The 56090-nt window shown below is 57.2% G+C and carries 57 protein-coding genes and 3 pseudogenes (1 of these 60 cut by a window edge); 33 read left to right on the plus strand and 27 right to left on the minus strand.

The window, feature by feature from the left end; genetic code table 11:
- A protein-coding gene (locus CO664_RS24450) for a hypothetical protein (RefSeq protein ID WP_097540196.1) crosses the window boundary here: on the minus strand, positions 1–728 show its 5' end (the start). The gene continues 868 nt to the left of window position 1, outside the view; 728 of the gene's 1596 nt are visible here — the first part of the coding sequence; the start codon lies at positions 726–728; its stop codon lies off the left edge, out of view.
- 248 nt (positions 729–976) lie between these two features.
- Between CO664_RS24450 and CO664_RS30830 the strand changes: the two genes are divergently transcribed.
- Positions 977–1135 (plus strand): hypothetical protein, encoded by a 159-nt coding sequence (locus tag CO664_RS30830; RefSeq protein ID WP_097540197.1) that lies wholly within the window; start codon positions 977–979, stop codon positions 1133–1135.
- Positions 1136–1326: 191 nt separating this feature from the next.
- Here CO664_RS30830 and CO664_RS30835 read toward each other — a convergent pair whose 3' ends face one another.
- Positions 1327–1671, minus strand: coding sequence for a hypothetical protein (locus CO664_RS30835; RefSeq protein WP_176536659.1), 345 nt, complete (start codon positions 1669–1671; stop codon positions 1327–1329).
- On the opposite strand from CO664_RS30835, the gene CO664_RS24465 reads away from it, so the two are divergent.
- The 3 genes from CO664_RS24465 to CO664_RS24475 are packed head-to-tail and all read left to right on the plus strand — an operon-like array spanning position 1652 to position 2939.
- Positions 1652–1975, plus strand: a complete 324-nt coding sequence (locus tag CO664_RS24465) for a hypothetical protein (protein ID WP_097540253.1) — start codon at positions 1652–1654, stop codon at positions 1973–1975. The genes CO664_RS30835 and CO664_RS24465 overlap by 20 nt on opposite strands.
- The gene (locus CO664_RS24470; protein ID WP_097540198.1) at positions 1941–2603 is read left to right on the plus strand and encodes an SOS response-associated peptidase; all 663 of its coding nucleotides are present in this window, start codon (positions 1941–1943) and stop codon (positions 2601–2603) included. Before CO664_RS24465 ends, CO664_RS24470 begins: the two co-directional genes overlap by 35 nt.
- A gap of 12 nt (positions 2604–2615) precedes the next feature.
- Positions 2616–2939 carry an AbiV family abortive infection protein gene (locus tag CO664_RS24475; RefSeq protein WP_097540199.1) on the plus strand — a complete coding sequence of 108 codons (324 nt, stop codon included), beginning with the start codon at positions 2616–2618 and terminating at the stop codon, positions 2937–2939.
- 559 nt (positions 2940–3498) lie between these two features.
- Here CO664_RS24475 and CO664_RS24480 read toward each other — a convergent pair.
- The 6 genes and pseudogenes from CO664_RS24480 to CO664_RS24505 all read right to left on the minus strand — a co-directional run.
- Positions 3499–4208, minus strand: a pseudogene (locus CO664_RS24480) (NAD(P)(+) transhydrogenase (Re/Si-specific) subunit beta); the annotation flags it as partial.
- A gap of 18 nt (positions 4209–4226) precedes the next feature.
- Positions 4227–5804, minus strand: coding sequence for a Re/Si-specific NAD(P)(+) transhydrogenase subunit alpha (locus tag CO664_RS24485; protein WP_097540200.1), 1578 nt, complete (start codon positions 5802–5804; stop codon positions 4227–4229).
- Positions 5805–6150: 346 nt separating this feature from the next.
- Positions 6151–6666, minus strand: coding sequence for a UPF0262 family protein (locus CO664_RS24490; protein ID WP_097540201.1), 516 nt, complete (start codon positions 6664–6666; stop codon positions 6151–6153).
- Positions 6667–6677: 11 nt separating this feature from the next.
- On the minus strand, positions 6678–7856 hold the full coding sequence (locus CO664_RS24495; protein ID WP_097540202.1) for an acetyl-CoA C-acetyltransferase: 1179 nt from the start codon (positions 7854–7856) through the stop codon (positions 6678–6680).
- 50 nt (positions 7857–7906) lie between these two features.
- A complete protein-coding gene (locus CO664_RS24500; RefSeq protein ID WP_097540203.1) occupies positions 7907–8536 on the minus strand; it encodes a CoA transferase subunit B in 630 nt (209 codons plus the stop codon).
- Between the two features lie 11 nt (positions 8537–8547).
- Positions 8548–9246, minus strand: coding sequence for a CoA transferase subunit A (locus tag CO664_RS24505; protein ID WP_097540204.1), 699 nt, complete (start codon positions 9244–9246; stop codon positions 8548–8550).
- Positions 9247–9397: 151 nt separating this feature from the next.
- Here CO664_RS24505 and CO664_RS24510 point away from each other — a divergent pair, with 151 nt between their 5' ends.
- From CO664_RS24510 to panB, 11 genes and pseudogenes are all read left to right on the plus strand, one after another.
- On the plus strand, positions 9398–9943 hold the full coding sequence (locus CO664_RS24510; RefSeq protein WP_202859988.1) for a LuxR C-terminal-related transcriptional regulator: 546 nt from the start codon (positions 9398–9400) through the stop codon (positions 9941–9943).
- A gap of 465 nt (positions 9944–10408) precedes the next feature.
- Positions 10409–12010: an AMP-binding protein gene (locus CO664_RS24515; protein WP_097540206.1), complete on the plus strand. Its 1602-nt coding sequence runs from the start codon at positions 10409–10411 to the stop codon at positions 12008–12010.
- Positions 12007–12891 carry a CoA-transferase gene (locus CO664_RS24520; protein ID WP_097540207.1) on the plus strand — a complete coding sequence of 295 codons (885 nt, stop codon included), beginning with the start codon at positions 12007–12009 and terminating at the stop codon, positions 12889–12891. The genes CO664_RS24515 and CO664_RS24520 overlap by 4 nt, the downstream gene beginning before the upstream one ends.
- Positions 12875–13705 (plus strand): hypothetical protein, encoded by an 831-nt coding sequence (locus CO664_RS24525; protein WP_097540208.1) that lies wholly within the window; start codon positions 12875–12877, stop codon positions 13703–13705. The genes CO664_RS24520 and CO664_RS24525 overlap by 17 nt, the downstream gene beginning before the upstream one ends.
- A 189-nt stretch (positions 13706–13894) precedes the next feature.
- Positions 13895–14731 carry an SDR family oxidoreductase gene (locus tag CO664_RS24530; protein ID WP_103451173.1) on the plus strand — a complete coding sequence of 279 codons (837 nt, stop codon included), beginning with the start codon at positions 13895–13897 and terminating at the stop codon, positions 14729–14731.
- An 8-nt stretch (positions 14732–14739) separates the two neighbouring features.
- Positions 14740–15486 carry an SDR family oxidoreductase gene (locus tag CO664_RS24535; protein WP_158254940.1) on the plus strand — a complete coding sequence of 249 codons (747 nt, stop codon included), beginning with the start codon at positions 14740–14742 and terminating at the stop codon, positions 15484–15486.
- A gap of 121 nt (positions 15487–15607) precedes the next feature.
- Positions 15608–16528, plus strand: coding sequence for a MaoC/PaaZ C-terminal domain-containing protein (locus tag CO664_RS24540; protein WP_158254941.1), 921 nt, complete (start codon positions 15608–15610; stop codon positions 16526–16528).
- Between the two features lie 289 nt (positions 16529–16817).
- Positions 16818–18908 (plus strand): 3-hydroxyacyl-CoA dehydrogenase NAD-binding domain-containing protein, encoded by a 2091-nt coding sequence (locus CO664_RS24545; RefSeq protein ID WP_097540212.1) that lies wholly within the window; start codon positions 16818–16820, stop codon positions 18906–18908.
- Between the two features lie 187 nt (positions 18909–19095).
- Positions 19096–19395, plus strand: coding sequence for a putative quinol monooxygenase (locus CO664_RS24550; protein ID WP_097540213.1), 300 nt, complete (start codon positions 19096–19098; stop codon positions 19393–19395).
- 333 nt (positions 19396–19728) lie between these two features.
- The gene (panC, locus tag CO664_RS24555; protein WP_097540214.1) at positions 19729–20604 is read left to right on the plus strand and encodes a pantoate--beta-alanine ligase; all 876 of its coding nucleotides are present in this window, start codon (positions 19729–19731) and stop codon (positions 20602–20604) included.
- A 3-nt stretch (positions 20605–20607) separates the two neighbouring features.
- Positions 20608–21434: pseudogene (panB, locus tag CO664_RS24560) on the plus strand (3-methyl-2-oxobutanoate hydroxymethyltransferase).
- 406 nt (positions 21435–21840) lie between these two features.
- Here panB and CO664_RS24565 read toward each other — a convergent pair.
- The 8 genes from CO664_RS24565 to CO664_RS24600 all read right to left on the minus strand — a co-directional run bounded on the left by CO664_RS24565 (position 21841) and on the right by CO664_RS24600 (position 29513).
- Entirely contained in the window at positions 21841–23007 is a 1167-nt protein-coding gene (locus tag CO664_RS24565) for an ABC transporter substrate-binding protein (RefSeq protein ID WP_097540215.1), read from the minus strand.
- Between the two features lie 52 nt (positions 23008–23059).
- On the minus strand, positions 23060–23827 hold the full coding sequence (locus CO664_RS24570; RefSeq protein WP_097540216.1) for an ABC transporter ATP-binding protein: 768 nt from the start codon (positions 23825–23827) through the stop codon (positions 23060–23062).
- A gap of 9 nt (positions 23828–23836) precedes the next feature.
- On the minus strand, positions 23837–24604 hold the full coding sequence (locus tag CO664_RS24575) for an ATP-binding cassette domain-containing protein (RefSeq protein WP_097540217.1): 768 nt from the start codon (positions 24602–24604) through the stop codon (positions 23837–23839).
- Positions 24604–25620, minus strand: a complete 1017-nt coding sequence (locus CO664_RS24580) for a branched-chain amino acid ABC transporter permease (RefSeq protein WP_097540218.1) — start codon at positions 25618–25620, stop codon at positions 24604–24606. The genes CO664_RS24575 and CO664_RS24580 overlap by 1 nt, the downstream gene beginning before the upstream one ends.
- The gene (locus tag CO664_RS24585; protein ID WP_202859989.1) at positions 25617–26480 is read right to left on the minus strand and encodes a branched-chain amino acid ABC transporter permease; all 864 of its coding nucleotides are present in this window, start codon (positions 26478–26480) and stop codon (positions 25617–25619) included. Before CO664_RS24585 ends, CO664_RS24580 begins: the two co-directional genes overlap by 4 nt.
- A gap of 467 nt (positions 26481–26947) precedes the next feature.
- Complete coding sequence (locus CO664_RS24590; protein ID WP_097540220.1) at positions 26948–27949, minus strand: 3-keto-5-aminohexanoate cleavage protein; 1002 nt, start codon at positions 27947–27949, stop codon at positions 26948–26950.
- 35 nt (positions 27950–27984) lie between these two features.
- Positions 27985–28755, minus strand: coding sequence for an SDR family NAD(P)-dependent oxidoreductase (locus tag CO664_RS24595; protein WP_097540221.1), 771 nt, complete (start codon positions 28753–28755; stop codon positions 27985–27987).
- 11 nt (positions 28756–28766) lie between these two features.
- Positions 28767–29513 carry an SDR family NAD(P)-dependent oxidoreductase gene (locus CO664_RS24600; RefSeq protein WP_097540222.1) on the minus strand — a complete coding sequence of 249 codons (747 nt, stop codon included), beginning with the start codon at positions 29511–29513 and terminating at the stop codon, positions 28767–28769.
- A gap of 722 nt (positions 29514–30235) precedes the next feature.
- On the opposite strand from CO664_RS24600, the gene CO664_RS31355 reads away from it, so the two are divergent.
- Both CO664_RS31355 and CO664_RS24610 read left to right on the plus strand, forming a co-directional pair.
- Positions 30236–30493: a hypothetical protein gene (locus CO664_RS31355; RefSeq protein ID WP_234820330.1), complete on the plus strand. Its 258-nt coding sequence runs from the start codon at positions 30236–30238 to the stop codon at positions 30491–30493.
- A 327-nt stretch (positions 30494–30820) separates the two neighbouring features.
- Positions 30821–31106: pseudogene (locus CO664_RS24610) on the plus strand (IS30 family transposase); the annotation flags it as partial.
- Positions 31107–31184: 78 nt separating this feature from the next.
- Here the strand turns inward: CO664_RS24610 and CO664_RS24615 are convergent.
- The 6 genes from CO664_RS24615 to CO664_RS24640 form a co-directional block, all read right to left on the minus strand.
- The gene (locus CO664_RS24615) at positions 31185–31427 is read right to left on the minus strand and encodes a hypothetical protein (protein ID WP_097540224.1); all 243 of its coding nucleotides are present in this window, start codon (positions 31425–31427) and stop codon (positions 31185–31187) included.
- Positions 31424–31999: a hypothetical protein gene (locus tag CO664_RS24620; RefSeq protein ID WP_097540225.1), complete on the minus strand. Its 576-nt coding sequence runs from the start codon at positions 31997–31999 to the stop codon at positions 31424–31426. Before CO664_RS24620 ends, CO664_RS24615 begins: the two co-directional genes overlap by 4 nt.
- Positions 32000–32100: 101 nt before the next feature.
- Positions 32101–32610 carry a thermonuclease family protein gene (locus CO664_RS24625; RefSeq protein WP_097540226.1) on the minus strand — a complete coding sequence of 170 codons (510 nt, stop codon included), beginning with the start codon at positions 32608–32610 and terminating at the stop codon, positions 32101–32103.
- Complete coding sequence (locus CO664_RS24630; protein WP_097540227.1) at positions 32610–33410, minus strand: hypothetical protein; 801 nt, start codon at positions 33408–33410, stop codon at positions 32610–32612. The genes CO664_RS24625 and CO664_RS24630 overlap by 1 nt, the downstream gene beginning before the upstream one ends.
- Before the next feature lie 139 nt (positions 33411–33549).
- On the minus strand, positions 33550–34191 hold the full coding sequence (locus CO664_RS24635) for a hypothetical protein (RefSeq protein WP_097540228.1): 642 nt from the start codon (positions 34189–34191) through the stop codon (positions 33550–33552).
- A 25-nt stretch (positions 34192–34216) separates the two neighbouring features.
- Entirely contained in the window at positions 34217–35161 is a 945-nt protein-coding gene (locus tag CO664_RS24640; protein WP_097540229.1) for a hypothetical protein, read from the minus strand.
- A gap of 538 nt (positions 35162–35699) precedes the next feature.
- Between CO664_RS24640 and CO664_RS24645 the strand changes: the two genes are divergently transcribed.
- Positions 35700–36035: a hypothetical protein gene (locus CO664_RS24645; RefSeq protein ID WP_097540230.1), complete on the plus strand. Its 336-nt coding sequence runs from the start codon at positions 35700–35702 to the stop codon at positions 36033–36035.
- Positions 36036–36116: 81 nt separating this feature from the next.
- Here the strand turns inward: CO664_RS24645 and CO664_RS24650 are convergent, their stop codons facing one another.
- The 5 genes from CO664_RS24650 to CO664_RS24675 all read right to left on the minus strand — a co-directional run bounded on the left by CO664_RS24650 (position 36117) and on the right by CO664_RS24675 (position 39378).
- The gene (locus CO664_RS24650; protein ID WP_097540231.1) at positions 36117–36533 is read right to left on the minus strand and encodes a hypothetical protein; all 417 of its coding nucleotides are present in this window, start codon (positions 36531–36533) and stop codon (positions 36117–36119) included.
- 18 nt (positions 36534–36551) lie between these two features.
- The gene (locus tag CO664_RS24655) at positions 36552–37133 is read right to left on the minus strand and encodes a hypothetical protein (protein WP_097540254.1); all 582 of its coding nucleotides are present in this window, start codon (positions 37131–37133) and stop codon (positions 36552–36554) included.
- A 405-nt stretch (positions 37134–37538) separates the two neighbouring features.
- Positions 37539–38240, minus strand: a complete 702-nt coding sequence (locus CO664_RS24665) for a thermonuclease family protein (RefSeq protein WP_097540232.1) — start codon at positions 38238–38240, stop codon at positions 37539–37541.
- On the minus strand, positions 38237–38773 hold the full coding sequence (locus CO664_RS24670) for a succinoglycan biosynthesis protein exoi (RefSeq protein ID WP_097540233.1): 537 nt from the start codon (positions 38771–38773) through the stop codon (positions 38237–38239). Before CO664_RS24670 ends, CO664_RS24665 begins: the two co-directional genes overlap by 4 nt.
- Positions 38770–39378: a hypothetical protein gene (locus CO664_RS24675; RefSeq protein WP_097540234.1), complete on the minus strand. Its 609-nt coding sequence runs from the start codon at positions 39376–39378 to the stop codon at positions 38770–38772. The genes CO664_RS24670 and CO664_RS24675 overlap by 4 nt, the downstream gene beginning before the upstream one ends.
- Before the next feature lie 223 nt (positions 39379–39601).
- Between CO664_RS24675 and CO664_RS24680 the strand changes: the two genes are divergently transcribed.
- The 15 genes from CO664_RS24680 (at position 39602) to CO664_RS24755 (ending at position 54078) form a co-directional block, all read left to right on the plus strand.
- A complete protein-coding gene (locus tag CO664_RS24680; protein WP_234820335.1) occupies positions 39602–40510 on the plus strand; it encodes a lytic transglycosylase domain-containing protein in 909 nt (302 codons plus the stop codon).
- An 11-nt stretch (positions 40511–40521) separates the two neighbouring features.
- Positions 40522–40860 (plus strand): TrbC/VirB2 family protein, encoded by a 339-nt coding sequence (locus tag CO664_RS24685; protein ID WP_097540235.1) that lies wholly within the window; start codon positions 40522–40524, stop codon positions 40858–40860.
- 3 nt (positions 40861–40863) lie between these two features.
- On the plus strand, positions 40864–41163 hold the full coding sequence (locus tag CO664_RS24690) for a VirB3 family type IV secretion system protein (protein ID WP_097540236.1): 300 nt from the start codon (positions 40864–40866) through the stop codon (positions 41161–41163).
- Positions 41164–41165: 2 nt separating this feature from the next.
- Complete coding sequence (locus CO664_RS24695; RefSeq protein ID WP_097540237.1) at positions 41166–43625, plus strand: VirB4 family type IV secretion/conjugal transfer ATPase; 2460 nt, start codon at positions 41166–41168, stop codon at positions 43623–43625.
- Positions 43622–44710, plus strand: coding sequence for a lytic transglycosylase domain-containing protein (locus CO664_RS24700; RefSeq protein ID WP_097540238.1), 1089 nt, complete (start codon positions 43622–43624; stop codon positions 44708–44710). Before CO664_RS24695 ends, CO664_RS24700 begins: the two co-directional genes overlap by 4 nt.
- Positions 44711–44721: 11 nt before the next feature.
- Positions 44722–45423, plus strand: coding sequence for a type IV secretion system protein (locus tag CO664_RS24705; RefSeq protein ID WP_097540239.1), 702 nt, complete (start codon positions 44722–44724; stop codon positions 45421–45423).
- Positions 45413–45640 carry a hypothetical protein gene (locus tag CO664_RS24710; protein WP_097540240.1) on the plus strand — a complete coding sequence of 76 codons (228 nt, stop codon included), beginning with the start codon at positions 45413–45415 and terminating at the stop codon, positions 45638–45640. The genes CO664_RS24705 and CO664_RS24710 overlap by 11 nt, the downstream gene beginning before the upstream one ends.
- 14 nt (positions 45641–45654) lie before the next feature.
- Positions 45655–46683, plus strand: coding sequence for a type IV secretion system protein (locus CO664_RS24715; RefSeq protein WP_097540241.1), 1029 nt, complete (start codon positions 45655–45657; stop codon positions 46681–46683).
- Positions 46684–46720: 37 nt separating this feature from the next.
- The gene (locus CO664_RS24720) at positions 46721–47416 is read left to right on the plus strand and encodes a type IV secretion system protein (RefSeq protein ID WP_097540242.1); all 696 of its coding nucleotides are present in this window, start codon (positions 46721–46723) and stop codon (positions 47414–47416) included.
- Positions 47413–48222 carry a P-type conjugative transfer protein VirB9 gene (virB9, locus tag CO664_RS24725; protein ID WP_097540243.1) on the plus strand — a complete coding sequence of 270 codons (810 nt, stop codon included), beginning with the start codon at positions 47413–47415 and terminating at the stop codon, positions 48220–48222. The genes CO664_RS24720 and virB9 overlap by 4 nt, the downstream gene beginning before the upstream one ends.
- Positions 48222–49433: a type IV secretion system protein VirB10 gene (virB10, locus tag CO664_RS24730; protein ID WP_097540244.1), complete on the plus strand. Its 1212-nt coding sequence runs from the start codon at positions 48222–48224 to the stop codon at positions 49431–49433. Before virB9 ends, virB10 begins: the two co-directional genes overlap by 1 nt.
- Positions 49414–50442 carry a P-type DNA transfer ATPase VirB11 gene (gene virB11, locus CO664_RS24735; protein WP_097540245.1) on the plus strand — a complete coding sequence of 343 codons (1029 nt, stop codon included), beginning with the start codon at positions 49414–49416 and terminating at the stop codon, positions 50440–50442. Before virB10 ends, virB11 begins: the two co-directional genes overlap by 20 nt.
- Positions 50439–52535 (plus strand): type IV secretory system conjugative DNA transfer family protein, encoded by a 2097-nt coding sequence (locus tag CO664_RS24740; RefSeq protein ID WP_097540246.1) that lies wholly within the window; start codon positions 50439–50441, stop codon positions 52533–52535. Before virB11 ends, CO664_RS24740 begins: the two co-directional genes overlap by 4 nt.
- A 1056-nt stretch (positions 52536–53591) precedes the next feature.
- On the plus strand, positions 53592–53777 hold the full coding sequence (locus tag CO664_RS24750; RefSeq protein WP_103451176.1) for a hypothetical protein: 186 nt from the start codon (positions 53592–53594) through the stop codon (positions 53775–53777).
- 64 nt (positions 53778–53841) lie between these two features.
- Positions 53842–54078 (plus strand): hypothetical protein, encoded by a 237-nt coding sequence (locus CO664_RS24755; protein WP_097540247.1) that lies wholly within the window; start codon positions 53842–53844, stop codon positions 54076–54078.
- Positions 54079–56090 lie beyond the last annotated feature (2012 nt).

The following is a 56090-nucleotide window of genomic DNA, read 5'->3' on the forward strand; positions in this document are numbered from 1 at the left end:
GCTTGACGCCGCGCGCTGAGGATTGGCTCGGAAATGAGCCGCAATACGGAGTCCCGTATCTGATCGCTGATGCCCGCCTGGCTCAAATCTGCGCTCAAAGCAACGAATGGATTGTTTCGGCAGAGAGCTACCAAGGCGAAGCCACATCGCAGGTAATCTGAGATTGTCAGGCCGTGTTTATGCTCGAAGACGGTCCTCGCTTCCGGAAAATCGAAAATGTATGCCGACCGATAGAGCTCCACATAGGTGTGGAACCCTCTTTGCCAAGGAAACTGGCGCTGCGCGATGTGCCCCACCAGGTCGAGCACATTGCCACGCCGAAGCCACAGACCGTCCTCTTCATTTTCAACTCGCACCATCGTCCTGATCATATGAAATGCAGCGTCTGCTGAGTTGGTATTAAGATGTCTGGTGGGTTTGCCTGTAAGATTTTCTGCGTGACGCGGCGTGCACAGATATTCATTCACAAGTGTTTCAAGTGTCCAACCATTGAACTGGAACTCCTCCCGCGCCTTCGAGATCTGACTAAATGTGAAACTTGGGCCGAATCTTTTGGCGAGCTCGGTCTCGCCGCGATCGATTGCATTCAACGACCAGATGAGTTGGAGGAATTCGGCCTCACCGGCCCGACTGAGCAGAGCCCGGAGCTCTTTCCGTGCGACTACGAGATCACGCTTCTGGCGAAAGACGGATTTCTCCTCGGTCTCATTATCAATTTGATCAGCCACTGCTCCCTCCATCGAAGCGCTTGGCGGTCAGTTGGAAAGACGAAGAAGAGATCCAAAACCGGCTTGTACGCGTTCAACCGCTCAAACCAAGCGCTCCCTGCCTGTATTCGTTCAGTCCTGGAGCGTCTAGCGCGGTTTTCTCGGTAGCATGACTCGCGAATTGCAACCAAGGGCGCGCTCGTTGACACGCGCCGCCAATGAGAACATTTTAGGAACAAATTCACATAGGACCGCAGGAGTATCAGAGAATGAGCGATGAAGCCGGCTCGAGCGCGCGCAAGGAATCGGTACATCACGAGCACTGGTGCGAGCATCCTGACTGCAAGAAATGGGGCAGCATCGGCTTTGCGGCGGGGAAGGCTGAACCGAGGTGGTTCTGCATGGAGCACCGTCCGGATTGGAGCTGAGACATGCCTAGAGAAGGCGCATGGTGGCTGTCGGAGCGGCTGTACTGGAAGAAAATACGCGTCACATGCGAGTGCGGCGTGAAAAGGCAATACGACGCCAAAGAGCTCTTTGACCGGATCGGCGATCTCAGTATGCCGTCATTGCTCGGTATGCTCGCGGTTGCGATAGGCTGCTCGAAGAGCGTCAATCTCTACCGGGATCGTTGCAAACTCACATACGAAATGCCCCCGGGAGAGCTGTCCGCCTCTCGACTGAGCCGGCTGGTGATGCGGCCCCAGCCGGCAGCCCCGACGAGATCACGTTCGCGAATCTTCCCGAATGGTGTCAGGTTCTTTGCAAGTGCCGGCGCTGCGGGCACATCGACCGGCTTAACCGGGAAGCTCTGGCCGCTCGCTTCGGCAAAAAACAGAGAATCCTTCGCCTCGAGGCGAGGATGCGATGTCGGCAGTGTGAAAATCGCGACGGTAATAATACCATCTTTATAGGAAAGCCCCGGCGAGGAGGAGGTGGGCGCTGTGCGCCACCGACGCGGCATTGATTTGGTCCCCGAGCGGAGCGCGATTGATCCTGATCGTGGTATCGGGCACATGCGCCTGGCCGACCTCGCCGAAGATCAGATCCTCGGCGCCCGCTGCGCCGCCTGCGATCACAACAATTGGGTGAACCGATGGGAGCTCGCATCCAAGTTTGGGAGCGAAGCCACCCTTGACGAATTGCGGCCGATGCTTCGTTGTACGCGCTGCGAGAACAGAGGCAACAACGGATGGCGGATCGGCAGGATCGACCGCGACTCGGAGTGGGTGGATGTGCAATCGATATCGGATCACCGTCGAATTTGATGAGCTCTGGCGCGCGGCGCGGCCGCACAGCGACATGACCAATCGGGCGAATCCGACCACCGAAGTGTTTCCAGACAAACCCGGGCCGGTCATCCGCAATAACGCCGACGGCGAACGCGAGTTGGTGAATCTGACCTGGGGGATGCCGTCGCCGCCTTTCGTCACCAAGGGCAAGCCTGATTACGGCGTCACCAATATCCGCAATGTCGACTCACCGCACTGGCGCCGATGGTTGGACCCCCAATACCGCTGCATCGTGCCCTGGTCGGCGTTCTGTGAATATGAGGACACCAAGCCGAAGAAGACGGCGCGCTGGTTCGCACTCGACAAGAGCGAGCCGCTGGCCTTTTTTGCCGGAATCTGGACGACCTGGAACGGAGAGCGCGGATCCATGAAGAACCCGCGCGCCGGCGATCATGAGCTTTTCGGATTTCTGACGTGCGATGCCAACGAGATCGTGAAACCGATCCACCCCAAGGCAATGCCGGTCATTCTGACCGAACCTGCCGAGATCGAGCTATGGCTCACGGCCGAGTGGAAGGATGCGAAGCAACTGCAAAGGCCCTACCCATGCGAGGCGATGATGTTGCTGCCGCTCGAATTTGCTGAAGAACCTACGCTCTTTTAGGGAGGAGAGTGAATGAAGAGCGGGAGGGCAGAGCAGTATAAGGGTCGATCGTCAGCAGCAGAGATAGCCTATGGCATGAACGCTGCGGCGAGAAATGCCAAGCGGCTTATACACGATGCGGAGCTTCTATTCGAAAATGGAAGATATCCAACAGCTCTTTCGATTGCGATTCTAGCAATCGAGGAGGCAGGAAAGATTTCTATTCTCCGCGGTCTCTCAGTCGCACCTGACGATAAAACTCTCATAGCAGCATGGCGAGACTATCGGACGCGAAGAACGCTGCTTGGATCATTGTTGAGCTTGCGAGCAAAGGCGCTCGCACCCTCGATGATCTAGGCCCGATTTTTGACCGAAATAGCACACCAACCTCCTGGATACGTTAAAGCAAATTGGCTTCTATACCGATTGCTATGGAAATCGGCACTGGTCAGAGCCGCACGAAATTATAGAGAAAGAGCTCGTCCTCCAGATCCTAGCTGCTGCGCGTATTCTGTGCCCCAAGGGCGAAACAAGCGAGCGGGAAATTCAGCTTTGGGCCGAGCATCTTGCGCCCCATTGGGGAACGCCGGAAATGTCTCCTGCCTCGGTCCGCTACTATGAAGCATTGCGCGCGGAAGGCTTGAATAATCATGCCCCTGACGAGATACGGCGCTTCTTCGGGTTACATGTTGGGGACGAAAGAGCGTAATTCGAGTCGTAAGGTCGCGAGGAGGCATCAGATCATGGGTACTCGCATGCAGTGGAAACACACTGAATCGTCTTTTAAATCAAGTACTTAGTTCCATAAATAGTCTTATGCGATTTTTGCATGTAGCCGGGTACATTCTATTTCCAGAGTTTCCGGAATACAGCGGTTATTACAGCGGCATCGCCAATGACATCTCCAAGGAGCGTCGCCGGCATAGCTGTTCAGCATCGACACGACCACCGGCATGTCGGCGCCGCCGATGCCCGTTATCAGGTGATAGCCGATGAAGAAGGCGGCGAGCGTCATGACGAGCAGCGGCCAGGTGTCGGCACCGTTGACGTAGAGCACCAGCAGTACGAGCGACAGAAGGGTTGCACCCGCATTCAGGAAATGTCCGCCCGGCAGCTTCTTTGCTTTCCCGTCGACCTTGCCGGCCAGTTTGCCGAAGGCGACGACCGAACCGGTGAAGGTGACGGCGCCGATGAACACACCGAGGAAGACCTCGACCTTCATGATCGACAGTTCCACCGGCTCCTTGTGCGCGAGTATCGCGGCAAAGCCCGTCAATGTGGTGCGAGCCGCCGCATCGCCGCTTCGATATGGGCGTTGAAGCCGATGAACACGGCAGCGAGACCAACGAATGAATGGAGTGCTGCAACGAGCTGCGGCATCTCGGTCATCTGGACGCGAGAGGCGACGAAGTGGCCTAGCACAGTCCCGCCCGCAATCGTCAGCGCGATGATGAACCAGTTACCGACGTCAGGTCCGAAGACCGTGGCGACGATGGCAAGGCCCATGCCTGTCATGCCGTACCAGACGGCGCGTTTTGCGCTTTCCTGGCCCGAAAGCCCGCCGAGCGAAAGGATGAAGAGAATGGCTGCCGCGATGTAGGCGGCCGATACGATACCAATCATCATAATCATTCCCCTGCCCGATCAGGATTTCTGGAACATGGCGAGCATGCGCCGAGTGACGAGGAAGCCCCCGACGATGTTGATTGTGGCGATCAGCACCGAGAGCGCTGCAAGCAGCACCACCAGCCAGTTGCCAGACCCGATCTGCAGCAGCGCCCCGAGAATAACGATGCCCGAGACCGCATTGGTGACGGCCATCAGTGGGGTGTGTAACGAATGCGAGACATTCCAGATGACCTGAAAGCCGACGAAGCAGGCGAGCACGAAGACGACGAAGTGGCTCATGAAGGCGGTCGGCGCAAAAGCACCGACAAGAAGCAGCAGCCCTGTGCCGACGGCAAGCAGCGACAGCTGGCTCTTGGTCTGGGCCTTAAAGGCTGCAGACTCGGTGGCTCGCTTTTCTTCGGGCGTCGGTTCCTTCACCTTCTTTTGTCGCGTCTGCGTCGCGATCGCCGCGATCTTCGGCGGTGGCGGCGGATAGGTGATCGCCCCTTCGAAGGCGACTGTCGAGCAACGGATAACGTCGTCCTCCATGTTGTGGACGATCTTGCCGTCCTTGCCTGGCGTCAGGTCTGCCAGCATGTGGCGGATGTTGGTGGCGTAGAGCGCCGAGGATTGCGCCGCCATGCGGCTCGGGAAATCGGTGTAGCCGATAATGGTGACGCCGTTCGGCGATACAATCTTCTGGTCGGGAACGGTGAGATCGCAATTACCGCCGCGCTCGGCGGCGAGATCGACAACGACGGACCCGGCCTTCATCGCCGCCACCATGTCGGCCAGCCAAAGTTTTGGCGCATCGCGGCCGGGGATCAGCGCGGTGCTAATTACGATGTCGATTTCAGGTGCAAGCTCGCGGAACTTGGCAAGCTGCTTCTCGCGGAACTCCGGCGAGGACGGAGCCGCATAGCCCCCGGTGACCGCACCGTCCTGCTGAGCGCCGTCGAAGTCGAGATAGACGAATTCCGCACCCATGCTCTCGATCTGCTCGGCGACCTCCGGGCGCACGTCGAAGGCATAGGTCTGGGCGCCAAGCGAAGTGGCGACACCAATCGCCGCCAGACCGGCGACGCCCGCGCCGATCACCAGCACCTTCGCTGGCGGCACCTTGCCGGCGGCCGTCACCTGCCCAGTGAAGAAGCGGCCAAAATTGTTGCCGGCCTCGATCACCGCGCGGTAGCCGGCAATGTTGGCCATCGACGACAGTGCATCCATCTTCTGGGCGCGGGAGATGCGCGGCACCATGTCCATAGCGAGGACATTGACACCTTTGTCCCTCGCCTGCTCCAGAAGCTCCTTATTCTGAGCAGGATAGAAGAATGAGATCAGCGTCTGACCGCATCGCAACTGCGCAAACTCCGATCTTTCCGGTGGGCGCACCTTTGCCACAACATCGGCTGCGGCGAAGAGTTCTTCAACGATATCAAGAACGGTCACACCAGCCGCGCGATAGGCAGAATCAGAAAATCCAGCAGCCTTACCTGCACCCGCCTCGATGACGACACTGTGACCAAGCTTCTGCACTTGAATTGCAGACTCCGGTGTCATGGCAACGCGCGATTCACGCTCGAGCGATTCCTTTAGGACTCCGATAACAACCATGTTCCTTGCCTCTTGTTGACGCTGTAGAGCGTAGGATATTATTCAGCCGGTCGCCTTCAGCACGGCATCAGCAACCGATGCTGCCTAAGCAGCCAAGCTTCGCCTTCCGCCTACATTCGGTGTAAAAATTGCGGGTACTTTAATCGCCGACGAAAGCCAAAGAGGCTTCGTCCGGAACCCACGCGCGGTGTTTAAGGAAACCGCGCCCACCAGCACTCATCTGGCTGAAAGAAATGAACTCCATATTTGTTTGGCCGGGATTGGCCCAGGCGCGCAACGCTCGCCGATTCGATCGAGGCCATGGATGACGACTCTACCAATCAATCCCATTTCCCAAGGCGAAAAATCATTTGGCAGGTTCGCTCAAACCGACAAGCAGTGGGTGGGCTGCCTCTCGCATAAGCATTGCGTAGATCAGGGTAAACAGTCGGCGGGCGGTCTCAGTATCGATTGTTACCCGTCCCGAAAGCCTCTCTTTTAGGAGCTCTGCGGCTTCGTTGTGGATGCCTCGCCGGGCCATATCAATTGTTTGCAGCCCCGCAGGGCCGAAACACCGGCTCGCCTTATGATAGCTGCTGCAAATGTCTATGTAATCCCGGAGTAGCCGTGTGTAAGGCGTAGCCGAAAGATAGTGGCTAACAATATGGCAATCCTCGTGCGTTGCGACATGCAAAGCCAAGCGGCCGTTCGACATTTCGAGGCACAAACGGTAAGGGCCACCTTGATGCCCAACAAGGGAAAAGCTGTTGTTTTCAAGGAGATCGGCAATAGCTAGTGCTTGCTCCCGTTCTATTCCGTCATTACGTGTTTCGAATCCACACCGAACCAGAACATGACTGAGCCGTGAGCAAGAGGTAGTCATTACCCTTCCTCTTAAATAGCTTCAACGCACATCGCGACGCCCATGCCACCACCAATGCAGAGTGTAGCAAGACCCTTCTTGGCACCGCGGCGCTTCATCTCGAAGAGCAGCGTGTTGAGGACGCGCGCACCCGACGCGCCGATCGGATGACCGATTGCAATCGCGCCGCCGTTGACGTTGACTATGTCAGGATTCCAGCCGAGATCCTTGTTGACGGCACAGGCCTGGGCCGCGAACGCCTCATTGGCTTCGACAAGGTCGAGATCGCCGACGGACCAGCCTGCCTTTTCCAACGCCTTGCGCGAGGCAGGGATCGGACCGGTTCCCATAACCTGCGGATCGACACCAGCCGTCGCCCAGGAAACGATGCGGGCAAGCGGCTGAATGCCGCGGCGCGAGGCTTCCGGTTCACTCATCAGCACGGCTGCGGCAGCCCCGTCGTTAAGGCCCGAGGCATTTGCCGCCGTTACCGTGCCGTCCTTGTCGAAGGCAGGACGCAGCTTGGCCATCGCCTCCAGCGTCGCACCGTGGCGGATATATTCGTCCGCATCGACGGTGACGTCACCCTTGCGACCCTGAATGACGAAAGGAATGATTTCGTCTTTAAATCGGCCAGCCTTCTGAGCAGCTTCGGCTTTGTTCTGAGAGCCGACGGCGAACTGGTCCTGATCGTCACGTGAAAGCTGCCATTGGCGTGCGATATTCTCCGCAGTCACGCCCATATGATAACCGTAAAAGGCGTCAGTCAGCCCATCCTTGATCATAGTGTCGATCATCTTCATGTCACCCATCTTCACGCCACCGCGCAAATGCGCTGCATGCGGCGCCATCGACATGGACTCCTGGCCGCCCGCAACGATGATCTTGGCGTCGCCAAGCGCGATCTGCTGCATGCCGAGCGCAACGGCACGCAGGCCCGAACCACAAAGCTGGTTGACGGCCCAGGCCGTCGCTTCCTTGGGAACGCCTGCCTTCATGGCCGCCTGGCGGGCCGGGTTCTGCCCTTCGCCGGCCTGCAGCACCTGGCCGAGAATGACCTCGTCGACTTCGGCGCCATCGATGCCGGCGCGCTCCAGTGCGCCCTTGATCGCTGTCGCTCCGAGCTCATGCGCGGGGACAGTGGCGAATGCGCCGTTGAACGACCCGACCGCCGTACGGGCCGCACTGGCGATGACGATGGATACAGGCATATTTTTCCTCCACAAACTGGACTAATGCAAACGGTAGAGCTTGCTGAAAATCAGTTGATGATTGTTGCCTCGGTGGCAGCGCGCAACGTGTCTTCTTCCACGCCGTCTGCAAGTTCGACGAGTCGCAGTCCGCGCTCCGTGACATCGAGCACGCCAAGGTTTGTGATGATCCTGTCGACTACTCGCTGCCCGGTCAGCGGAAGGGTGCATTTCTTGAGAATCTTAGATTCACCTGCTTTGTTGGTGTGATCCATGACCACCACCACACGCCTTACTCCTGTAACCAGATCCATCGCTCCCCCCATCCCCTTCACCAGCTTTCCCGGGATCATCCAGTTAGCAAGATCACCGTTCTCCGATACTTCCATGGCCCCAAGGATCGCCATTGCGATCTTACCGCCACGGATCATTGCAAAGCTTTGAGCCGAATCGAAAAACGACGAATGCGGAAGCGCGGTCACGGTCTGCTTGCCAGCGTTGATCAGATCCGGGTCGACAGCATCTTCCGTGGGGAACGGGCCTATGCCTAGGAGTCCATTCTCTGACTGCAGCGTTACATGCACATTTTCAGGAATGTAGTTTGCAACCAAAGTCGGAATTCCAATGCCGAGGTTCACATACGCTCCGTCTTCAAGTTCACGGGCTGCCCGCGCAGCCATTTGATTTCGATCCCAAGCCATTCCTTCCCTCCCTAGGCGGTCGCGCGTATTGTGCGTTGTTCAATTCGCTTTTCGTGTTCGCCCCGAATGATTCGATGCACGTAAATTCCGGGAAGGTGGACCTCATCAGGGTCGAGACTGCCGACCGGCACAATCTCTTCAACCTCCGCGACGCAAATCTTTCCGCAGGTCGCGGCGGGTGGGTTGAAATTGCGCGCTGTTTTTCGAAAAACGAGGTTGCCGGTCGTGTCCGACTTCCATGCCTTCACAATCGACAGGTCCGCGACGATGCCCCTCTCCAGCACAAAGTCGCTCCCATCAAAGCTCTTTATTTCTTTGCCTTCAGCAACAACGGTTCCCACGCCCGTCCTTGTGTAAAAGCCAGCAATTCCGGCTCCGCCGGCTCGCATGCGTTCGGCAAGTGTTCCCTGCGGACTAAACTCGATCTCGAGCTCGCCGCTGAGATACTGCCTCATGAACTCGGCATTTTCGCCGACGTACGAGGAAATCATCTTCTTGATCTGCTTCGTCTTAAGCAGGATTCCAAGCCCGAAATCGTCCACGCCGCAGTTGTTTGACGCTATCGTGAGGTCTCGGGTTCCCGACTCACGGATTTCGGCAATCAACAGTTCTGGTATTCCGCACAGCCCGAACCCACCCGCAGCAATAGTCATTCCATTAAACAGCACACCATCCAGCGCATTTGCTGCACTAGGAAAAACCTTGTTCATCCTATCTCCCTCAACACTGCGACGCCTGAGCGTTCCGCTGAACGTTGTGTCTCAGAGAATTGCGGATTGCGCCATACGCAGCCATCCGTAAGAATACTTAGGTCAACAGTGGGAGGATTCATTTTTGTCAGGGCCGTTGAAAGCGCCATCCTTGGGCAATCTTGAACGCATCGGCTTCCTCCACGCGCCCGACGCGACATTTGTCCTGTCTAAGCGCATCATCCTGCGCGCCAGTCATCGCGTTAAATCCGTTTTCGGCTGGTCTGTTCACGAGGTTGAGGGACAGTCGATGAGGATACTGTATCCCGGCCCAACTGATTACGAGGTCATCGGAGAGAAGGCTCGTCGCGCGATGCAAACCCATCCTGTCTACAGCGATGCCCGCTTCATGCGTCGGAAGGACGGAGAGGTCGTCTGGATGGAAGCGCATGGAGCAGCGATAGAGCAAAATGATCCACAGGAATTGGCTGTCTGGTCGTATCGCCCCGTGGCCGTAGAACATAGCCACGGTCACGGGCTCACCGCCGCAGAAGCCCGAATTGCGCGTTATCTCGTCAATGGCTTCACAAGTAAAGAAATGGCAAGGTCTATTGGCTGTTCCCCAAGGACAGTTGAAGTCCACCGCGCAAACATGATCCAAAAACTCGGAGTTCGTAATACGTCCGAGCTGGTCGCTCGTCTCTTGAGCGGGATATGACGTCCGGCCAGTCACATGTTCTCAATGCGGTAGTCTAAACTAAGTCGCTGACCTTCGTGCGTTTTTTGTGAGAGCCTGGGTTGATCCAGCATTGAAGTGGAAGCCGAAGCGTGCCCGAACCCAGCTGCCAGTTGTGAACTTCTAGGTTGGACGAAGTGCTTTGTGATCGGGTCGGCGAAAACCAATTATGATGATCACCAGCCATGCCAAACCGTACATGGAAATTAAACGACCGGCACCAACTTGACACCTGACCAATTATACGTAACGTATGACCTAACAGCTCGGGGCGCGGGAGGAAATCCGACCGTCGGACGCGAACGGAGACGTGTGACTACGTCTTCGACCTTGGGTAGGAAGTTGTGATGGGTGCGCCTCACGCTCAGGCAGTCTCGCGGCCTTGCACTGTGAAGTCGCGGCAAGCGTATAAGCCTGAGCCGGGCGCTGCCTTTTGGAGGAACATACGTGCACACATGTCAACTTATCGACTGGATCGAGCAACCAGCATGGGCCAATCGTGCCGACCGGCCGGCGCTCTCCCTTGAGGTCGAACAGACCTGGACTTATAGGCAACTCAACGATCGGGTCGCCCGATTTGCCGGCGGATTGGTCTCACTAGGAGTAAAGAAGGGCGATCGGGTAGGAATTCTCCTCTACAATTCACTTGAATATTGGGCGCTTTATCTCGCGATAACCCGTATTGGCGCTGTCGCGGTTCGTCTTAACTGGCGCCTGTCCGCTGAAGAACTCAATTTTGCCCTAGCGGATTCAGGAACCAGTGTACTTTGCGCTCACGATGCATTTGCAAAAACGCTAGCCGCTCACCAATCCGGTATTGCTGTTCGCGAATATGTTTTCTTCCCATACGATGGCGTGGTCCCTGAGTTTCGCGCACGGGCTTCCGACATCCTTGAGACGGCAGAACCCCTCGACCGGCGGTATCCGGTGCCGCAAAGCGACGATCTGTGCATGATCATGTATACGTCCGGGACCACCGGTCGGCCAAAGGGAGCGATGTGGACACATGCTAACACAATGAATTTCGCAATGATGCAGATCCTGCAGTGGCGTTATGACGAGAATTCCGTCCATCTCGCCACCGGCGCAATGTTTCATGTTGGGTCCTTTGAGGATTGGATGATGCCGATCCTGCTATGCGGCGGACATGGCGTCATAATGCGGTCCCGCGGCTTTGACGTGCAACGGGCGCTTGAGATTATCGATCATCATAGATGCACGGATGCTTTGCTTTTCCCGGTCATGGTCTACGAATTCCTCTCAAGGCCGGACCTGCTATCGAAAGGCTTATCAAACCTTAAGCGAATCTACACCGGGGGCTCGGGTATCTTGGATTGGGCGATCGTCGAATTCGTCAAAAAGTTTCCATCGGTTGCTATGGAACAGGTCTACGGTCTGACCGAAGGAGGTGGATTGGTTACCGTCATGGATGTTGAAGCCACCCGCCGTTACCCCGGCAGCATTGGTCGACCGATGCCGTTGACGGAAATTCGTATCGTTGACGAGCAAAACGGCGAGCGTGATGTCGGCGTCGGCGAAGATGGCGAATTATGGGTGCGAAGCCCATCGGTATCGCTTGGCTACTACAATGCGCCGGAAGCGACGCAGGAGACTTTTGTCGATGGCTGGTGCAAGACGGGAGATGTCGGGCGCGTAAACGGCGAAGGCTATATGTTCATCACTGGGCGTAAGAAGGACATGATAATAAGTGCCGGTGAAAACATTTATCCGGCGGAAATAGAGAACGTTCTTTCGGAGCACGAGGCCATTGTCGAGGCTGCCGTCATCGGCGTTCCCGACAGTCGCTACCAAGAAGTTCCCTGCGCAATCCTCGTTGCAGCGGGAACAACCAGACTTTCGGACGCGGAACTGACAGACTATTGCCGTAGCCGACTGGCGGGGTACAAGAGACCGCGCTACTTCATTTACGAGGACAATTTGCCGCGCAATGCCGCCGGCAAAGTCAACAAGATCGACTTACGAGCCAAATACGCGCACATCGGGGATCAGCCTCATTCGCTTACTCCTATGGACAAGGCGCCGGCATGAGGACCTCCAAGCTTACATCGCTTTCAGATGCCACGAACCTGGTCAGTGACGGGATGCGTCTGGCGCTCGGAGGTTTCGGCATCTACCAGCACCCGATGGCATTCGTGCGCGAACTCGTGCGCAAGCAACGGCGTGACCTCACGATTGTTGGACATGTCAGCGGCATTGAGGCGGACATGCTCATCGGCGCCGGCGCCGTAAAGAGGCTCGAAACATCTTACATTGGGCACGAGAGTTACGGCTTGGCGAAAAATACCGCGCGTCTAGCCGAATCCGGTCGGCTGGAGATCGTGAACTACAGCGAATACACCGCGTTCGATCGCTTTCGCGCGAGCCAGGACAATCTGCCCTTCTGGCCGTGTTATTATTTGGCCGGGAACGATATCTTGAAACGAAATCCGGACATCAAACAAGCGGTCTGCCCTATAAGCGGGAGAAATTTCTACGCCATACCCGCTGCTCAGCCTGACGTCGTCGTCATCCATACATCGGTCGGCGACGAGTATGGCAACGCGATCATTCCGCAGGATCGCCAACTTATTCAGAGTCTCGATATCATCATGAGTCGCTCTTGCAGCACGCTGATCGTAACTGTCGAGAAGATCATCAGCAATGCTGAGCTGCGTCAACGGGCGGGGGAAGTGGAAATTCCGGCCTACCGGACGACCTGCATAGTGGAGGCGCCAAACGGAGCGCATCCGACCTCCATGCTCGGCTACTACGGTAGCGACAAGCCGCACTACGGGCTCTATGTTGAGGCATCCGCCACACCGGAGGGATTTGAGCAATATCTCCGCAAGTGGATTTTCGGCATCAAGGGTGAGGCTGAATATCAGACGCTGGTTGCAACCTCCGGAGATAAAAATGAACAACAAGAGTAACTATCGCCGGACGGAACTCATAGCCTGTGCACTTTCGAAAACGTTTCGAAATAATGACGTTGCATTTACCGGTCTAACTACTGGCTCGAATGCCGCGCTTTACGCCACGGGGGTGCCGCTTGCTGCGCTGGGTTTGGCGCAGAAACGGCATGCACCAGACCTTACGATCTTACTCGCCGGCTGGATTCATAACCCGGATTTTTCTCTGATCGACCGGCTGCCGGATGAGGAATTCGCGCCGGCACTCATGGACATTCCCTGCGAGGCGCGGACAAGGGACTATCCATCGCAATACAGTCCCAAACGTCAGGACGTCACTGTCGGCTTCAGTTCGGGCGCACAGATCGATTGTTGGGGAAACCTGAACAGCGTGCAAATCGGTTCCGAGGATATTCCTAAGAAACGTCTGGTCGGCCCCATTCTTCAACCTGAACATATGGTCTTGTTTGGACGCGAGATCGTCATGATGCCAAAGCATGATCGACGCACATTCGTGGAAAAGGTTGATTACGTTTCCGGTGTGGGATTTCCCGGCGGCCGCGCCGGGCGGCGAAATCTTGGACTTGAAACAGGTGGTCCGGTGCTTGTTATCTCACCGCTCTGTTTTTTTAATTTTCACCCGGTCACTGGCCGCATGACCGTTCAGTCTCTTAATCCGGGCGTCACGGACGAGGAATTGAGAGATTCGACCGGGTTTGATGTCGGCGACCTGTCGCAGGTTCCGGTCACGCCAAGTCCCGATGAGGAAGATATCCATCTCCTACGGTCAGTGGTCGATCCGAACAATCTGTTGCTGCGGGCGGACGACAGCTGAGTATGGTCGTTGACTAACAAAACGAGCTGTTGGCGAACCGTAGCGATGTCGACAATGCAGTCGACGAGTGTCGAACGTCGTTCCAAATAGATGGTTGCGGTCCAATGACAGGGAGGCCGGCCGCAATCGCGATTTTCGAACGGGTAATCAAATAGCCGTCGCTAAAGGCGGAAAAACCGGCAACGCCGCTTGGACGGCTGGCAAGGTTTTTTCACTCAATTTTTGGGAGGTAGCATGCAGGGACTAGCGAAAAGAAATGTTATCGTCACCGGTGCCGGGTCTGGCATTGGTCGGGCGATCGCACTGCGGTTTGCCCGCAGCGGCGCAAACGTCATGGCTGTCGGGAGGACGGCCTCTAAGCTGAACGAAACTGCCGAATTCGCAAAGGAGCTTCCAGGAAAAATTGCGATCTTCCCGGCGGACGTAACTGACCAGGATGCACCGCGAATAATCCTGGAAAAAGCCATCGAACTGATCGGCGGTGCAGATGCACTTGTTAATAATGTCGGCCGAGGAAATGCGCGGGCAGCGCATGAGACGACGGACGAGAGCCTAAGGGCAAGTATCGAGGTGAACTTCGTATCGCTCTTTCGCATGTCCCGTGAATTCATCTCTTTCAAGAAGCAGCTGGGACAAGGCGGATCGATCGTCAACATTTCTTCGATATTCGGATTGATGGGCCATCCGGGCAGTTCTGACTATTCGGCCATGAAGAGTGCCGTAATTGGCCTGACGCGTCAGATGGCATCCGATTATGGCCGCATCGGCATTCGTGTTAATGCGGTTGCGCCGGGTCTAATCGACACGCCTGCCCATACGGTTGAACGCAGGGAAGAAGCGAAATGGTTCTATAAGTCGCTTCAGGGCGCCACGCCCCTTCAGCGTTCAGGATCGTCGGACGAAATCGGCGGGATCGTCGCGTTCTTGTGCTCGGACGAAGCATCCTTCCTCACTGGCCAGGTGATCGCGGTAGACGGCGGATGGAGCGCTACAAAATTCGTTTCGGAAAGCTTGTACGGCGAGTAGGAGGTGGGATGAATACGACGCTCGAAAACCGTGTGGCTATTGTCACCGGCGCTGCTGGCGGGCTTGGTGCTCACATTGTCGACCGGCTTCTGTCGTCCAACGCGAGAGTAGCGCTGTTCGATATCAACCAAGGCTTGCTCACTGAAAGAGTCGCGCGTCTTCCCAAGGACCGCGTGATAGCGAAAACTGTCGATCTCTTGGCCGGAGAGTGCGTGGATCAAGCCGTCAAGGAGGTGGCGGAATCGTGGGGTCGCGTTGACATCCTCGTAAACAATGCGGGGCGGATCGGGAAGCAAGATCCAATGGAGCTCGCAGACCTCGAAGATTGGAAGGCCACGCTGTTGACCAACATTCTTGGCGTCCTTGCAACCTACAAGGCCACCCTCCCCTATATGAAAAAAGCCGGCTGGGGACGGGTCGTGAACATTTCGTCGATACAGGGCAAGGACGGCATCGCACGCTCCTCTGCATATGGTGCATCGAAGGCCGCAGTCATCGCGATGACCAAGACGATGGCGCAAGAAGTCGTCAAGGACGGGATCCTGGTGAACTGCGTGACGCCGGCGGCGATAGACACCGGCATGGCCCATATGGTTGCGCTTGAGAGAAGGGCGGAACTAATCGCCCGCATTCCCTTAGGCCGCCTCGCGCGCCCCGAAGAGGTAGCTGAGATGGTCCATTGGCTGTGCTCGGAAGCATGTAGTTTCTCGACGGGCGCCGTTTTTGACATCTCAGGCGGCAGAGCGACCTACTAGACGACGGAAAGGCCGGTACGCATTTCTTTGCGTGAGGCATTATTCGTGGATCATTCAAGGACGGTACGCGGACCTCCTCATTTTTCCACGTGTCTTTCAGTTTCAACGGGATTTGATGATAATGACTTCGAGGCTTCCATATCTTCACGAGCGTAAGACCGGTGACCATCTCAGACCGCCGCTTTATGAAGAGTTGCGAGAGGGAGAAGATTATACCCCCGTATCCTTCGTCCCTGATGTCAATGCTGTCGAGGCCTATTGCAACGCACTGGGGATCGATGGTGATGCATATCTGAAGACGAAACGGACCGCGCCGAGCGGCCTGGTCATGAAGGAACTGATGTGGCTATACATGACACATTATGACCGATCGACTCTTCGTGGTGTTCATGTTCACGAAACGGCACGCTTTCATGCCGAAATTCCCTTGGGCGCACCCCTCGTATTTAAGGGGCGGGTGCGGGAGAAATACCTTAAACGGGGCCGCAAGTACTTTATCAACGAGAGCGAGGCCTACGATATCGACGGACGCCTCCTGGTTTCACAGGCTAATACCGAGATCATCGAGTTTGAAAGTCCCGCGACTGTGCAGCCGAGCGAAAAAAAAGACGCTGGCGCGGAGCAGAAGCTTGCACCGGCGATACCAACTGTGGACCAGACCGATATTGTTGCCGAACGAGAAGTAACGGCAACGCGTGAAGGAATAGGGCTCTTCTCCGGAGTCATGGACGGTTTTCGCAGCATACATAGTGATCCCCTCGAGGCCGTCCGACAAGGCTTCCCCGACGTCGTTGCGCAAGGGATGATGGGCTTGTGCTGGTTGTCTGAAATGGCCTACGCCGAACTTGGGATGCAATGGGCTAGGAACGGCAACATAACCGGGACTTTTTTAAAGCCAATCCTTGCCGGAAGCCGATTTGACGCGCGGTTGGTGCGTATTGCCAACGACCTTACATCACAGATGGCCATGCAGGGAAGCCTTGCCGATCAACTCGGTAACTCTCCCCTTGTTTCAAAGCTTTGGCTTACGGTTAGCGTATAAGCGAGTGCCCCGCGCAGCCATCGTTGAAACGTCAGGTCCGGTTTCCGTATAACCGGAAGAAGAGTAGAGGCCCGCAATGACTTGGACATGTGATCTAGAGTATTGAACGGGTGTCCAGACTCTGATATAAATCCGGAAGTGGCAGTTAGCGTCTCGGCAGCTGACGCTTGCGTTGGGAGGCGCAACACCGGGTTTCCGCCATTTGAATTCTGCAACTGATCCCTTGCCGCGGCTTATGCCCCGCCAGGGAAATGTTCACTTTATTTTTGCTTCGAGGAGAGTGAGAGAGATGACCAACGTGGTTTCGGTCGAGCGCAAGGGCGCTATTGCATATGTTTGGATCGACAGTCCACCCGTCAATGCTCTAAGCGTTAGTGTGAGGGCGGGGCTGAATCATGCTTTCGCAAGTATTTCCCGCGACGCCGATGTGCGAGGCGTGATCCTCGCCTGCAAAGGACGTACTTTCATCGCCGGTGCGGACATCACCGAATTCGACAAGGCTGACCTACCGCCTGACATCAACGATGTGATCAGAGCGATAGAGGACTGTGGCAAGCCCGTCGTGGCAGCCATCCACGGAACAGCCCTGGGGGGCGGTGTTGAAGTTGCCCTTGGATGCCATTATCGCGTTGCCGTGCCCGACGCCAAACTCGGACTTCCTGAGGTCAAGCTTGGTCTCTTGCCCGGGGGAGGTGGCACCCAACGGTTGCCGCGCGCGGTAGGTCCGCTCGTCGCGGTGAAGATGATCGTCGGAGGCGAGCCGATTTCCGCAGGAGAAGCGCTATCTGTCGGCCTGATCGACGAAGTAGTCGATGATCCGGTGACGGGAGCCGAAGCGTTGCTGCGCAAGGTCATTGATGAAGGCAGGCCTCTGCGCAAGCTGCGGAACGACGACAGCAAGCTGGCAGCTTGTAAAGCGGATCGTTCCCTATTCACGAAAGCCGTTGAAGACGCGACGAAGCGCGTTAAAGCATTCGAGGCGCCGTTCGAAGTTGCCAGAGCGATCGAGGCGGTGCTTGAAGTTCCCTTTGACGAGGGACTTAAGCGAGAACGCGCGGGTTTTGAGAAGCTTGTCGTCGGGGAGCAGTCAAAATCGCAGCGCTACGCATTTTTCGCACAGCGCGCAGCCAACAAGATCCCCGCCGTAGCAAAAGAGACCAAGCCGCGAGATGTGAGGAAAGTTGCTGTCATCGGCGCAGGCACGATGGGCGGCGGTATCGGCATGTCGTTCGCGAACCAAGGACTTCCGGTGACCCTGATTGAGCTTGATCGCGAGCGCCTCGACAAGGGCCTTGCGGTTATGAAGGGTAATTGGGAGGCAAGTGCAGCTCGCGGTGGCATAGCGAAGGATGCGCCAGCCCAGCGGATGGCACTCGTCACCGGTGCGACAGAGTTGGAGGCAATACACGATGCCGATCTCGTCATAGAGGCCGTCTTCGAGACAATGGCCGTCAAGAAAGATGTCTTTTCTCGCCTAGACAAGGCTGCAAAGCCGGGCGCAATACTCGCCAGCAATACCTCGTTCCTTGACATCAATGAAATAGCCGCTGTTACACAAAGGCCCCAGGATGTTCTCGGAATGCATTTTTTTAGCCCCGCCAATGTCATGAAGTTGTGCGAGGTGGTGCGAGGTGCGAGGACGTCTCCCGATGCATTGGTCACCGCTGTAGCGACGGCTCGCCGTATCGGCAAAATCCCGGTGGTCGTTGGCGTATGCGATGGGTTCGTTGGGAATCGTATGCTTATGAAGCGTCAGCGACAAGCCGAAATGCTGCTGTATGAAGGTGTTAGGCCGGACATCATCGATGGCGTTTTGACGAAGTTCGGTATTCCAATGGGGCCATTCGCAATGGAGGATATGGCTGGTCTAGACATTGCGTGGCGCTCGCGTCAGGAGCGGGGCGAGACGTCTGAGATTGCTGATGCACTGTGTGAAGCCGGCCGATTTGGCCAAAAGGCAGCAGCGGGATACTATCGCTACCAGGAAGGTTCGCGCACACCTCTGGTGGACCCGGATGTGGGGAGTCTGATCGATAGGACTCTCAAGAAGCTCGGTCGGACGCCCCGGCAGGTCGGGGAGGACGAGATCCTCGAACGATTGCTTTATCCGATGATCAATGAAGGTGCTCGCATCCTTGAAGAAGGCATTGCGGTACGCGCGAGCGACATCGACGTGATTTGGCTCTATGGCTATGGCTGGCCCGCTTACCGCGGAGGTCCGATGCATTGGGCGGATTTCATTGGATTGGACAAAATTGCAGACAGTTTGTCGCGCTATGCCGAAACCCTCGGGCAGCCCGACCTTAGGCCCTCTTCATTGCTCAAAAAGCTGGCCGATACTAAAAGCTCTTTCTCCGCTCTGGATGCCGCCAAACTGTAGCGGGTCAGCGTCTCCGTAGGTCGGAGACCCTTAAGGATAGCGTGCCGCTTCGAAGCGGCACGCTGTCGTTGGTCACGAAAAATCGCCCGCAAAGTGCCAACTTCGTAACCCGCACACAGGATCTTGCCCGGGGCATCCGTCGTTATTTACCGTCTCGATTTGAACTTCATCTTATTCGGAGATTTCCATGTTGCTGATCGTCGGAACCATTCGCCTGCCTCCAGAAAACCTTGCAGCTGCCCGCCCGGTGATGAAACGTATGGTGGAAGGTAGCCGTGGTGAAGACGGGTGCCTGGAATACTCCTACGCAGAGGACGTGCTGGAGGCCGGTCTCATCCACGTCAAGGAGATGTGGCGCGACCAATCCACGCTCGACAGGCATTTGCAAACGCAGCATCTCAGCGATTGGCGCGCGGCCTGGCCTAAACTCGGTATCCGCGACCGCAATTTGCGGAAGTACGAAGTCGGGGAGCCGCGAGAAACCTGACGGCGACTCCCCGGTATCACAGACGGTTGCCCTTAGGCTGCCGCGACCAACCCCTCGCCTGCGATACGATAGGAGATCGCTTTGGCAGATGAGTACGGCCGTTATCTATCCGTCGAAATCGGCGGTGCGCGCCAGAACCTGACGATAGCCGGGGGCGGAGAAGTGCAACTTTCTCGGTGTAGCACGCAAAGCTGCAGGCAACCGAATTCCGGTTCCGCGTACTTCTTGATAATCGAACCGTCGACCTCGTAACCGAACGACACTGCATCAAGTTCTTATCCTAGAGCGGGAAAGCCACAACCCGTTCGTAGCTCTTCATGAGGAGGGCCCGAGTTGGAGACCGTCACGACTATCGACCGCTTGCGCCAGCTGCTGGCCCAGTATCGGCGTTCCGACCGCACTATCGGCTTTGTGCCCACCATGGGCTATCTCCATGAGGGCCACATGTCGCTCGTGCGCCGTTCCTGTGTCGACAACGATGTGACCGTCGTTTCCATCTTCGTCAATCCTCTTCAATTCGGAGCAAACGAGGACCTCGCCCGCTACCCGCGTGACCTTGCGAGGGACAGCGCCATGCTGAGGGCTGCCGAGGTGGATTACCTGTTCGCGCCCGAGGTCGAGGACATGTATCCCGAACCAATGCTGACGGTGGTGGATGTGCCCACGCTCGGTTCGCAGCTCGAGGGCGAAATCAGGCCGGGTCATTTCGCCGGCGTCGCGACGGTCGTCACCAAGCTCTTTAACATCGTCCAGCCGGATGCCGCCTATTTCGGTGAAAAGGACTACCAGCAGGTCAAGATCATCGAGCGCATGGTAGAGGACCTGGGGCAGCACGTGCGCGTGGTGCCGGTGGCAACGGTGCGCGAGGCGGACGGCCTCGCCTGCTCCTCGCGCAATGTCTATCTCACGAGCGAAGAGCGGGCGGCGGCGGCGATCGTTCCACGCGCGCTCGACGAGGCCGAGCGGCTCTGGCACGCTGGCGAAACGGATCCGCGTAGGATCGAGGCTGCCGTGACGGCATTTTTGAGGACGGAGCCGCTCGCCAACCCGGTTTTGGTTGCGCTGCGCGACTTTGGAACGCTGGAGCCGCTGCAGCGGATCGATGGCCCCGTTCTTCTCCTACTTTTTGTGGCCTTCGGCCGCACGCGCCTTCTCGACAATCGCGTGCTCGGCCGTAACGCCGTCGCGCCTCGCAACAAGGCTGTCTGATACATGAGCATGGCTGTCCGCAAGAAACGGGTCACCCCTACCGAAATCAGAGGCCTTAAGGGAGATCGTCCGATTGTCTGCCTCACCGCCTATACGACGCCAATAGCGCGCCTGGCAGATCCGCATTGCGACTGCTGCTGGTCGGTGATTCACTTGGCATGGTTCTATATGGCATGGCGAACACAGTCGCCGTGACCATGGACATGATGATCGCCCATGGCCAGGCAGTTATGCGAGGCGTTAACCACGCCTGCGTAACAGTGGACATGCCTTTCGGTTCCTACCAGGAATCGAAAGAACAAGCCTTTCGAAATGCGGCCCGTATTATGAGGGAAACCGGCGCGGATTCGGTGAAGCTCGAGGGCGGAATCGAAATGGCCGAAACCGTGAACTTCCTCACTCTGCGGGGCATTCCTGTCATGGGCCATGTCGGCCTCATGCCGCAACAGGTCAACGCGTTCGGCTATCGGTCGCTCGGTCGCACCAACGCGGAGGCCGAGAAGATCAAACGCGACGCGCTGGCGATCGGGCAGTCTGGCGCCTTTTCCATAGTGGTCGAGGGAACCGTTGAGCCGCTGGCGCGCGAGATCAGCGAAACCGCGCAAATTCCCACCATCGGCATCGGCGCCTCGCCGGCCTGCGATGGCCAAGTGCTGGTCGTCGATGACATGCTGGGCGTCTTTACCGACTTCAAGCCTCGCTTTGTCAAGCATTTCGCCTCACTTGCACCACAGATTTCTCAGGCATTCGAAAGTTACGCCGCCGAAGTGAAGGCAAGATCCTTCCCAGCGCCGGAACACACTTTCCAGGTGAACAAGCAACCGCTCTGACCTGCCGGCGCGAAAGTGTCATTTAGTGGTAGAGCCAACCCGTTGGTAGGCCGCAAGCGTATCGAATGGAAAGTGCCGACGGGCCTTAGGCGAACAGCCGCGAGGAGGCCGTCAAAAAGGCAAGTGGTATGCGACGCGCCGGAAGATCAATCGATCAATCCATAAGATCCCGAAGTTCGTTGGTCGGGCCGAAGAGCCGGCTGACAGACACTCCCCTCGGAACTGAAATAGCGGCGACATTCAGATGGGGTTATTGCGAGCCCCTATCGGGCTCGCGCAAACGCCAACGGGTCGTTTGCTTCTGATCCCTGACACAGGAACATAGTCAACAGTGCGAGGGCGCCAAGGTATGGCGCCCTCTGATTGTCCCACTGTTGCCCCTTTACGGGATGCGGGAAAGGCGATGTCAAGGCTTAACGTTTTTCCATTTGCCGTCCTCAAGCCTCACGATATTGACGGTTTCGGCATCGAAGCCCTCATGTTGCTCGGTCGAATAGCAAACCTTGCCTTCTGAATATGTCCCCTCAAAGCCGCAAATCTTTTCGGCGGCATCGCGGATTGCTTGGCCGGTGATCTCACCTTGGACAGCCTTGACGGCTTCCGCCAGGATCATGATGGAACTGCTCCCGATGATCTCGCCATAGCCGGCAGGCTGCTTGCCCGCTTCATGCAGTAGTTTTCCCAACTCGATCTGCTTCGGCGTCGGCTCGAACCAATTTCCAAGCGTGACGCTCATGACGCCGTTCCCAGCTTTGCCCGCAGCGTCGACAAAGGCCTGTTGATTAATGCTAAGGGACCCTACGATTGGCGCCGTGAGCTTTGCCTGTTCAGCGCCACGAACGAAAGCACCGGCCATAGCTGGCGCCGAGGTGAGCAGGAGAACCAGATCTGGATCAGAGTTTCGAACTCGCGTCGCCGCAGACGATAGATCGGTAGCACTGAGAGGAGCGCTGACCGTTGCAACGACTTCAATTCCACCCTTTTCCTTGATTAGTCGGGTCGCAAGTTCCGCTTCTTCCTTTCCGTAAGCATCCTCCTGATGCATGATTGCAACCTTTTTGATGCCGGGCTTGAACACCACGTTCAGCATCATAGACTGCATCGTTACCTGACTACCGGGTGCCGTTCGAAATACCCATGGAAAGAAGGCGTGGGATTTTGATGTCAAAGATTGGGCACCGACAGGCGCGAATACCGGGATTTTAGCCTGCGCTGCAATCGGGGCGAATGCCAAGGTCGAGCTTGAAGTCGACGAACCTATAATTGCCTGAACGCCTTCCTGTCGGATAAGCCGCGTTGCGCCGCGTGCTCCCTCTGTCGGGTTACTTTGGTCGTCGTGATAGATGGCCTCGATTTGGTGGCCGTTGACCCCACCTGCCTTATTATACCGGTCAACTAGGATCCGTACTGCATCGGCTTCCGCTATGCCGAAGGGAGCGGCCGGACCGCTTAGCGCGAGAATGACGCCAACCTTGATTGTATCGGCGGCGACGGCGACACTCATAGTACCGGACATAGCTAATGCAACGGTCGCCGCCACAAGAGATGTCATGAATTTGCGATGTCTTCTCATTTAGTCCTCCCAGTAGTGATACCCTCCGGCGGAGGGTGTGTGAATTGTGGCCTCAGCCCTTTTCTGAACCGAGATACGCTTTGAAGATATTGCGGTGGTCTTTCATTTCTTCTTGTCCACCAGCGGCCACGACGTGGCCGTGCGACAAGACCACATACCTGTCGGAGACCAGTGAAGCGAAGGGCAGGTTCTGTTCTGCAAGCAACACCGCAATACCGCGTGTGCGCAGCTGAGCGAAGGCGCCCTGGAGGATATCGAACACGGCGGGCGCCAAACCTTGTGACGGTTCATCCAGCAAAAGAACACTTGGCTCCCGGCCCAAGGCTACGGCTATCGCCAGCATTTGCTGCTCACCGCCGCTCAGCATTCCCGCTGCGGTCGCCATCCGCTGCTTGAGGATCGGAAAGAGCTGCAGGGAAAAGTCAACGATCCTGTGTCTTTCCGCCGGTGGCGACAAGCTCAGCCCGACATCCAAGTTTTCACGTACGGACATCGTATGAAAGAGGTTGCGGCGCACCTCCGGGACATAAGATAAACCGCTTTTAGCGCGGCGATGCGCCGACAACTCGGAGACCTTTGCTCCTTTCACGGCAGCCCTACCGGTCGACCGGACAGTACCTCCGATCGCCCCAAGAAGGCTCGTCTTGCCTGCGCCATTCGGTCCTAGAAGAGCAAGACACTCCCCTGGCGATATCGCCAGAGAGACATCGAAGACGACCTGGATGCGGCCGTAAAAAGCAGATAGGTTCCTGCAGTCTAGAGCGGGATTTTTTGTGACAGTATTGTTGTCTAAGGTCTTGTCAGAAGCAACTTGCAGCATCACCGACTCCTAGTGTTTGCGTCCCGTACTACCGAGGTAAAGGTCAACGAAATCGGTGTTTTTCTCGATGTCGGCAGGCTTGCCGCTAAGGATTGGCTTGCCGCGATCCAATACCAGCACATTTTCCGCCAGCTGGCGGATGAGGTTAAAGTTGTGTTCAACCAACAATACGCCGACTCCGTTTTGGGAGAGAAGCCGTACCTGGGCCGCGAGAGCCTGCTGTTCGTCAAGAGTCAGGCCCGCAGCCGGTTCGTCTAGTAGAAGATATCGAGGCTTGTTCGCCATTGCGCGCGCAACCTCCACAAGGCGCAACTGTCCCATCGACAACTCAGCCAATGGAATATTGCGCAAACTCAGGAGGCCCAGATCATCCAAAATAGCCGCACAACTCTCATGCACTTCTCTTTCTTCGCGCGAACTCGACTTCCACCGCAGCATCGATGATATTATTCCCGCCTTCGTGTGCGGATAAAATCCACATGAGACGGCCCGCGCCACCGTTTCCGACGGGTCAAAACGCGGCGTTTGAAAAGTGCGTGCTAGCCCCATACGAACGCGGGCGCTCGGTCCAATCATTTTTGTTTCTACGTCGTCGATTCTAACTGCACCAGTCGCGAGTGACACGAGACCCGAAACACAATTGAACAGCGTGCTTTTCCCCGAACCATTGGGACCCACGACGGCTATGATTTCCCCATGCTTGATCGAAAGCGAAACGCCTGAAACTGCCGTGATGCCGCCGAATCGCACAGTCACATTATCTATCTCAATGGCCATCACGCATCTCCGGAGGTGGTTGCGACGAACCCGTTTTCGGACGGCTGCGCAGCGCCATCCGATCGTGGCGCGCCGGGGTTTTGTTTTGCTTTCAAACGCGCGCGGCTCCACCAGGTCGTTCCGATCAATCCCTGCGGAACAAGCAGTAGGATAACGATCAGAGCACCGCCGTACACCATCCCCTGGGATTCAGCTGCAGGTAGATATGTAACGATCAGCAATAGCAGGCAGGCTCCGATCACGGGGCCGAGAGGCTTGAGCACGCCACCGACGATCGCCATGAGCAAAACTTGCATGGACGTCGACACATTAAGAGAGTCCGGGCCGATGTAGCTCAGATTATGGACGTAGAGCCATCCCCCCAGTCCGGCGACGGCGGCCGATATCGCGAAAAAAGTTGCGAGAACGTTGGGAACATCTACCCCGTCTGCAATGGCCCGCAACGGGTCGTGCTTGGCGGTGTTCACTGCGCGGCCGAAGGCCGTATGCAAAAGGTTACAGTAGACGAACAGGACGATCGTGACGCACCCCCATGCCAGCAGGTGCATGGCGAAAGGGGATGTTGCAAGCGAAATTGCGGGAATGCCAGACAAGCCGACATATCCTCCGGTGAAGTCGCCGCCTTCCCGAATTGCAATTTCAATAATCGAGCCCAGAACAAGAGTGGCGATCGAGAGCGGCAATGGTGACAGGCGGGTTACGACGCGCGCAACGGGATAGGCCACGAGCATCGGCAGACATACTGCAACGATCAGGCCGACATAGGGGGACATACCGTACCCCGTTGTCAGTATCGCAGACGCGTATCCGCCGAGAGCTCCGAACGCGCCAGTGGCAAGAGACGGGATGCCCGCTTGCCCATAACACATGCCCACTGACAGCGCGAAGAGCGAAAACGTAGCGAAGAGGATGGAGTTGTCGATCCAGAACGGCCTCGCCAAGATGAGCGGCGAAATCGCGAGGATGATCACGGGCAGAATCAACGTGGGACGCTGCCTTTCAAAGAATCCAATCATGCCCGTCCTCCTGTTGCGGAACGCGTCATGCGCCCAGCTGACAGCACCACGAATATGAAACCAAGTGGGAGGGCGGTCGCCCAGGCGCCGGGAAGGTAGCCAGCGCTATAAGCCTGCACCATTCCCATGACGATGCCACCGACAAAAGCTCGCAGAGGGCTACGCAGACCGAAGAGAATTGCGGCACCGAAAGCACCCAATGTAAAACTGAGGCCCGACATGTAATCCATGCCCGTGGTATTGACGATGAGCGCTCCGGCGATGCCCGCTAGCAATCCGCCTATAATATACGTGGAAAACCAGATCCCTTGGACCGGGATGCCAGCAAGAGAAGCACCAAGCGGATTCACCGAACTCGCGCGCATCGCACGACCGAAGGGCGTTGCATACAGGAAGAGGGAGAGGACGAGGAGAATGGTCAATGCCACGGCGAAGTTTATGAAAACCTGAGGATTGAGCAACAGACCGAAGACCTCCCAAAGGTCCTCAAAGGGCCGCCGAACAATCGGATCCTTGCCAAAGACCGTGAGGACGAAGGACTCCAGGAATGCCGCCGCGCCGAAAGTCGCCAACACGACTGTAATATGGTCGTGCCTACCTGGTCGGTTTAATCGGAGCGAGATAAGCCCAACAACGGCCGAAGCCGACATAGCGATCAGTATACCCGCAATTGCACCGACCAACACCCCGGCAGTTGGGGATACCATCAGTGTTACGGCGCCGGCGAGAACCGCGTATCCTCCAACTGCCAGATCGACAGAATCCGTTGTCAGAAAGAGTATGCTGATAGGCAGCGCGATAAGTCCTATCGTGACGCCTAGGAACAGCCCACGAATCCCGAACTCGAGTAGTTCGAACAACAATTTACGTCTCCTCCCTTGGAACGCTTAATTTTGGTGCTGGATCGACCGACGACAAAGTAAAAGTCGTCCATTCCTCCTCGTCAGCGCAGCCCTCGTGGTGCATGTATTGCGGGCTCTCACCGTAAAGACCGGCGCCTAGGCTTAGCGTGGAATCTCGATCTCATCGCGAGGCCGAAGACTCGTTCTGCGCCCGCCATACCAGCGCGAATTCGTCGGGCAGCGAAGCATGTCCTCCAGCCAGTATCCCGGCTGCCCAGCTATCTTTGGACGTATGTTAATTTTGTTTGGTCACATGTCAAGTAAAATTGTAAGCCGACAAGCTCTTTGGTAATTTAGAGAGAGCCACTCCGCTCGGGTGAAGTTAGGGGCCGCCCATGAAGGATCACACTTGCCCAGCGTCGCCGCTGCCATGCATCCTTTTGAAGTCGATGCGGCCCCTGCACTTTTATGCGCGTCGTGCAGAACTACTTTCCAGCTACCTTGCGCTTGTAGGCTTCTGCTGTCATCGGCGTGCGCCCCAGTGCCAGCGCCATGTCGCGAACCGTTTTGTACACATCCACGTTGCGCTCGATCTTCTGGTCCCGGTGGGGCCACATCCAGACAGTATCCTCCATGCCAATTCTGACATGGAGTCCCAGCAGCAGTGCCAAGTTAGCTAGGTACAGTCCAGACCTCCCCCCGGCACAGACGATGAGGTCACCGTGAGGATCGATATCGCGGATCAGATGCACCATGCGCAGCAGTCCTTCGACCATAGACTCTGTCGACCACATTGGTGAGCAGCCCGGCAAGCCGGGTACCAGCAGCCAGGAAAGCGGGCCCTTTACCAAGCCTGAGTCGATCAGGAAGCGGCGAGCATTATCGATGTCAGCATCAGAATACACCGCAAGCTGAGGAGTGAGGCCCGCCTCCACGACGAGGCGAGTTTTTTCTATAATCACGTGAGGTGGCTTCACGAACAGGTTGTCACCGAGAATCAAAGCTGTGGTGTTGACGGGCACGCTCTCGATCAGACCTGCGGCCATCATCGCCTTCATTTCCCGGCTCTCAGCCTCGTCGACCGCGACAAGGCAAGCATCATAAGAAATGTCAGGATGTCGCTGCTTCAAAGTCTCGATCACGCGACGGAAAGCATCTACCGTGAGGACGTTGTAGCCCTTCTCATCACGTGCATGAAGATGAATGATCTGAGCTCCTTCCTCAATGCACTCCTCAGCTGACCGGATAATTTCCTCAGGGGTGGTTGCCTGATTTGGATTGTCAGCCTTTGTGAAAAAGGCTCCGTTGATCGCAACGGAAATGATGGCCTCCTCAGGGATGTTCCATTTCGGCATCTGTTGCGCGTCCGAGAATGCGGAAGCGCCAGGCGACATGATTGAGGGATAGCCATACGGCTTCCAGTACGCGCTGACATTCTCACGCGACGTCCATTTCTGAACGAGATCCCAATTGACGGTATTAGACATGACAGTCCTTTCTGTTGCAGGAAGATGGAAACGAGTCAGTGTTGAACGTCGCGCATACGAGAGGCTGCATCGAACCTCCATATGGAACCGTTGGCGATGGGGTTATGTATAATGTGCAGGACTAATTCGGCGAACTCCGCCGGCCGGCCGAGACGCCTCGGGAAAACATTATCCTTGATAAGGCTTTCGAGCACATCACCGCGAATGTCTCCGGCAAGCGACGTGTCGAACATTCCTGGGGCAACGGCGATAACGCGGATACCGAGTGAGCCGAGCTCGCGCGCGGCCGGAAGTGTCATTGCGGCGACTCCTCCTTTTGAAGCCGCGTATCCGGCTTGACCTGACAAGGCGTCGTAGGCAGCGATTGATGCAGTGTTGACGATCACCCCCTGCTCGTTTTCGCTGTCCCCGAAGGTTTCGAAAATATGCTGCGCAAAAAGTCGCATCGTATTAAACGTTCCGACGAGGTTCACATTCACGACGCGTTGGAAACGCTCGAGGTTCGGCGGCGCCGGCCGATCAGCAATCGCTCGAAAGGATCCGAGGATACCGGCGCAATTCACAAGGATCTGAGGAGATCCCACATGCTCTGCCACGGAAAGAAATGCTGTCTCCATGTCGTGTGCTGAGGCTACGTCGCCTGCATAGGCGCGACCACCCGTGGCCCTCGCCGTCTCGCGGAGCGCTTCCTCATTGACGTCAAAAATGGCGAGCTTTGCGCCTGCTTCCGCGAGCGCGATTGCCGTCGCCTTTCCAAGGCCAGACCCGGCGCCAGTTACGATGGCAGTCTTTCCCGTAATCTTCATCACTTATCCCCTCAAACCTGCGGCGGCATCCGCAGGCCACCGTCCTGCCGAATAGTGACGCCATTTATGTAAACCTGGCCCGCAACCGCGACGACGAGCCCAGCAAGCTCCTCGGGCCGTCCAATCCTATTTGGAAGCACCGGAACAAATTTGCTATTACCTCGATCGGCAAGTGCCGAGTTCGGGCCATCACCCTCAAATACGCCGGGTGCAATGCCGACGACGCGAATGCCGAACGGGGCGAATTCCCGGGCAAGCTGCGTCGTTAATGAGACGATGGCGCCGCTAGACGCTGCATGTGCAACCTGACGTGCCCGCCCCTCAAAAGCAGAGATCGAGGCGATGTTGACAATTACTCCCCTTTCGCCATCCGCTTCCGCATCCACAGCTTTCAGATGATGCGCCGCGACCCGAATGACGTTGAAAGCCGAGATGAGGTGAGCTGAGATCGCGTGCTGGAATTGGCTGAGTGGCATAGGACCACACCGCGAAACCATCGGCCGCTCATCCTCCGCGCTGGCGCAATTGACGACTAACCTCGGCGTGCCTTGCCTCACTTGTAGCTCAGAGAAGGCGGCCTCAACCGCCGCCGCATCACTGAGATCAACCCGGTAGCAAGAAACGCCTTCAATTTCCGTCGCTGTGCCGTCAAAGACGCTGACTGTTGCACCGACTTCTACGAACGTACGCGCGACACTCGAACCGATCGCACCTGCTCCTCCCGAAACCAGAACAGAGCAATGTTTGAACTCTTTCATTTCAGCCTCTTACCTCGCCCGACAGCGTTATCTGATATCGCGCCGCCCCATTTTTCTATCTCTAGGTCAGTTGTTACGTATGTTTGGACGGGTGTCAAGTTGAAAGTTCAGTTCTTTGAAACCCAGGTCCGGCGTCTCTCTGCCGGACCTGCTCGGTAAGCCGCGTCAGCTGATTGTTTCTCCTTAGACCGGCGCTACAGGGACGCAGCGGATGACTGGATAGGCGCCGGTTGACACAGGCGAGAATTCGTCTTTAGAATTCTTTGGACATGCGATTAGAAATTTTGGATAGTCAAACTTAGATGGCATCGAAAAAATACGGAAGCGGACGGTACTCGCCAAATCAGGAGTTCCGCCGCGATGAGGTAATCGACTCCGCTTGTGAAATCCTCAGGGAAAGAGGAGTTTCAGGCGTCAGCGTTCGCTCAGTTGCGGAAAAGGCAGGTCTCAGCAGCGGGGCGATACATTATTACTTCAGGGATATTCAGGAACTCCTCGATCTAGCATACGACAAGCTCACTGATCGGTACTTTGCCAGGATTAGTGCTTTCTCAAGGGCTATCGAAGATCCGGCGGGGTCCTTTTGGCACACTGTCCTGTCTTATATCCAACCCTGGAGCGCGCACTCGAGCATGCCGCTTCTCTGGTGCGAATACTATGTGACTAGCGTCCGTTCGGGGCGAATCGAGGGCGTACGGAATTCCCAAAGGAGAACGGTGTCCATGTTCGAGGCCGCAATGGCCACGTCAGGCCTGCAGTTCGCCGTTTCAGCCGAAGGATTGTTCCGTCATGCTAATGGCGCGGTTCTCAGTATGACCCTGATCCCCGCTAGTATCGACACGCTTATCGGGGAGCTTGCTCAGCTTCTTGGCGTTCCCAAACCGATGTCGGACGTCTTCGCGTGTCGAAATCCGTCCTGTAAGCTTTGCGCGATTGAAGCTAAAGCGCAGTTCGCCGCGACGGACGCGACACAGCATTAGAGGCAATCGACACTTGTTGTGGCCGGATGATCGTAGCGATCAGGCAGAGATTCTTCAAAGTGAATTGTCTGACGGTCGCATCGCATGAGGTGCTCACTCGGTTAAGTCGGCGGCAGCAATCGCAAAAATATGGGGCTTGGCGCTAGAAGACATTCGCTAGCGATATCGTGTTTCAGCTGTTGATGACACCTGTGCCGGAAACTCTGCTAGCTGATCCAGCCGATGCCCATTCGCGCTAAAACTCGGTCTCGTTTAAGTATCTGGTGATAAAATACGCCGATGAGGTGAAGGACGATCAGTCCAATCATAGTGAACGCCGCGATGACGCTGCGCAAGCTCAGGCGCCATCCGCAGTTGCGCGACCTGGTGATCGATCGGCTGAAGGCACATTGGTCGCCGGAACAGATCGCCGGCCGTCTGCTCGCGGACGGCGTGAGTACCGTCCGCGTCTGCGGAGACGATCTATCGCTTCATTTACTGCAAGGAGGATTACGCGCTGGAGCTCTATCGGCATCTACCGGAAGGCCGTCGCAAACGCCGGCGCCGCGGATCTCGCAAGCCCCGCGACGGCTTTATCCCGTTTGACTGCAGGATCAGCCAACGTCCGCCCTACCCTGCACACGTCATTGTTGCACTTGGTTTAGATCCTCCATGAACGTCATCGTTGTCAGTTCGATGGTCTCAGGGTCGTTCATCGAACGGGTCGATCCTTCGAGATGCCATACCTGTTGCCGAGAACGCCGCCAACGAGTGCCAGGATGACGGCTGCCGGCACGCCTGCTGCGCCGCCCATGGCCGCGATGCCTACGCCCCCGACCAGCAAACCGAGAACAGCACCAGCCGAAGCCCCGATCAACGACCAACGTGTCTCGGCAGGACGAGCCTTGGCGGCCGCGGTGACCTTCTGTGCTCCCAAGGATAGCTTCTGCTTCACTTCGCGTTCCAGCCCTTAAGGAAGTCCGTGAAGAAAGCCTTCATCTGCTGCCCAATGTAAGGTGTCATGTCACGAACAATGACTTGAGTGTCAGTGCCGGACGCAATCATGTTCCCACTCCAGAGACTGAGGTCGCCCGCCCGCGGCAGGCTCTCGGGGTCGCTAGGTGCAGCCTCTTTGTCGATGACGTTCGAGTAGAAGTTCTCTGCTGACACTTCAACATAGACAGCCTTGGCGTAGCTGTTCCCCGAGGTCGGTATCGTCTTGATCGTCAGAGTGAGCGGCTTGCCGATCTCATGAGCGATCATCGACCGCCTGAACATGTCGTCACCGACGGAGATGCGATACGGAATCTTCGAGTTCTCGGCGAGATAAGTGAACTCAGTCTTAGCAACGTCGCAGATCGCCTGCACCAACGCCGGATCCGCAGTGTTCTTCTCGCAGGACAGCAGCAGGCCAGTCCATCCCTTGAACTGGTTGATGGAGAACTGGCGTTCTTCGTCGTCTTCCTCAGAGTGTGCCGCAGTAATGATCGTCGCGACGAGCGCGGCGGCTATCGATAATACCTTCATGGATTCCCTCAACCCTGCATTTGCAGAAATCTACTGGAGCCTAATTTTCCGGCAAGTCGATTCACACGAGCGCCCTGCCACCAGCGGGCGGCGGCATGATCTTAACACCACGGCTCTCGACGTCCGCTCCAAGTCCTGGCCAGGCCTTCTTCCACGAGAATGTCACCGAGGCTGCGGCCGTCACGAACAAGCACGCGCAGCTTCCTGCCGTACTGATCTTCGTCGCGCTCCGGCCACGCGCGCATCTCGAACGGCCCCACATTCACCAATTCGATGAAGCGCGCCGTCGCTCTCTCGCCGAGGGCCTTCTCCGAAGCGCACTTCGGCTCGCTCACTTCCGGCGTATCGATGTCGGCCACCCGAATCTTCTCGCCGGCGATGTAGAGGGTATCGCCATCAATGATGCAGTTGCGTTTAACGATGCCGCACCTTGCGAACGTCGAGGCTTGTGCGGTCGGCGCTGAGAACGAGAAATACGTGTAGACCGCTGCCAGCGCCGCAGCGATGCCTACTACGGCAATTAGTGCTGTCGGAGAAGACGGATTTCGTTCGGGGCGCTTGCTCGGCTTTTGATTTTTCCGCTTTCGGAATTGGATGACGTCGCCGCTCATCAGTCTACCTCCAGATCGCAGCTGTTGCCGAATCCGTCGGTGCCCTCGAATTCATCTGCCGACGTCCAGTTGCCCTCAAACTTGGTCGTCAAGCCATTGTCGAACTCAAGCTCTCCGGATGCTTCCTTTGAACCCTGGCATACATCGATTTCGCCGCTAACGCTGTCACTCCCGCAAGTGCCGTCGACCTCAACCGATTTCGTACCGCCGCACTGCATCGCGAGCATTATCAGGTAGTTCTGATATTCGATCTCGGCCTGCGTCATCGGTTCGCACTTTTGACCGACGCGCTTGTAGTTCTGAACACACGCGAAATTGTTGCCAGTGAAGTCGATCTGTGCGTTCTCTGGTACCGAGAACCGTTCGCAAGCATCTCCCCGTCGCTGGAAGCCATAGCTGCACTTCCAGCTATGCCCAGTGAAATCCAACTCAGCGTTCTCCGGCAGGCTGACGGCTACACAGGCTTGACCTTGCTGAAAGAATCCGCGGCTGCAGGTCCAGGAATGGCCTGTGTAATCGAGCACCGCGTTCTCGGGCACTTGCACGGGAACGCATTCCTGCGCCTGTTGCCTAAAGCCGCGATTGCAAGTCCAGGAGTGGCCCGTGTAGTCGAGTTCCGCGTTCGCAGGGATCTGGACTACCACGCAGCCGTTGCCGTTTCTCCTGAAACCTCTATCGCAGTCCCATGAGTTGCCCGTGTAATCGATATGAGCATTGGGCGGCACACCGAGTGCAAATGCTTGCTGAAGCGCGCACCCTAGCAAGAAAAATGCAGCAAGAATCGCGTACTTAGATCTCATTCCACCCCCAATGGATATGTCTGCACGAAATTCGTCATGACCGCACTCGGTCTATGTAGTCTAGACGGCAGTTTGCGAGCCGTTCGGCCGTCGAAACAGGATCGCTGAGCACCTTGTCCAGCCATCCCTCCTGTTCCGGCTATACGGTAGCTACCATCACCATTGCTCGTGCGTCGTTCTGGAAGATGTCTTCTCGGAGCATGCCGCGGTCCTTCCAATCCTTCAGGATATCGACCATCGCCATAGTGTGCGGCATGAATGCCATCAGCTTCGTGATGTCGTGCCCAGCTTCGCGGATGTCGGTCGCCAGCGTCACGAGGGCGATCTGGCTGGCTGTCGCGAACTCATCGTAGCCGCTGCCAAGACTGACGAGCGAGAACGCGTAGCCGTATCGCGTCAGGTAGTAGCCGAGGTGGTGCGTGATCTTCCTGACGTTCTCGAGGCGCTGCGTGCTCACGTCCTCATGCGAGCCTTGCTCTGGGGTGTCCCCCTGCAGGAGGCGCCTACCTTTCGGCGTGGCGAAGAAGAACGTGGTGTCGTCTTCGCCTCGCAGGCGCTTGAAGAAGCCCGCTGACTGACGAGCACTGTCGATTGAATCCGCTGCTACGAGATGGGCGATGGGATCGGTAAGATCGCGCTCGGGAACGCCAACGGCCACGGCGATTTCATTCCATGTCAGGGGCGCGACACGCATGAGTTGCCCACGCACTGAGACTTCCATGCGTCGATCTGGATGCCCGGCTGCGATGGCGGCAAGTAGCCTCTTTTCGAGGGCGTTCATGGGAGGTGGATATGCCATGCTTATTTCACCCGAGCAGAATCTTACCGACGACAAATGCGGCAGCGAACCCCACGATGCTCGTCAGGATGCCGAGGCGGCGCTCGATCTTCACGAGCATGTCCTTCGAGATCTTTGAGATAACATCCGGTGGCAGGTTGTCCATCGAGATAGGTCTGGCGCTGTCCGGCTCGTCCACCTCGTATGGATCTACCTTCGGGATTGCCGTCGGCTTGAACGCCACCGACACGCTCTCGACGCGCGCCCGGGTGACACCGTAGGTCTTGTCGTCGCCACGGAGGAGCAGGCCGTAATCTTTGTGGTGCCAAGGCTCCGACAAACTGGCGTCGACTTCATGTTCGAACAGCTCTGCAACCATGCGCACCGTTGCCTTGCGAACTGGCGCAGCCGTTATCGACAGGCGCTGCATCAAGGCTGAGAACTCAGCCTCGTCGATGTAACCCTCGAGCTGCAGATATGGCTTATCGTGCTCAGAGGCCCATTGGTCGTTCGTCGGATCGAGGTAGAGCAGGGTGCCTGGCTCCCCCGTCATCAGTCCCTCAGGCGGGACGACTTTCGACGCCATGCCCGCGAACCCAACGCCATCCAGTGTTGAGGAACGCTTCTCAACACCAATCTTGCCCTTCGGCAGCGGCTTCACCATGACGTGTACTTCGGAGAACCGGGCTACCTCGCCGTCCGGAACGCGGAAGACGGTTATCGTGTCCTTCGTGGTGCCTCGTGCGGTGAACACCGAGCGCAGCTTGAAGTCCGGAGATCCAGGAGGCCGCTTCTCGTAGTTGTCGTCCTGCCATTCCACTCGGTGGGTGAACTCGATGTCGACTAGATCCAGCCAGATACCCTGCGGCACGCAGGTAGACATGAAGTGTCGACCGTCGGACAGCTTATCGGCATGCTCGATCGTGAAGTTGTTGACCAGCGAGAAATCGCTGGCTTTTGAGAATCTTGACATTGCATCCCCCAGTAGTAGCCGAACACTACTGAGCGACAACTTCTACAGCAAGTCGATTTCCGCCGGCGTTTGCGCCACTCGTCGGCAGCGCACACCATTCTTGGAGGCACCAAGCACAGGGAGGGTCGCATGAGCATGTTTATCGAATGGAAGAGATATTCGGATCAGGATCAGATTCACGGTTACCTCGGCGAAGAGCGCATCTGCGCAGTGATGCCGTGGGATTCGGAGAATGGCAGGTGGCCGTGGCAGCTTCAGCTACTCGTGAATAATTCAACTCACTCAGAGGGGGAGAGTGCCCTCTGTCCTCTCTCCCCCACAAGCACTAAACCGGTCTCCCCATGCTTCGGCCGACGGCCTGCAGCACCGGCCGGCTGCGCCGCCTCGGCCCTTCGGGTGGGTGATCCCCCTCCGGTTTAGCGCTTGTCCCCCTCTCTTCCGCTGTTCCGCACGAGCTCGGGAGCAGGAGCGGGGCTCCTGCCCTCCCCTCGATTTGGGAGGGCAAGGAGTAACCGCCGAGCCTGGAAGAGAGGGTGAGATGACAGAGGATTTTCGAACCGACACCGCGGCTTCATTGGATGCGATGATAGATCGGCATATAGCGGCGCTGAGGGCAACTGTAGATGCCGTGCGCGAATGGGATGGGCGTCGGGCTGCTGGCGACGTGACTAGCGTTGCCTACGCGAATGCTCTGCTCGAGGTGACGAAAGAAGAGGAGGCCGCAAGGCTGAGCATCGTGCAGCACCAGCCGTGCGACGATCGCGAATCAAAGCTGAAGCTGACCCACATTGCAGCCTATCTTTTCGCGACGATGGGTTCGCTCAAGGCGGAAGAAATGGAAGCCGTCATGAGCACCACGGAGCCCCGTCTTTAGCAGGAGCGTCAAAAGGCGAAATCCAGTGCCATTCTGGTTGGGCGAAGGTAAGAATCAAAGCCGCCTCGAAGCGGCTTTTTTCTAATTGATTGTGGCGACCCACTCACCAGACGCTGATTTCGCGAAGCCGACGATCCGATCGATCGGCTGAGCGTCAGGTGCCATCTTGACTGAGGTCATGCAGGCGACGCCTGGCCCTGCCCCAGCCTTGTCACATTGGCCGAGCGCTAAGGAGATTTCCGGGAGATTATTTCGGTCCCAAACCATGGGAGACGCCGCATGCGCCTTTCGATAGGCCGCTAGGGCTTCGGCTTCCGACGGCGCTTCAACGGTCGGGATCGGGCAGAGGGATGGATCTGCGGAGATCGCTGCGACCAATTCGGCCTTCGAGATGGCGTGAGCCTCCACCTTTGGTTCTGACGTCGCTAGAAAGGTGCCGCCGGCGCCAGCGACTATACCGAGGGTCGCTGCGATCGCGATTATGGCGTTCTGGTGCATGGAATCTTCCTTCTGATGCTAGGTGCGGAGATTGAACCAGACGCGTTCTTTGACGCCCTTGTCGTTGGGAATGTCGAAGAACCAGGGATTCGCGCGCCGCGGCCGGGGAGACGTCACCTGGACCTTGCAACCCCTGTTGGCGCGGTTCCCGTAATTGTCGCTGTTGCTGCCGATGGTCCTAACGGTCACGCCGTTACGCTGGTTGTCGCCCTTACCATAAAGGCGATTGATTTCGCCGCGATTCTCGCATCTGTCGACGATGCGGACGCACTGATCCTCTTCAGTTCGGCGAAAGCCACTATCATCGCCATCGCTGCTCGATGTCGGGCGCGAACCTGCGGGGCAGTCCTCGAACTCTTGCCGGCCTGGTTCGCCGGCCTTCGCTTCACGGCAGATGGGCCAGTCGAATCCCGGCTTTGCCATTTCGGTGATGAGCTTCTTCATCGGCGGAACGCAATAGGGAACGCCTTGCCACGACGGATTTTGAGAGGCAGCGCAAAGGAGAATCTGGCAGCCCCAGGAAGCATCTTGTGCCTTTGCTCCTGTAGGGGCGAAGGCAAGCGCGGCAAGACCGGCTGCCGCATAAAGCAGGTGTTTCATGTCAGTGGCCCTCATGATGGTTGCGACTAGAGGCGGCCGATCGACGAAAAGCTTGTCGAGCGGTGTGACGTGTTGCAGTCGGTCGCCGGCCGCATAGATGACGGCGGCAAGGAGCGCGGAGGCTGAGAACCAGAAGATCCCGATGCGAAAGACCAGCGGCTGATTGGGGATGTCCCGGCAAAGCGGCGGGAAGGCGAAGATACCTACCAGAAAGCTGTCGAGCGCCAGGTGACGACGATCGAGAAAGAAAATTGAAGCGATCAGGAGCAAGACCGCTAGCGGCGCATGCACCCACCAGACTTTTTCCGAAACGACGATGAGTGCAAACGATATGGGAATGGCGAGCATGAGGCTCGCCACGGGGTCGGTTGCGAACGAGTTCGCAATATGGAGGAAGTCCGGCAATTATCGGTCGGTCCTCTTCGGTTTTCTCCGGGCGTCGATAAATGGAGGGGAAATCTCGCTCTCGCGCTCTACAAGGAGATTGAAATCAGCGATCGGCTGGCGGCCTAACGTCCTGTCCACTGCCTTTCGGCGCCACTCGTTCATGTCGAGAACATAAGTGGCCCACATGCCATAGCGGGCCGCCATCGCGTGCTGCTGATAGGCGAGATACTGGCTGTTGTAGGAGTATGGAGACGCGACACGCGCCCAACCGACACGAAGCATCTCAACTGCAACATCGCGCCCGCTCAATGTGCAACGAGCCTGCGGGATTCCGTCATGACCATAGGAGACGATCCTGCATTCCACAGGCTTATTGCCCACCGTCCTCTTGAGCCAAGCTTTTGCCAACGGGCCGCATGGTACGGGCGAAGGGGCTCTCTGCTGCTCGCGATTCACCCACTTCGGATCAATAGCCCATTGAGAAAGCTCGCAAGCGTCGATGTCGACGAGCCGAACGCGCTCCGCGTACTGGGGATACCATAGAGTCCGGCCGTCCATGACCGTGACCCGCCCTTTGTAGACTGGATTCTGATAAACCGGAGCATCGGTCCAGGTCTGCTGCTGTCCGATCGGTGCGGCCGACTTCCTGACGAAATCGGCGGCCGTTGCTGGTTGGGCAGTTGCAGCAAGAACGGCGGCTGCGGCTAGGTATCGCTTCATTGATCTGCCTTTTTGTTTCGGGCATTCACCTCGCGGCTCAAGAGGATGGCCGGGTGCTGGACGTCTTCGAACTGCCAGAGGCCGGCCTTCTTGTCGCGAGCAAGTTTCTCGGCCACGGCATAGGGCACGTGATAAGGCATGCCCTCTTTGTTGAGGGCTGCGAAGGCGTATCCGCTGGTGATCAGGACGTTGGCCAGGTCAAGCCGCTGTTTTCCGACTGTGGCATAGCAGACGACGTAAGCGATACCGTCCGTCTTCACTACGGGCGCGCAAACCGGTTTGGTGTCTTTGATATAAGCCGCAAGCACGGCAAGGGACACCTCGCCGCAGTCGCGTTTCTGCCCGTGTTTGTCCGTGTAGGCAGTGCCACGCAAACAGGATTGAACGCCATAGAGGCGGAAGCGCTCACCACTGGAAACCCACGTATCGCCGGTTTCCAGGGTGACGCCGGGCAGGAGATGGAAATATCCCTCCGGCGCTGCTGCGGCTGAAGTTGGCAGGAGGGCGGACAGAAGGAAAAGAGCCTTTCTCATTGACCCTTGACCCTCGGATCAGCCCACATTCCGAAGGAGCCTTTCTGGCCGATCTCCTGCGCCTTGGCGAGGTCCGGCCGAACGGGCGTGCCATCCGGCTTTTTCGCAAGGCGCAGTGCGCCTAACGATAGAAGCTGCTCCTCGAACATATCGACGGAATCGAGACTGCCGGGGAAATTGTAGTAGCCGTAGCAGGTCGCGTTTTGAACGGGCGCCCCTTGCTCGCTGACGAAGGCGCGGCAGAAGACGACCTTAGGGTTTTGCAGCAAGATTTGTAGCTGCTGCTGCGCATAGTCGGTGCAGCTCCCCGCGAAGTCTTCACTACGATTGACCATTTCACCTTTGCAAGGCTCCAGGCCAAATAGGTGCAGCGTCGTTTTGTCGTCCACACGGATGTCGGTTGGCGAGACGGCCTTGAATCCAGCCGTTGTTGCATAGCCCTTCCTGTCGGCAACCTTTCCGCTTTCGTCGTAATATTCCACCACGAGCACCGTCTTTCCTGGCGCTGCTAGCGATTTGATGTAGTCCTTGTCGATGTCCATCACGGACAAAGCGGGTGTTGCCATCACGCAACTTGCGAGTGCGGCAATGATGGTCCGTTTCATTTTCTAGCCCTTACCCATATTGGCGCCGTCTGTTTCCCTGCAATAGGGGGTTTAAGTGTGCTGCAAAAAGTTGTATCGCTGAGCCAAATCGGTATCATGCGATCACCAACTTACTCGGTTTTTATTTCGATCACAACACCGCATGGTTAGGCGGGGGACAATGGCAAAAGGGGCTAGATTTTTAGACTTTCGCGAACACGCCATGTTGGCGGGAGCTGCCTTTTTGACGATTAGTTGGAGCGGAATTTCTCTGGCCCAAGATGGTGCAAAATCTGCAAATTTCATAAGTAAACAGAGCACTTGGCCGGTTCACAAGGAGGCTGATCTTGCAACGAACTTCGATGAACGCTGGGGCGGATCGGACAAGGAGTTTGTGCTTGGTGCCGATGGCATCGTGAAGCAGGGAAGTAAGGCGCAAGAAAAGCCTGATCAAAACCCCCATAATTCCGGGGGTGCGATCAAAATTGGCTCAACTTTGAGCAGCTACGCTCCCTCTGTGAGGGCTTCAATCGATGCACAAGATCCGGCGGTTCCAACCGGCACATTGAGCCAAATTGGCGCAGCTCAACCGAAAAATCCCGACACGAAAGACGTGCATGAATGTGGCCCATCTCCGCTAAGGCCAGATGAAATTAAGGCACTGGTTGTACAGACGGCGCGCAAATATAGCGTCGACGAGGTATTTGCGGCGGCCATCGCATGGGCGGAAAGCGGCTTTGATCAAAGCCGCAATTCGCCGAAGGGCGCACGCGGACCGATGCAATTGATACCCGCCACTGCTGCGCGCTTCGGGGTGAAGGATATTTGCGACCCCGCTCAGAACATTGAGGGCGGGATGAAATACCTGCGCGTGCTTCTCGATGAGTTTCAAAACCCCCTCCTCGTCGCGGCTGCCTACAACAGCGGCGAACAGCGGATCTACGAGCACGGCGGCATTCCTCCGTTCAAGGAAACAGTCGGGTACGTCGCCAAGGTGGTGAATTACCAGCTCGGGCTGCCAATGCCGTCGGCAAAAGGCAAGGCGAGAACGGCCGCTCCGCAAGCGGTCTCGGATGCGAGTGACAGCGGGGACACCGGTGTCATCGCCGTGAAGAAGACCGGCACGTTTGTCGGCGGTGTCATGCACTTTTGAAGGAGAGAAGTATGCAGTTTGAAATGCAAACGAGGAAGTCTCAGGCGGTGAAGCTCGCAGCCACGCTCGGCATTGTGGCGGCATACCAAGTCGCGGGCGCTGATATTGCTCTCGCGCAGAGTGCAGGCGGCGCCTTCGGACCGCTGCAGACGGCGGTACAGATGATCGTCGATTTCATCACAGGCCCGTTCGGTCGGCTGCTCGCGATCATAGCCGTTATCGGCCTTGGCTTTCTGGCATTCGCCGGTCGCTTGTCATGGTTCACGGCCGGCGCGGTCGTGATGGGAATCGGTCTGGTGTTTGGCGCACCGGCGATCGTCGACGAGATGATCTCGGCGGTCGGCCAGTGACCGATGAGTGAGTTTCAGGACGAAAAACCAGCTCTGACGCCGTTGGTGATCGGGTTAACCCGGTCCCCAACGCTTTGGGGCGTGCCCTACATGGCGGTGGTGCTGATCGTTGGCGTCACCGTTATCGGCTGGCTTGCAACGGACGACCTCCTGGCGTTGCTCATCGCGCCGGTTGCTTACCTCGTCCTGTTCTCTCTCTGCACCTGGGACAACAGGATCCTCGATGTGATGCAGGTGACGTCTCGCAAGACGCCCCGCACGCCCAACAAGCGCTTTTGGGGCACCAACTCCTACGGACCGTGACCATGCTGAAAGTCGTTAAAGAAGAGCTTGGATTCGGCCGGGTCGCCAGCAATGAGCGGCCCATGTCGACTCATATTCCGTATCTCCGACACGTCTCCGACACAGTGATCGGGCTGGAAAACGGATCGCTTCTAAGCGTCATCAAACTCGATGGACTGTTCTTCCAGACGGAGGACCAGGCTGAACTCAACATGCGGTCGGTCGTCCAGAACACGATGATCCGTGCCTTGGGGTCGAGCCGCTATTCTCTTTGGTCGACCGTGATCCGGAGAGAGGTCGAAACGCAGATCGGTGGCGCGTTCGACGAACCATTCTGCGACCTGTTGAACAAGCGTTACATGGGGCAACTGCGCCACAAGCGCATGTTTACGAACGAAATATACTTGACGGTCGTGCGGTCTGGGATGCGGGGCGCCCTCGGCGTCGGCGACTCGTTGAAGAGGCTCTTTGACAAGGCAAACAGGGACGCTCGGGTCCAGCAAACGCGCGAAGATGTTACGGAGCTCGAGGAGCTGATCGGCAACATCATCCGCGATCTGCACAAGTATGGAGCCCGGGCGCTCGGAATTACCTATCGTCGCAGGAATGACGACGAGGCCAAGATTGAGGGGCGTGAAGAGAAGGAGAAAGGTGATCCCTACTCCGAGCCCTGCGAGTTCTTCAATGCGATCCTGAGCTGCGGCGTGCCGCGCAAGATGCGCCTGCCCCGGATGGGCATTCGCAATTATGTCGGAACTTCGCGACTGCATTTCAGCAAGCGGACGATGCAGGCTCAAGCGGCTGTCGATGAAGACACCCGCTTTGGGGCGCTGCTGTCCATCAAGGAATATCCGCCCTTCACCGGGCCGGGAATGTTGGACGGCCTGCTGCAGGTGAACCACGAATTCATTCTGACGCAATCCTTCACCATCGCCGACAAGCCAATCGCTCAAGAACGTATTAGTCGATTGCAGAGGCAGATCAGAGCCTCGGACGAGTCCGGTAGCTCAGTCGAACAGGATATCGACTATGCGCTCAATAGCCTGATGAACCAGGAAGCCGTTTTCGGCTTCCACCATCTTTCGCTCCTATGCCTCTCCCGCGATCTCCCGGGCCTTAGCCGCACCGTTTCCGAACTCGGTGCTTGCCTCACCGACATGAACCTCACCTGGCTTCGCGAGGATCTGAACCTCGAAGCGGGATTTTGGGCGCAACTGCCCGGCAATCACAGCTACATTGCTCGCAAAGCAATGCTGTCGAGCGCGAATTTTTCCGGCCTGTCCTCGATGCACAACTTCGCGACGGGCCAGGCGGATCGCACCCATTGGGGATTGCCGATCACGATCCTCGAAACCACGTCGCAAACGCCGTACTGGTTCAATTTCCATCGCCGCGACATCGGCCACTTCCTTGTCACCGGGCCGACCGGCTCCGGCAAAACAGTTGCCCTTACTTTCCTGCTGGCGCAGGCCATGCGCGTTTCACCGACGCCAAAGGCGGTGTTCTTCGACAAGGACCGTGGCGCGGAGATTTTTGTGCGAGCGATCGGCGGCTCCTATGAGGTTCTGTCGCCGGGGACGCCAACGGGCTTTAACCCCCTCCAGCTTGAAAACACCGGCCCTAATCGCGAATTCCTCCTTCGCCTTCTGAAGGCGATGCTGCGCTCCGGCGACCGCAGCGACTTCACCCAGGAGGACGAGGATACGCTTGAAAGGGCAATCGTCCGCTTGATGCAGGAACCAGCGGCGGAGCGGAATCTGCCGAACCTGGCCGGCCTGCTGGTGGGTCGCTCGCGAGCGGACGCCAACGACCTTCACGCACGCCTTCGCCCCTGGATCGAGGGCGAAAAGGCGTGGCTGTTCAACGCTCCGCACGACGTGCTCTCCTTCTCTGGTCGGAGCGTCTTTGGGTTCGACATGACGAACATCCTCGGGAACGAGGATCTTCGCACACCGGCGCTGATGTACCTCTATCATCGTCTGGACGAGCTGCTCGATGGAAACCCGGTCATGTTTTTCATGGACGAGGGCTGGCAGCTCCTCATGGACGAGACCTTTTCGGCGTTCATCGTCGACAAGATGAAAACCATCCGAAAGCTCAACGGCATTGTCGGCTTCGGCACTCAGTCCGCAGCGGATATCGCGAAGGCGAAAGCCTCGCATACGCTGATCGAGCAGTCAGCGACCAACATTCACTTCCCAAATCCTCGGGCTGACGAAGAGAGCTACATCAAGCGCTTTGGCCTGACGGTGAAGGAATTCAACTTCATCAAGAACACCCCGCCCGAAAAGCGAACCTTCCTGATCAAGCACGGCAATGACTCGGTCATCGCTCGGCTCGATCTCTCCACGATGCCCGATCTCGTGAAGGTGCTTTCCGGACGCAAGGAGACTGTCGAGGAGTGCGCAGCGCTTCGAGAAAGATATGGCGACGAGCCTGAGAATTGGCTGGCTGATTTTTGCGGATGGGAGAAAGCCGAATGAGGAAGAGTCCTGCTTTGTGGGTGATTTCGTCGCTGACGCTCGGCGCAGCCGGGCCGGCGCTCTCTCAAGTGCCGGTGATTGATGGCAAGGTGCTTGAGACCGATACCAAACGCGACCAGACGACGACGGAAATCGAGAAGACGGATAGTGATCGTCACACCGTCAGCAAAAGCGTGACCTGCTCGATGTATCGCCCAGGCCGAAGCGGTGACGCGGCTTCGGCTGCGACTGCAAACCCGGAAATTACCGGGCTGGTGAAGCGAGTGGCCCAAGAGGAAGGCGTTGATGAAAACCTCTTCATGGCGCTCGTCTATCAGGAAAGCCGGTTCAATCCATGTGCGAAATCGCCCGTCGGCGCGATCGGCCTGTCACAGCTCATGCCGGGTACGGCGAAGGATCTCGGGGTTAATCCTTATGACATGGAAGACAACCTTCGGGGCGGCGCGCGCTATCTGAAGCAACAGCTTCGCCGATTCAACGGCAACACCAATCTGGCGCTGGCCGCCTACAACGCGGGACCTGGCCGCGTCCAGGAATATGGCGGCATACCTCCCTTCAAGGAAACGCAGGGGTATGTGGCGAACATCACCCAAAAGTGGTTACCAGCTTTCGGCGGTTCCGACGTGGCCAATATTCCTGCGAACTATGGCGGCGGCTCCACGGCTTTTACCGGCATGCGAGACTCCACGATCAACTCAATGGCGACTTCGCAGGCGATCGGGGAAAGCAGCGGGAACGTAGCCTCCTGGCTGCAACAATTGGGCGCAATGTCCAGTGGCACGATTCAAGACAGTTGGGACCACAACACCGGCGCGCGTAATGCCAATCTCGAAATGATGAACCAGGTTATCCGGCTCGGCACGACGATGGCGGACCTCATGAATTCTCGAAATGCGGTTGATGTCAGCGGCCTGTCCGGCTCCGCGCGCACCAGCGAAATCAAGAACGATGACGACGAGGAGGATCGCGAAACAACCGGCGTTTGCGATCCCCGTGAGGGGCTTGAATGGAGTCCGACTGAAAAGGCTTGCGTCCAGAAGCGGGAGCGCGAAGCCAATGTAGATCTGATGTTGACCGCTCAATGAGGAGAACTGCCATGAAACGTTTGCTTTTAACGGCGTGCTCGGTGGCCCTTGCGTCCGGAGCTTTCGCGCAAGTCCCGGTCATCGACGCTGCTAACCTCGAGATCGCTCAGAGGACGTCGACGACGACCGATCAAATTCTCGGGACAAATAAGGAAGTCCTGAAAACGGTCCAGGAGACCCTTCAGGCGGTGACCGGCGATCGCGGTAGCGATGCTAACCAGATGCAGAACCTTGCCGTTGGCAATGGATTCAGCGTCTCCCAAATGCCGTCTTTCGATAGCCTCATGACGGGCGGCGTTCCGAACTTCGGAAGCATGGGCGGCGATGTTGCCAATGTCGCAACGAACTTCATCAACGGCCTGCAATTGGTGAAAAACCTCTCCGGTCAGGCAGGCAGCTCGTTCTCAGGCGACAAGTCCTATGAAGAGATGGTGAATACCGTTCTCGGTGTTGCGGCGCTCGTGAATGGCTCGCAACAGGCCGTCCAGACACGCCGCACTTCGTTCGAGCAGGCAGGTGCAAATATCGGCCAGGCTAACGACATCAAAGGTTCGATCGATCAGAACACTCAGCTTCAGGTGCAGGCTGGCCTGACGATCAACGAATTGATCGGCGTCATGAACGGCGCCGTGTCGTCGCTCCAGGCCGATAACCAACGCCGCCTGACGGATATTTCCAACACGAAGAAGGTCCTCACCTACAGTGATCAGTAATATCACCACCACGGCAAAGGTTCTGGTTCCTGTGCTGATCGCGGTCGGCCTCGCCGGCTGCGGTACAGCAGCGAAGGAAAAGACCGCACCCTGCAAGAGACCAGCCAACCTGACCTCTTACGCGCCGGATCCTCGCCAGGAATGCGGTCCGATGATGAGCGTCAACGGTGATGCTGCGGCAGCCGTAGCGGCGATCGAGGCCATGGCGGCTGAATAAGGGCGGTTGGCACGATGCACGATTTCTTAGGCGAGCTGCTGGACAGAATTGAACAGACAGGCGCGAATTTCTCTTCGAGAGCTTACGGGATTGTTGGCGATGAAATCGTGCCGCTGCTCACCATCATGTTCATCGCCTATGTTGGCTATTATGGGCTGCAACTCTTCCTGGGGACGGCCCGCGTCAGCGTCGGCGAGATCATTGGCCGCGTAGCCCGAATGTTGCTCATCCTGGCGCTGATCAGGGAGTGGGACTACTTCAACTCGCTTTTCTATTCCTGGCTGAACAACACGCCGGAAGACGTCGGCCGGGCGATTCTGACCGCCACAGGAACAGGCATCACAGAGCCGACAAACGGCCTGTCGATGATCTGGAAAACGGCAAACGACGCTGCTTCCGCTTTTGCGGAGCAGTCCGGCTACTTAACAATTCTCCCCTCCATGGTCGGTTTTCTGATCATGTTTGCAGTGGGGGTCTTCATTGCCGTGGCGCTGGCGATTCTGCTGCTTGCCAAGGTGATGATGTGGGTCCTGATCGGAACCGCTCCAATCTTCATCGGCTGCATGCTCTTCGATCAAACGAGAGGTTTGGGCGTAGCCTGGTTTCAACAGGTGCTGATGTATGCGCTGATCCCTCTGTTCGTTTATGTCGTGGCCGCATTCCTGATCTCGGCCATGGACCCGGAACTGACGAAAGTCGCGAGCGCTGCGAGCCAGCGGCGGCTTCAGCTTAGCGATGTTGCTGCCTTCCTGCTGCTCTGCGCTGCAGGCGCATTTGTCCTCTTCAACATTCAGGTACTCGCGCAGGGCATTACTGGCGGTGTAGCGGCCGGCATTGGAAACGCTGCACGCGCTGTTGGCCGATGGGCCGGCGTATCGGCACCAATATCCGCATTGTCCGGAGGGCAACGGCTGGCGGGAGCCATTGGCAACGCCGGCATGCAAGCCAGGGCGCGCACGCAGGAGGGCATGAGAACCAATATTCGAAACGCCAGTGCTGAGGCGATGCAAAACCGCATAAGCAGCAACAGCATGCCTCGCTGAGGCGGAGTGTAAGGGCTAGATGTAAGGGCTAGAACGCATGGCAGAAACGAATGACGCAGCTCTTCGGAGCTATTTTCAGGATGGCGATCGCTGGGAACAGGAAATCGTAAAGAGAGCCAAGCGATCACGCTCGCTCGCTTGGTTCGTCACAATGATTTTCGGTGCTATTACCCTGCTGTCACTGACGGCGCTGGTGATGCTCGTTCCACTGAAGAGCTTCGAGCCATACATCGTCGAAGTCGACAAGAACACCGGTTACATGGAGGTCAAAACCGGTCTCACGCGATCGGCCAAGCTCACCGATCAACAGGCGGTCACCCAGGCAAACGTTGTTCGGTATATCCGCTCGCGCGAAGGCTACGATCCTTTTGCCATCGAGCAGAATTTCGGCATCGCCGCCCTGCTCTCCACCGACGATGCTGCCCGCGAGCTGCAGGAGCTCTACAGCGCAGCCAATCCCAACAATCCGGCAAAGGTGCTCGGGAAGAACAAAAAGGTGACCGTGGACATCAAGTCCGTCACTTTCTCCAATGCAAGCACGGCCTTGGTCCGGTTTTCCACCACGGAAAAATCGGACACGGATTCAATCAGCAGGCACTACATTTCGGTCGTTCGATATCGCTACACGGACACGCCGGCGACCAACGAATGGCGCTTCGAGAACCCCCTAGGCTTCCAGGTCTATAATTACCGCCGCGATCAAGAGACGGTGACGCTGGGAGGTGAGGAATGATGAAACGCCTCCTGCTTTCCGCGGCCTGCGTGGCCGCCACGATGACTCACGCCTATGCTGCGCAGGCTCCTCGGCCCGGCACGCTCGATTCGCGCGTCACCAGCGTCGTCTACCAGTCCAACAACGTTGTGAAGGTCTCTGCCACCTACGGCATCTCCACCATGATCATCTTTGACGAGGACGAAAAATTCGAGACGATCTCGCTCGGCGACACCGATAGTTGGCAGGTGGCCCCTTCCGAAAAGGGAAACATCCTTTTCGTTAAGCCGATCGCCAAGAACGTCGCCACAAACATGAATGTTGTGACCACCAAGAGGATCTATTTCCTCGAGCTCAACGACCATGCTCCGACTGACGGCAAGCAGGTGTTCGGGATCCGTTTCGTGTATCCGGAAAAGGACCTGAACGCCGCACTTCGCAAAGAAGCCGAGTTCCGCGCGGCAAACCCGAACATGTCGAATCTCGACAAAGCCAACGTCAACATCGACTATTCATTTTCCGGAGACCCGGCGCTGAAGCCGTCTGTGATCTTCGACGACGGGAAAAAGACCTTCTTCAAGTTCGGCAGCCCGGTCCCGGCGATTTTCGCCGTTCAAGCCGATTTTTCCGAGACGCTGCGCAACTTCCGAAAGGAAGGCGAATATATCGTCGTCGACGGCGTCGCAACGCAATACACCCTGCGCGACGGCAATCAATGGACCTGCATCTTCAACCTTCGCAAGCCCGACTTCGGCGCTCCGGACCCCGACATTCTCGGTCCGGCCCCTGACACGAAGGCGACGAAACGTAGGAGGAGCGGCAATTAATGAAGCGCAGTCCCGAACTTGAGGCCATCACAGCGGCCGACGAAACGGCTGTCAGCAACAGGAATGTTGGACGCAATCAAGCTTTCGGCATGGCCGCCCTTCTCCTCGGGGGCGCCGTGGCGGCCTACTTCGTACTCGCGACGGCCGGCGAAAAGCCGCGTGATGTTGTTGACAGCGACGAAGAGTTTCAGACGACGACCTTCCGGCCGCCGTCATTCGTCCGAGAACACGAAGAGCCGAAGCCGGAGATAGAACCTGCAGTAATCAACTTGCCGCCACCCCCTGAGCCGGTTCAAGAAACGGCCGTCGACACGACCCAATTCAACGTGCCGCCTCCGCCAGAGGTCATCGAGACAACGCCCGAGGTTGCGCCTGTCGAAGAATTTCCCGAACGATACAAGTCCGGCCTGATCTCGCTCGATCAAAAAGGAGATGGCAATGGAAACGGGAGTTTGTCAGGCGATGAGGATTCCGGACTGACCGTTGCCGGCGAAGATCGCAACAGCAAGTATCTGGCGGCGGCGTCCAGCCTCGCCGATCGAAGCACAAAGGCTCGGCAGATCGAGCGCATCGACGCGATGATACCGGAGGGAACTTTGATTCCGGGTCTCCTCGAAACAGCGATCAACAGCGACCTTCCCGGCCAGATTCGAGCCATCACCTCGCAGGACGTCTACTCCTTCGACGGTCGGCGCGTGCTGATCCCGACCGGCACGCGCTTGATCGGAGAATACCAATCCGAAGTCACACGCGGGCAAAAGCGGATTTTCGTCATCTGGACCCGCCTCATTCGCGATGATGGTGTGTCGGTGCGCCTCAACTCCATCGGCACAGATAGCTTGGGACGCTCGGGCCTAACCGGTCATGTCGACAACAAGTGGCGCGAGCGGTTCGGCTCAGCAATCATGCTTTCGGTCGTTGGCGCCGGCGCCAGTTTCCTGACGGGATACGGAAGCGACGAGGCATTCGGGGACAACAACAGTGAGGCTCAGCGCGGTGAGGAACTAGCCCGCGAAACGATCGCCGAAACCTTCTCGGACATGGCGAACCAGGCCTTGAGCGAAAACCTTCGGATTCCTCCCACCATCAGCGTCAGCCAAGGCGAGCGGATCTTTGTCTATGTGCGCCAGGATCTGGATTTCAGCGCCATGTATGACGACCCGGTCACCGAAGCGATGAAGGAGATTCAACGTGAACGTCGCGGCAGGTAGCACCACTACAATCAGACGTGATCCGCATTACTTCCTCAACCGCGCCCTCGATCCGACCAAGCAATTCCTCGACGATCCGAAGGTGGTGGAAATCGCCGTTAACAAGCCGGGACACGTCTACGTCGAACGGTTTGGCGCCGATCACATGGAACATCATCTGATCGGCGCCCTGACGGCCGATGAAATCCAGAACATCGGCGAGCGCGTTGCGGCCGCCACCAACCAGTTTATTAGCCGCTCCAAGCCGATCCTGAGTGCCGCGCTTCCGACCGGCGAGCGCATCCAGATTGTGCTGCCGCCGGCGGCGCCAGAAGGCGGCTCGATCTCAATCCGCAAGCAGGTGGTCAATAACTTCACGCTCGAGGAGTACCGCGACAACGGCTCACTGGATAAGGTCTCTGTCGCCGTCGGCGGCCTGAGCGATACCGATCGCGAGTTGATAGCTCATCTGCGCGCAAATCGGATTTACGATTTCATCCATACCGCCATCACCAAGCGGGTCTCGATCCTGATCAGCGGCGGCACCTCTTCCGGTAAGACGACGTTCCTCAATGCCTGCCTGAAGAGCGTCGATCCGTATGAGCGGATCATCACGCTCGAGGACACCCGAGAGCTCTTCCCGCCGCAAGCGAACGCGGTTCACTTGATCGCGTCGAAGGGCGACCAGGGCACCGCAGATGTGACTATCCAAAGCCTGCTCGAGTCATCGCTGCGCATGCGGCCGGATCGACTGTTCGTTGGCGAAATTCGCGGCGCAGAGGCGTTCTCATTTCTTCGCGCAATCAACACCGGCCATCCAGGCAGCATGTCCACGGTTCACGCTGATACGCCGATGGGCGCCTATGAACAGCTAGCCATGATGATGCAGCAAGCAGGTATGTCGGCAGGTTTTTCGAAGCATGATCTCATGTCGTATATTCAGATGGTCATCCCGATCGTTATTCAGCTCCGCCGCGAAGGCGGCAAGCGTGGCGTCTCCGAGATTTTCTTTGCCCGGGATGAATCATGACGAAGCAGCTCCAGGCCTTCTACCTGCTCTTTTGCCTCGGGATAGCATTCGTTGTCTGGATGCTCGGGTACGGCCTGGGACTTCAGCTCTTCTATAAAGACGGGCGGATTCTGGAAACGACAATTACGAGCAATCCCTTCGCTCCGATCCAACAGTTCTGGCATTACAACACGAGCCCTGCCCTGCAGAAGGTCGCGCTTGGTTCGATGGTACCGGCGCTTCTGGTGGCCGGTCTGGTTGCATATATCGGCCTCAAACCGACGAGCAGTCCCTTGGGGGATGCTGCATTTCAGGACCTGGTTTCGCTCCGGCGCGGGAAATGGTTCCGCAAACAGGGCCACATATTCGGCCGGATCGGGCGGAACATTCTTCGCAGCAAGGACGATCGGCATCATCTCATCATCGGCCCGACACGCTCCGGTAAGGGTGCGGGCTATGTGATTCCCAATGCGCTGATGCATGAAGGCTCGATGATCGTCACCGATCTCAAGGGCGAAGTCTTCAAGGCAACGGCTGGCTATCGTCGTCAGAACGGCAGTCAGGTCTTCCTGTTCGCGCCCGGTTCGGAAAACACCAATCGCTATAACCCGCTCGATTTTGTACGCTCTGAGCGCGGCAACAGGACCACCGACATACAGAACATCGCCAGCATCCTGGTTCCGGAAAACACGGAATCGGAGAACTCGGTGTGGCAAGCGACGGCCCAACAGGTCCTTGCCGGCGTGATCAGCTACATCACGGAAAGCCCTTTCTACAAGGACCGGCGCAACCTCGGCGAGATCAATTCCTTTTTCAACAGCGGCGTCGATCTGCAGGCGCTGATGAAGTACATCAAGGAAAAGGAGCCCCACCTGTCGAAGTTCACCGTCGAGAGCTTCAATTCATACATCGCTCTATCCGAACGCGCAGCCGCCTCTGCTCTTCTGGACATTCAAAAGGCAATGCGGCCTTTCAAAAATGAACGGATCGTCGCGGCAACCAACGTCACGGACATGGACTTGCGCGCGATGAAGCGCCGGCCGATTTCGATCTACCTGGCGCCAAACATTACCGACATCACTCTCCTGCGCCCTCTCCTGACGCTGTTCGTGCAGCAGGTAATGGACATCCTGACCCTTGAGCACGATCCGAATTCGCTCCCCGTCTACTTCCTCCTCGACGAGTTCCGGCAGTTGAAACGGATGGATGAAATCATGACGAAGCTGCCCTATGTGGCCGGCTATAATATCAAGCTCGCCTTCATCATCCAGGATCTGAAGAACCTCGACGAAATCTACGGCGAAACGTCCCGGCACTCTTTGCTCGGCAACTGCGGCTATCAGCTCGTCCTCGGCGCCAACGACCAGGCCACCGCGGAATACGCGTCCCGGGCACTTGGAAAGCGTACGATCCGCTATCAGTCGGAATCCCGCACGATCGAACTTATGGGTCTGCCTCGCCGCACGAAGGTAGAACAAATCCGCGAGCGCGATCTCATGATGCCGCAGGAAGTCCGGCAAATGCCGGAGAACAAGATGATCCTGCTTATTGAGGGGCAGAGGCCGATCTTCGGCGAAAAGCTGCGGTTCTTCCAAACGCAACCTTTCAAATCGGCCGAAGCATTTGCCCAGGCCAATATTCCTCAAGTGCCGGACGTCGAATATCTGCCCCCGAAGCCAGTGCCGGCGACAACCCCTGAATATGCCAAAGGGGGAGATCCTTCCTTGGAATTGCTATCGCCGGCGCTAACACAGGAAGAGAAGCCGTCAGCGGCCGCGGCGAAACCGTCTCCCTCCAAGGAAGAGCCGGCAGCAGACGAGAAAGCTACGGCGCCTACCAAGCGAACCGTCAACACAAAGGCCTTGCGTCCGAAGACAAAGGCCGCAGCAGGGAAGACTGGTGGGCCGGAGGTTTCCGTAAATCTCGATGCTATGGAAGAGCGCATAAAGGCGATTGAGGAGGGTTTGAAACCAAAGGCCGCGCAGCTCAAGGAAGTTGTCGAGACGGCGGTTCAAAAGCTCGGCGACAAGTCTCCAACTACGCGCCGCAATTACATGGAAATCTTCAACACGACTGTACCTGACCCGGTCGAAGTTGGAGTAGCGGCCGAATGACAATTAGGATTCCGCGTCGAACGACATAATTCTGTTCCCACACGCGTCCGGACGTTGGGCGCTGAACGAGAACCACCGACCCAATGCGGCCGCTCGACGATCGCGCACGGGATGTCGGGTGCTGGCGCGCGAAGCAGACTTCCTTTCCGGCCTCCAGCGAGAGACGGCCCTTCCTACTTTGAATCGCCTTCAACCCGTTGTTAAACAAGAGGCCTGAGCGAACGCTTGGTCCGGCAACGATGGGAGCTTTCGACAGCAAGGCTTGACAGCAACTCACGAGCTGATCCTCACGCCTCCCAAGGCGTCGTTGCATTCCCTCAGAAGACTTAGCACCTCAGTTTGAATGCTTGCACAGATGTCGCGGCATTCTGCCAAACGATCGCGCTGCCTCCGCACCTCCATATTCAACCTCCAGGGCCCTCGGCTGCTAGCGCATAGGCTTCGAAGAGGTCGTCCAATTTCGGGCTCTTCAGGGAGAGCAGTTGCTTTCGATATTGCGGCAGAGCCATCGGCAGGCGCGCTCTGCCGACTCGAACTAGGGACATGTTTTTGGCGGCAGAATTATCGTGAGCCGGCCCTCGTTCGGGTGAAGACCAAAGGGGCTCGGCAGTGTCGAAATCGTCTGGCAACGCTCCCCAGACCAAGTCCTCCTCCAAAGCGTCCCTCCTTTTGGCGCCTCCAGCCGACGAGCAGGGCAATGACTATTTCCCTGTCACTGATACTGCTTTCGGAGGCAGACAGCTTCTAACGTCCCGCCGGCAGTCCTAAGCTTTCTCATCTTTCCGGTGTTCATGGTGGACCTCACGCGAAACCTCGGAGGCGAGGCCCCAGAGTGTAGCGAAGGGTGGAAGCATTGCTCTGGGACCAGGCACCATAACGCGGCAGAGGTTTGGCCCGTGGCCCGCAGGCACAATTACCCAATATGTGGCGGGAGAAATGCTCGGCAATGGAGGTAGGACCTTTGGCCATGCCGACGGGGACTAAAGTCCCATAACTAGCGGGAGCGGGAACCCACGAACGCCATCTTCGTTCTCCTGAACTACAAGGGAGGGCTCAATGTATCGCCTGCATCGTCAAGATATGCCCGAAAAGAAGGCCTCAACCGCGTTCCCGATCAGCCTGCTGTTGCTCTCGGTTGGCGTTATTCTGGCTTACCTCGCGATCGGCGGGGCTTGGTCGGAAAATAAAACGGAAATGGTCGTCTACACACCGCAGACCGCAGAGGTCCCGAACCCCCGCTAGGACTTGTCGTACGCGCCGGCTTCCATGTTCGATGTAAGTTTGCGTGCATTTGGGAGGAGCCGTGATGGCGCATTCAACAAAGAAGATTCAGATTGCACCGACGATGGAGAGCGAGGTCGAGCTTGTTGAGCAGGTCGTCTCCGACTGGTGCGAACTGCACCAGGTCGACCCGAAAAGCCACACGGCGATGATGGAGGGCTTGAGGGTCCTGTACCTGATGCGAGAGTTCGATATGAAGAACAGAAGGCAGCTTCTGAAAGCGCTACTCGACAGCGACGAAGGGCTTAGTCCCGAAGCCTAGTATGTATCTAAGGCTTAATCGACAAGCCTGCCGCGCCTGTTAAGATGAACCCACAGCAAAAATCACTTCCCGTCTCGACTGATGAGCTCGTTGGTCCCCCGCAAACGATCGGGCTCGTCTTTTCTCCACGAAATTTCGAGGCGAGTAATTCGTTTTGGGGCGTTTGCGCGTTGATGTACGAATGGCCAGAGCATCATTGAAAACCCGCCCGACACGCCTCCTTCGCTCAAAGGTCTCCTGGAGCGGCGAAGGCCGAATAAGCCATCCCGAAGCAGCCGCAACAGCGCTTCCAAGTGCTCCCGCCCGCCATAGCCGACGATGGGTGCAAACGGCGTCAGGACGGCGTCTTGGTCGCCAGGATAAAGACGTACGAATTCGACGAAGTTTGTAAAACCCTCGTAATTGCTGTCCTCGAGAAGAGTTCCACATGGGCGAACTGCGGCGATAGCGGTGGCGACCGATCAATTTAACAGGCAGTGCAACGCCTCGCAGGGTCTTCCCAGGTCGCCGATCCTTAAATCCTCGATTGCTACTTCGCCCTTCGGGGTCATGATTGCCGTGCCGCCGAGCATGCACATTGGAGCACCGGAGCCACGGCCCATTCGATATGCGTGGCCGCGACCGGGTGGTTGTCCTTCCACGACTCTCTCCCGCCGGCTTGGCGATGGACAGTAGGATCGTCGAAGCCACGGCAGCCATCGCAGCAATTTTCGCTCCTGCTGCAGCAGTAACGCCAAGAAAATGGCGGCGCGCATAAATCGACATGCGGACGTTCTCTGCTGCGGGGCATCATTGTTCCCCCAAGATTTTGAAAATTCGTCCATTTTCCTCCATTATCGTCGCTGATGAAACGTCACCATTCTATGCTCGTATGCCCTCGATCAGCATGCCCTGCCGCTAAAGGTGGTAGACGCCCATGACGTCTCAACGCGCCTATAAATTAAGATGATGAGCTGCTTCCGAGCCGAGCTCGGCTGCCCGGAACTCTTTGCGCCCAGCACGCGTTATCTGAAATCGCTCCATGAGGGTTCCGTGCGACAATCGGGAGCGAAGAGTCAGGAGGCGACTCGGCGCCCGCTGAAGTAGCGGGCGCACTTGGTTGTGGATCGGAGGCTGAGGGGAATGGACCTCAGCGATCACACCAAGCTCGAAATTATGAGCCTTATTTCTAGCGGCGCTCGCAGCGCCCGCGATTATCCTTGCGGCAGTGGAATGGTTCACGCCAGATTTACACCGGCAGATCCAGGTTGGCACCGTCGCGTCAGTGCCACACTGATTGCGGGCAGGCTACGCATACAACCAATCTCGTCTGCCCGGCCGGTCACCGAAAAAGCTCAGCAAGCCTTGAGCATCTCTTGCAGGTTATAAGGCTCTCGAACGCCCGACTGATACAGCTCGATCAATGTGGCCGCTAGCGTGTCGGCTTCATCGCTCTCGCTCTCAAGACCCCTGATCCTCAGTTCACGATCGAGGATACTTGAAGGAGTTCCACGTCAGTCGGCAGGAGGGGGTATTCGCGCCACCGGCGCACGGCTTAATTTCCTTTCTAAGCGACTTGGCCCGATGGGAGGCAGCATCAAGTATGCCCTTCAATTGTGGCGGTTGCTCGCTCTCAGACGACTTTCAAAATAGGGTTGTGAAGCCGTCCGAACCTGCTCGCGCTACGGCGCAAATTGGCCGAAAGAAGATGCCTACTTACTGTCGTTTCACGACAGAGAAGGGCGGCTCGTGCCTCGATAGAACATCGAGGCAGCCCCATTCGTGCAAGCGTCGTACATTGCGCCAGATGCGGTTCGATCTCAGCGCAGGATGTTGAACTGCTCTTGTCCCGCCCCCTATTAGTGGGTCGCCCGGGCACGGAGAACGTCCAGCGAACGCCTGATGCCGTCTTTAAGGTTGACTTGCGGCGCGAGCCCGAAGTGCCGTTGAAGCGCTGTGTCCCCGCACCGGAAAAACACCCCTTCGGGACGACTGGTTGTTCCGACGATTTTCGGCGACCAGCCGAGCTCTTC

Source organism: Sinorhizobium sp. NG07B (assembly GCF_002532005.1).
Classification (GTDB): domain Bacteria; phylum Pseudomonadota; class Alphaproteobacteria; order Rhizobiales; family Rhizobiaceae; genus Sinorhizobium; species Sinorhizobium fredii_C.

What these genes read in the sequence shown, in the direction of transcription:
- CO664_RS30830 (WP_097540197.1), top strand. Translation starts at nt 977, where the DNA reads ATGAGCGATGAAGCCGGCTCGAGCGCGCGCAAGGAATCGGTACATCAC.
- CO664_RS30835 (WP_176536659.1), bottom strand. Translation starts at nt 1,671, where the DNA reads ATGCCGCGTCGGTGGCGCACAGCGCCCACCTCCTCCTCGCCGGGGCTT.
- CO664_RS24470 (WP_097540198.1), top strand. Translation starts at nt 1,941, where the DNA reads ATGTGCAATCGATATCGGATCACCGTCGAATTTGATGAGCTCTGGCGC.
- CO664_RS24475 (WP_097540199.1), top strand. Translation starts at nt 2,616, where the DNA reads ATGAAGAGCGGGAGGGCAGAGCAGTATAAGGGTCGATCGTCAGCAGCA.
- CO664_RS24485 (WP_097540200.1), bottom strand. Translation starts at nt 5,804, where the DNA reads ATGGTTGTTATCGGAGTCCTAAAGGAATCGCTCGAGCGTGAATCGCGC.
- CO664_RS24490 (WP_097540201.1), bottom strand. Translation starts at nt 6,666, where the DNA reads ATGACTACCTCTTGCTCACGGCTCAGTCATGTTCTGGTTCGGTGTGGA.
- CO664_RS24495 (WP_097540202.1), bottom strand. Translation starts at nt 7,856, where the DNA reads ATGCCTGTATCCATCGTCATCGCCAGTGCGGCCCGTACGGCGGTCGGG.
- CO664_RS24500 (WP_097540203.1), bottom strand. Translation starts at nt 8,536, where the DNA reads ATGGCTTGGGATCGAAATCAAATGGCTGCGCGGGCAGCCCGTGAACTT.
- CO664_RS24505 (WP_097540204.1), bottom strand. Translation starts at nt 9,246, where the DNA reads ATGAACAAGGTTTTTCCTAGTGCAGCAAATGCGCTGGATGGTGTGCTG.
- CO664_RS24520 (WP_097540207.1), top strand. Translation starts at nt 12,007, where the DNA reads ATGAGGACCTCCAAGCTTACATCGCTTTCAGATGCCACGAACCTGGTC.
- CO664_RS24525 (WP_097540208.1), top strand. Translation starts at nt 12,875, where the DNA reads ATGAACAACAAGAGTAACTATCGCCGGACGGAACTCATAGCCTGTGCA.
- CO664_RS24535 (WP_158254940.1), top strand. Translation starts at nt 14,740, where the DNA reads ATGAATACGACGCTCGAAAACCGTGTGGCTATTGTCACCGGCGCTGCT.
- CO664_RS24540 (WP_158254941.1), top strand. Translation starts at nt 15,608, where the DNA reads ATGACTTCGAGGCTTCCATATCTTCACGAGCGTAAGACCGGTGACCAT.
- CO664_RS24545 (WP_097540212.1), top strand. Translation starts at nt 16,818, where the DNA reads ATGACCAACGTGGTTTCGGTCGAGCGCAAGGGCGCTATTGCATATGTT.
- CO664_RS24550 (WP_097540213.1), top strand. Translation starts at nt 19,096, where the DNA reads ATGTTGCTGATCGTCGGAACCATTCGCCTGCCTCCAGAAAACCTTGCA.
- CO664_RS24565 (WP_097540215.1), bottom strand. Translation starts at nt 23,007, where the DNA reads ATGAGAAGACATCGCAAATTCATGACATCTCTTGTGGCGGCGACCGTT.
- CO664_RS24570 (WP_097540216.1), bottom strand. Translation starts at nt 23,827, where the DNA reads ATGCTGCAAGTTGCTTCTGACAAGACCTTAGACAACAATACTGTCACA.
- CO664_RS24575 (WP_097540217.1), bottom strand. Translation starts at nt 24,604, where the DNA reads ATGGCCATTGAGATAGATAATGTGACTGTGCGATTCGGCGGCATCACG.
- CO664_RS24580 (WP_097540218.1), bottom strand. Translation starts at nt 25,620, where the DNA reads ATGATTGGATTCTTTGAAAGGCAGCGTCCCACGTTGATTCTGCCCGTG.
- CO664_RS24590 (WP_097540220.1), bottom strand. Translation starts at nt 27,949, where the DNA reads ATGTCTAATACCGTCAATTGGGATCTCGTTCAGAAATGGACGTCGCGT.
- CO664_RS24595 (WP_097540221.1), bottom strand. Translation starts at nt 28,755, where the DNA reads ATGAAGATTACGGGAAAGACTGCCATCGTAACTGGCGCCGGGTCTGGC.
- CO664_RS24600 (WP_097540222.1), bottom strand. Translation starts at nt 29,513, where the DNA reads ATGAAAGAGTTCAAACATTGCTCTGTTCTGGTTTCGGGAGGAGCAGGT.
- CO664_RS31355 (WP_234820330.1), top strand. Translation starts at nt 30,236, where the DNA reads ATGTTCGAGGCCGCAATGGCCACGTCAGGCCTGCAGTTCGCCGTTTCA.
- CO664_RS24620 (WP_097540225.1), bottom strand. Translation starts at nt 31,999, where the DNA reads ATGAAGGTATTATCGATAGCCGCCGCGCTCGTCGCGACGATCATTACT.
- CO664_RS24625 (WP_097540226.1), bottom strand. Translation starts at nt 32,610, where the DNA reads ATGAGCGGCGACGTCATCCAATTCCGAAAGCGGAAAAATCAAAAGCCG.
- CO664_RS24630 (WP_097540227.1), bottom strand. Translation starts at nt 33,410, where the DNA reads ATGAGATCTAAGTACGCGATTCTTGCTGCATTTTTCTTGCTAGGGTGC.
- CO664_RS24635 (WP_097540228.1), bottom strand. Translation starts at nt 34,191, where the DNA reads ATGAACGCCCTCGAAAAGAGGCTACTTGCCGCCATCGCAGCCGGGCAT.
- CO664_RS24640 (WP_097540229.1), bottom strand. Translation starts at nt 35,161, where the DNA reads ATGTCAAGATTCTCAAAAGCCAGCGATTTCTCGCTGGTCAACAACTTC.
- CO664_RS24645 (WP_097540230.1), top strand. Translation starts at nt 35,700, where the DNA reads ATGACAGAGGATTTTCGAACCGACACCGCGGCTTCATTGGATGCGATG.
- CO664_RS24650 (WP_097540231.1), bottom strand. Translation starts at nt 36,533, where the DNA reads ATGCACCAGAACGCCATAATCGCGATCGCAGCGACCCTCGGTATAGTC.
- CO664_RS24655 (WP_097540254.1), bottom strand. Translation starts at nt 37,133, where the DNA reads ATGAAACACCTGCTTTATGCGGCAGCCGGTCTTGCCGCGCTTGCCTTC.
- CO664_RS24665 (WP_097540232.1), bottom strand. Translation starts at nt 38,240, where the DNA reads ATGAAGCGATACCTAGCCGCAGCCGCCGTTCTTGCTGCAACTGCCCAA.
- CO664_RS24670 (WP_097540233.1), bottom strand. Translation starts at nt 38,773, where the DNA reads ATGAGAAAGGCTCTTTTCCTTCTGTCCGCCCTCCTGCCAACTTCAGCC.
- CO664_RS24675 (WP_097540234.1), bottom strand. Translation starts at nt 39,378, where the DNA reads ATGAAACGGACCATCATTGCCGCACTCGCAAGTTGCGTGATGGCAACA.
- CO664_RS24685 (WP_097540235.1), top strand. Translation starts at nt 40,522, where the DNA reads ATGCAGTTTGAAATGCAAACGAGGAAGTCTCAGGCGGTGAAGCTCGCA.
- CO664_RS24690 (WP_097540236.1), top strand. Translation starts at nt 40,864, where the DNA reads ATGAGTGAGTTTCAGGACGAAAAACCAGCTCTGACGCCGTTGGTGATC.
- CO664_RS24695 (WP_097540237.1), top strand. Translation starts at nt 41,166, where the DNA reads ATGCTGAAAGTCGTTAAAGAAGAGCTTGGATTCGGCCGGGTCGCCAGC.
- CO664_RS24700 (WP_097540238.1), top strand. Translation starts at nt 43,622, where the DNA reads ATGAGGAAGAGTCCTGCTTTGTGGGTGATTTCGTCGCTGACGCTCGGC.
- CO664_RS24705 (WP_097540239.1), top strand. Translation starts at nt 44,722, where the DNA reads ATGAAACGTTTGCTTTTAACGGCGTGCTCGGTGGCCCTTGCGTCCGGA.
- CO664_RS24715 (WP_097540241.1), top strand. Translation starts at nt 45,655, where the DNA reads ATGCACGATTTCTTAGGCGAGCTGCTGGACAGAATTGAACAGACAGGC.
- CO664_RS24720 (WP_097540242.1), top strand. Translation starts at nt 46,721, where the DNA reads ATGGCAGAAACGAATGACGCAGCTCTTCGGAGCTATTTTCAGGATGGC.
- virB9 (WP_097540243.1), top strand. Translation starts at nt 47,413, where the DNA reads ATGATGAAACGCCTCCTGCTTTCCGCGGCCTGCGTGGCCGCCACGATG.
- virB10 (WP_097540244.1), top strand. Translation starts at nt 48,222, where the DNA reads ATGAAGCGCAGTCCCGAACTTGAGGCCATCACAGCGGCCGACGAAACG.
- CO664_RS24740 (WP_097540246.1), top strand. Translation starts at nt 50,439, where the DNA reads ATGACGAAGCAGCTCCAGGCCTTCTACCTGCTCTTTTGCCTCGGGATA.
- CO664_RS24750 (WP_103451176.1), top strand. Translation starts at nt 53,592, where the DNA reads ATGTATCGCCTGCATCGTCAAGATATGCCCGAAAAGAAGGCCTCAACC.
- CO664_RS24755 (WP_097540247.1), top strand. Translation starts at nt 53,842, where the DNA reads ATGGCGCATTCAACAAAGAAGATTCAGATTGCACCGACGATGGAGAGC.